The organism is Brumimicrobium mesophilum, from assembly GCF_003025005.1.
Taxonomy (GTDB): Bacteria; Bacteroidota; Bacteroidia; order Flavobacteriales_D; family Crocinitomicaceae; genus Brumimicrobium; species Brumimicrobium mesophilum.
In genome coordinates, this window is record NZ_PVSS01000019.1 from 1 (window position 1) to 57,671 (window position 57,671).

Sequence of the window (57,671 nt, forward strand, 5' to 3'; positions counted from 1 at the left end):
GCTCCTCCATGTAATTCGCCATGTAATATGAATGCAACTTTTGGTGTTAGTGCTTCTGGAACAAATACTTTTACATTTACGCCGAGTACTATATTGCCAGCAAACACCTACTTTTGGATGTTTGGAGATGGAACAACATCAAATAACCCTATTGTGACGCATACTTATTCAACTGCGAGTACTTACCCTGTTATGTTGATGGTTTCAGATTCTTTATGTTCTGATATTGATACCGTTTATATTGATGTTTTAGACAGCAGCGCATATAATTTGAATTCGAGTTTTACTTATACTCAAGGAAATAATGGTCTTTATAACTTTGTTGCCAATAACGATGTAATCTCTTATGATAGCTTCATTTGGGATTTCGGAGACAATACAACTTCAACAGCACTTGCGCCAAATCATACATTCCCTTCAAATGGAAATTATTTAATTCAATTGACTGTTTTTGATGGGATTTTCACTCAAACAGACTCCCTAAATTTAACCGTAGGTCCTTTAGGAATTAGCTCTAACAGTAAATCAAAATTTGAAGCGAAACTGTTTCCAAATCCAGCAACTGACATTTTAAATTTAGAATTTACAATGGACATTTCTGAAAATATTGAAATTACCCTTATTGATTTAAACGGTAAGATTCTAAATCAAGAAAGCTTCACTGCAAATGCAGGGAAAAACACCAAGAAAATGAATATTGATTCAATTAGTAAAGGTGTTTATCAAGTTATTCTAAGAAAAGAAAACGGTGATACTTTAGAAAGAATGAGATTGGTAAAACAATAGTCAATTAATAATTATGTAAATCCGCACTCAAATTTGGGTGCGGATTTTTTGTTTGAGGGAGGAAGAAGGATTTTTTTGAAGGTAATTGGTAATTGGTAATTGTGATGAATTAGCACAGTTCGAACAACTTCAATCCATAAACCGAATGAAATTCAATCTTTACATTAATCAGAATTTAGTTCCTGGTTAAAGAATCCCAAGCGTTTCATTCAAGCCAATCTCATCAACTATCTTCCGATAATTCGACGCCCAAATCGTAGCAAAACTCCGCGCTGTAGTCACTTCGTTACTGCAATCTGCCAATTCAATATAAAAGTGTCCGCTCTTCTGATTAATCTTAATCAACTCCGCCGTAATCCAAAAATCCCGCTTGGAAAGGTTTCCCAAATATGCTTTTCAAAAGATTGATTGCGTTCCGTGAGCGAATATATTTTCCTTGTATCTGACATCGAAAATTAGAGGTAGTGAGAATAATTATGGATTGGAGATTATGAATTGGGAATTTTCCGAAAAGATGGGGATTTTGGCAGTTGGGTGATTAGGATATTGGCAGGAAATGTTGTTTTTTGGTACCGGTGATATTAAAAGAATTCGAGAAACTACGACAATAAAAGAAGTGAAACTAAAGATTGGTAAAGCGTGTAAGTTGAATCGAGCGGCGAATAATTTAACACGAAACGAGCTCGCGAAAGCTTTAGAAGTTTCTAGCACCACTATTCAAAATATAGAAAATGGTAAAAATGCTACACTAGACAATGTGCTCAAGGTGGCCAATCATTTTGGTTTGCTAGAAAATATCATAAAAGGGAACATGCTTAACATTGACAATCAAAATATTATTTCATTTTATTAGAATATGGTGAGAAATAAAATTATAGAAGTTTGGGCTTTTAGCGGTTGAATGATTAGTATATTGGTAAGATGACGCTTGGAGAATTTCTTATAAAGAAAATTTAAATTACTTTTACAAATTCACCAACAACTTTCAATCCTTTTCCGTTTTCCTCATCAATTACAATATCCTCTATTCTTTCATCATAAGAATTTGATTTTAATACAATTTCTTTATGTTTCCATCCCTCTTCAGTTATTGATTTTTGACTAGAATAAGTTTTCACCGTAAAACCTGAATTAAAATCTGGATCATGAATATCTCTACTTTCTACTAATACGATCTTGCCATTCCTAGAACCTAATGAAGGTTTTTTGAAAATGCAGATAGAACCATTAGGGATTCTTTTATTCATTGATTCACCAATAACTTTACAAGCGAAATAATCATTATTTAAAGAATATTTTTCTTCAACCTCAATCTCTGAATAATCCTTCTCAGATTGCAACTCGCTAAAACTACCGGCTGCTGCATAAAAATCATATAATGGAATTGTAAAATTTGGTTTATTTTCTTCTGCTTCTAATGAATTAACCTCAAAAATCTCTGAATCCGATTCCTTAATATTATTCTTTTCATCGAGGTAATTAAACAATGAGTCAATTACAGGGTTAACTAAATTGAATCGTAGTTTCACAACTGGAATCTCTTTGTTCTTATCATTTTTTATTTTAGTTTGCTCAACCATATTCAATCTAGGTTGCACTTCTCCCATGTAATAAAAGTCCTTGCCTTCATAGTTATCCTTTTTAATAAATAAAAGTAAACGGATTTCTCCATTTTTACCGAGAATAGATTGAACATCCTTACTCGTAATCCTTCTATTCGACTTAGACATCCAATCAAACTCCTTATTATTAACAAATTCATCCACGTATTTCGTAGACTCCGAAATACCATCTTCTTTATGGTAGTTAACAAAAATTGGACAATGCGAGTTATCTGGACTTACTAAATATCCTCCCACGTTCTGGGCAACAGGATTTACATCTACATTTAATATTCTAAAAACATCTTTACGTGAGTATTTCCTATAAAGTACAAATCCATCTTGCCAATTTTCAACATCAAAAAATTCATCGAATTTTATAATAGAATAATTTGTTGAATCCAATAAAAAGGCTTTAAATATATCTTCATCTAAATATGAACGAAATATATCAGTGAAAAGTAATTCATCATTCACTATTTTTATAATATCCACATTATAAATATCTTTAGCAGAAATAAGTTTACCTTCTTTTTTTTCTCTAATAAACTCAAAGTTTAAATTTGAAACACTAGATTTAATAGTTTCATCAGAGACAGAATAATGATATTTATCTTTTATTTTTCTTTTCAGATCACTAATATTAAGCTTTTTATTTTTTAATAATAGTTTCATTATTAAACACTCCTCAACCCGTATGGTATTATTTATTTCACTCGAGAACAACTCCAAAATTTTAATCTGAATTTTAGATAAGTCAGCATCAAAATCTGTATCCACGTTTGTGACAAAATTATAGTAAGATTTGGAATACTCAACAAACGAAAATGGATCTCTAGATTGATTATTCAAAAAGTCGACCATCGTTGATGTTCGACCAAGTCTATATTTGAGAAGCTGATAATCCTTCTTCAAATCAGACAATAGTCCCAAGTTGGCTGAATCTATTGATTTAAAAATTTTTTCTTTAGTTATTTCATCAAAGTTAATAGTTGAAGATCCAGGAAGCATTTTACTTCCTTCGGAAATCAATTTTCTTAATGAATCTTTATTGAAAGAAGTGTCTCCATATAAAGCTATTGGAATTAAATAGTTGTTTTTATGGTTTCCAATAAAGTCAACTACAGTTAAATAATCTTTACCATTGGCTTTTCTTAATCCTCGACCTAATTGCTGAACGAAAACAATTGCAGAATCAGTTGGCCTTAACATTAGAATCTGATTGATTTTTGGAATATCAATTCCTTCGTTAAAAATATCAACAGTAAATATATAATCTAATTTTTCATTATTATCTGTAGACTCTAATCTAGATATTGCATTTTTCCTTTCTGTTTCTGTACTTTCACCTGATAATGAAACAGTTTTAAAACCACGTTCATTAAATTTTAAAGACATATTCTGGGATTCTTCATTTCTAGAACAGAAAACTAATCCCCTAGTAATTCCATTATCACTGCCATAAATCTTAGCTTTTTCAATTATCCTATCTACTCTTTCATCGCTTGATAAAAACCTAAAATCTCTTAAATCCTCAACTACTTCATCATCCACACTTAGATCCGTTATTCCGAAATAGTGAAATTCACTTAGCATATCTTCTTCCATTGCTCTATTTAACCTAATTTCATATGCAATATTATGGTCAAATAGACTAAAAATATCATTTCCATCAGTTCTTTCAGGAGTAGCTGTCATTCCCATTAAAAACTTCGGATTAAAATAATTCATCAATCTAAGGTATGAATCCGCACTTGAACGATGAGATTCATCGATTATTATATAATCAAATGTATCCTTTTTAAAATTTAATAAGTGATCTTCTCTGGAAATAGTCTGAACAGTGGAAAAAATAAAATCTGCGTCTAGTTCTTTTCTACTTCCTGAGTAAATACCATAAGTTTTCTCTTTCTTGAAAATACTTTTAAAAGTCTCCAATGCATCTTCAGCAATATTCAGCCTATGGACAACAAACAATAATTTCTTTGCTTTGAAATTCTTCACATCAAATGCAGACAAGTAGGTTTTTCCAGTCCCAGTTGCTGATATAATTAAAGCTTTGGTTTTCTTCAAGTCTTAATTTCACTAGGTTTTTCAAAGCTTCCTGTTGCATTGAATTAGGCTCTACCTCATCTACTTCTGAACTGGATAATTCTTTTTTTGTCCTTTCCCTAAATAATAACTGACTATTATAAACTAATTCATATTCAACTATAAACTCATTTGTTACAGGTGTAGCACAATCAAAATCATTTTGAAATTCTTTCAAGACATTCTCAACGATGCTGCTAGAGTTTAATCCAGAAACTTTTAAATTCCATTCTTTGTTAACAGTTAATGCGCTAGAAGTAATATTACTACTTCCTACTATTAAGTTGTAATGTTCTTTTTTCTTGAAAATATAGCCTTTAGAATGAGTATTATCTTGTGTAGATATTTTAAGTTCAATATTACTAAAGAGTTGTAATTTTTTAAGTGCTTCCGGCTGCGTGAAATTTAAATATTGGGACACAAGGACCTTTCCCTTAACACCTCGTTTTTCTAAAGAAATTAAAGTATTTAATAAAACAGCAATCCCACCGGTAGTAACAAAAGCAACAGAAATGAAAAACTCACTACAAGTATGAAACTCTTGCAAAAGTGTAGACAAAACTTTCTCTCTAGGAATTTTTTTGTTAGTCAATAATTGAGGTCGATAGCCTAATTCTGATTCAACATTTTTATCTAGAAAACCAGTGAATAAACTGTTTTTAAAATCGTCATTAAATGGCTTAATCATCCTTCATTAGTTTGTTTACGATTGGAACATCTGCAGCGGCCCAATCTAAGGTCAGCAATTCATCTTTTTTTAGCCAAATGGAAGAAATGTGCTCGTTTAATGTAATATCCTTTGTAGCAACATCACATAAAAAGTATGCATTGTAAGCTCAAAATCAGGATATTCATGAACTACAGTGATATATAAGTCATTTATCTCTGGATTAATACTCAATTCTTCATCTAATTCTCTTTTTAGAGCTTCTTTTTTAGTTTCACCATTTTCGATTTTACCTCCAGGAAATTCAAATTTTTTAGATATATATTCTAATCGACTCTCAGCTCTTTGAGCACACAAAATTTCATCGTCATACTTTAGAATGGCTGCTACAACTTCTACCTTCTTCATTATTTATTAGGTCTTAACAGTTAACTACATGGGTTTTAATATAATTAGTGGTAATTACATTGTAAAATCATAAACATAAAGGTTATTTTATTCATTTAGTGCCTTAAATGCAAAAAACTTGGAAGCATTTTTATAATTAATATTTATTGGAACTAAAATTTTTATCCATATAAAGAATAATGATTGAATTATGAAAAAATGAATCTCCTCACTCCAAAAAACACTCCCTCCTATGCCTTTCAAAATTCTCTTGTAAAGGATAATATAGAGGATTTTCTGGCAGCAAAATCTGTTTACCCTCGAATTGTTTTAAAGAATAAGCGGAATCAACTTCTGTCATTTCAGGTGAAATTTGCACCAAATAATCTTCATTTATTGTAATTAATCCTCGATCGAAGGCCCGGTGAAGTGTTGGAGTTAAGCTAAAACCGTTTCCAACAGTATCATCTTGAGAAATCGAAAACGGAGTTATGTGGCATGCGTCAACCAGCTGAGCATTGATTGTAGATTCTATTCTTAAACCTGAAATTGCACAGGTATAGTTGTAAATCTTTGGAATTTCACGTTTAAAGATTCCACTTCTGACATAAACTTCTTCTTCAAAATCGCTGACCTGCATTTTACTTCTCAATTCTGCTATTCTTTCAGCGTAAGTGAAACGGTCATTGTTTAGCACTTGATCTTGGAGTTGGGAAGCGAAATCACCATCTGAAATAATTAATCTATCCTTTGTATCCGGAAAATAAAAGTCGAGTAACTCAGTTTTAATTACTTCTCTAGAAATTGGATTTAATAAGAATGAGAACAAAGCTTTATCCATTTCAGCAAATGCCAGTGCATCTTTTAAACTACGAAGACTTTTTATGCTATTTGATGAAGTGACTGGAATTGTTGCACCATTTAAAGAAATCAATCTCCAAAAAGGTTCAGATTTCATATGAAAAAATGGTAATGAAAAATTTGGTGAATGGTTGGTAAAAACAATTTTAGACCAAATACTCTTAAATGAAAGCACTAATTCTGGAGAAATAACAATTCGATTTGAAATAATATCTCCTTTTTCGACTCCTTCAATTATCGCCAACAACAAAACAGGTTTATGAGGAGCAGCTCCCCTTACCTTATTCTTATCTCTTCTCAATTTCTTGAGTTGAAATAAATATTTCGCTAATTGTTCTTCGTTTTCCAAGTGATGGAAGATTATTTGAGTTAAAAACGATGATGTGAAGATAATGGATTTTTCTAGAGGTGGATAGATATTAGGTTGAAAAGATGAATTGGGGATTGGATTAAAAAGAAAGGAGAAAATAAGGGAGAGGGAGGCTTTGCTTCTTGGAGTATAGCGGACGCTTTGCTTCTTGGAGTATGGTGGACGCTTTGCAAAGCGACCTTACCATACTCAGGGGAAATTTCATATATGAAATTTAGGGGAAAAGATGGGGATTTGGTTTAGGGGGAAGGAGAATTTCATATATATTTTTTTGAGGGGAAGGAGATTTTTTTGAAGATGAAAAATAGAATTTTTCCTTCTTAATCGCTGGCGATTAAGCATAAGAGTGGTACGGACGCTTTGCAAAGCGTCCATACCGTGCTCAGGGAAAATTTCATAAATGAAATTTTATGGAAAAGAGAAGTTCTTTTTTAAAGGAGAAAAATATCAGGTTTCTCCTCTTTTTTCTGCCCAAACTCTAACATTATCTTCGATGTAATTAGTAAATGATATATACTCACGTTCATTTCGAACGATTTTATCATTAAATCTTCCATGCCAGACTGTTTTTAAATTGCCCAATTTTAGTGATTTGTATTTTCTGGTTACAGCACCTTTAAAACCTCTTATGATTGTAGATAAGGTTTGTTTTTGGGCGATGAATTCTCCTAAAGGATTGTCATTATTTAAGGAATAACAAATTTCAATTATGGCATGAAAGTGATTGGGCATTACAACATAGGCATGGAGTTTTATATTTTCTCGAATCTCGCCGGTGGTTATCCATTCTTGTTCAATTATTTCACCTAGTTTACTGGGTTGCATTTCTCCATTCTGGATTTTACCGAAGATGTGTTTCCATTCTACTGCATTGATGGTAACGAAATACCAGCCTTGCGAGGCGTAATCATAGTTTTTTAAACGGATGCTTTTCCGATTTGGGTATTTTGGATTTTTCATTTCTTTTGATTTAGGTTTAATTAAGTTAATGAAAAATAGGAGATTGGAGAAGGATTTTTGGGTTTTATTTTGGGTTTGGCAGGCGCTTTGCTTATTGGGTTGTGGTGGAGGCTTTGATTCTTGGAGTATAGCGGACGCTTTGCAAAGCGACCTTACCATACTCAGGGGAAATTTCATAAATGAAATTTAGGGGAAAAGATGGCGAATTGGTTTTTAGGGGATGCAAGGCGCTTTGCTTTTTAAAATGGGCGGAGGCTTTGATTTTTTTTGAGCTCCGCGGGGCTTTGCTTCTAAGAGTATGGCGGTATGGCGGACGCTTTGCAAAGCGTCCATACCATGCTCAGGGAAATTTCATAAATGAAATTTGGGAGGGAAGAACCCCTTAACTCCTGTCGAATTCGTAATTACAAATTCATCGATTCGTAATTGGTTAATTTCATCCCGTGAAATTAACCGCACTTACTCCGTTGCTCTTCTTGTTGATCATAATCTGGGTTGGAATTCGTTCTTTTAAATTTTCTACGTGGGAAATAATTCCTATCATTTTTCCTTGAGATTGTAGGGTTTCTAAGGTGGAAATGACTGTTTCTAAAGTGTTTTTGTCTAGTGTTCCGAAGCCTTCGTCAATGAAAAGAGAATCGATTTTCACATTTTTGCTAGCTAAATCGGATAACCCGAGGGCTAAAGAAAGGCTGATGATGAATTTTTCTCCTCCGCTGGAAGTGTCGACTAATCTGGCTTGGTCGGTTTGGTAATGGTCAATTAGATGGAAGTTTAATTCTTCTTTTGGCTTATAATCCTCTTCCATTTTTAATGAATAGCGCTTATTCAAATTATACAAATGAACATTGGCCAAATCCAATAAATGTTTGAGGGTTAAGCGCTGAACGTAGACGTTGAAAGCATCTTTGGAATTACCTATGATGGCAAATAACTCTTTCCAAATTTTACAAACATCTTCTTGGGCCTCGATTTTTTTGTAAATCTCTAAATTTCTATTTTTTATCTCCTCATCTTTCCTAAACGCCTCTTTGACCTCTCCTTTTTCAGCGGAATAATTGTTGATTTTTGTTTTTAATTCTTCGAAAATCAACTTACTCTCCTCCTCTGTGACGTCAAAATTCTTGGATTCTTTCAGCTTATCAATGGATTTAATATTGGTTTCTTTTAAGGTTTTTAACTTAAGCAATTCGTCCTCAATACGCTTTTTATTCCCTGTATATTTTTTCTTGTCGTCTATGGTTAACAAAGCTTTTTCAATGGATTCTTTAGTTGCGAAATCACTATTTGAAATTTGTTGATCAAGTGTAGACTTTAACTCCTGAAATTCTTTTTTCAAGTTACTTTGTTCCTGAATTCTATCTTTTTTCGAGGCTTCATTTTTTAGTTTAGAGTCACGCAATTCCTGTAACTCTTTGCCACTTTTCTCAACTATTTCTGTCAATTTATTCTTTGCCAACTGTAATTCACTTCGTTTTTGATCAACCGAAATTTCCAGTGGTAAAATCGCAATTCTGTCTTTCTTAAGTTGTTCTGACTTCGTTTCGCTGTCAGTAATTGACTTTTTATATTCTTCGAGAGACTTAACAGTAGTTTCAGTTCGTTTTTCATTCTCAATTAAACTGTTTTTATAAACCCTTAAATCACTTTTTAATTTTTCTAAATTATTTTGGGTCTTGTTGAATTGAGCAATTGCTGTTTCAATCTCAAGAATAAATGAATTTGTATTTTCTATGGAAGGAATTTCATAATTGAATCGCGCTAATTTTCCTTTTAACTCATTCTCAATATTATTACAAGTCGACAATAATTCTTCAATCGATTTTTGTTTTGATGCGATCTCTGAATTCAAATTTTTAATCTTCTCTCCAAGTGTTGCATCTTTGGTTTTTAATGCTTCGAGGGATTGATTTTGAATTTTAAAAGATTCAGACAATTGATCTTTCTTAGACTGTAATTTCTGAGCTTCAACAATCTTTTCACCGACCAATTTCAATTGCTTTTCAGATTCATTGATTTCAATGTCAATCTTCGCAGAATTGGTGATTTCTATATCAATTTCAAGATTTTTCACTTTGGATTGAATTGATTTTAAATCTTCATTGATCGTATTGATTTGCTGACTTAAATTCTCTAATCCTGTTGATACTTTAACTTCACGCTTTTCTAAATCAGATTTCGATTCGATTAATGATATTAATTTGTCTTTCCTTTTCTGAAGTTCTAATTCAGATTGAGAAATACCTTTCGTTTCAAGCTTTTCTGCAAAAGGATGTTCCTCTGAACCACACAATCCACATGGTTGACCCTCAACTAAATTTTGACGATCTGCTTCATATTTCGCAATGCTTTTTTCTAAATCTAAAATCTTTTGTGCATCTGCAACCAGCGATTCTTGAGTTTCAATTTGATTTTTAAGCGCTACAATCTGCTTTTTGATGTCCTCTAATTCTGCAGTGAATTTTTCCTTTTCTGTAGTTTTGACTTGGATTTCCTTTTCATCTTTCAAGTACTCCTCTGAAAAGGATTTCAATTGTTTCCATTTTGAATCGGTTTCAACCAACTTCTTCTCTTTGGCCAACAAATCGGTTAAACTTTCCTTCGCTAATCGGTCGTTGATTTCCTTAATTTCTTTTTCAATCGCTTCAATTGCCGAACTTTTAGCCGAAAGAATTTCTATATTCGAATTAAGTTCAGTCGTTGATTTTTCTACTTCGCTTATTTTCTCTTTGACAGAAGAAAAACTTTCATTCAAGTTTTCCTTGTTTCCTTTCAAAGTTGTTAATTCAGAGGTCCAATTCGAAATTTCAGTATCTACTTCCGTTAAAAACTTGTTTTTGGCTACAAATTCTTCATCAATTTTTATTTTCTCTTCTGTCGCCTTTGATTGATTAATGAATTCCGTCTTTTCATCAGCTAATAATTTGATGGCTGTTTCAACTTCCACCAACTTCTCCTTCGCTTTTTGTTGATTATCCGCTTCGTTTTGAAGCTGACCATCCAACTTTGTAATCAAATCAAATTTCGGTTGCCATTCAGTAAATTCCTTGTCCGCTTGGGCTAATTCTTTGTTTTGCTTCGTCGCTAATTCCGTTAAACACTCAATTTGAGGATTTAATAATTTCAACTGCTCATCTAAAACCTTTAATTGATTAGCTTTCTCAAGGCTAAGTTTTTCATTTCGATTCAAATTTTGGATCAAGTCTTTGAAAGGTTCGGCTTTTTCGTTTAAATCGAGTAATTCAAATTCATTTTTATGATTTTCAAATTCTGAATTCACTTTAATGGCATCTTGTTCTAATTTTTCAGATTGCAGCCTTAAATCCTTGGAATTACTATACCAATTGATGATTTCTTGAATCCCTTTCAGTTCTTTTTCTGTAGCTACAATAAACTCATTGAGCATCAAATTCTTCTGAGAAAGTTCTTCCTTTTTCTCTTCAGATAAAATATCATCAGCATTAATTTTCGATTGAATCTCCCTTAATTTATTGTCTTCCTTTGATTTTCGATCTAAAATTCCTTGACCAATTTTCTTATAAATCTGCTCTCCTGTAATTTGTTCTAACAATCGCCCTTTTTCGGGTCCTTTTGCCGAAAGGAAAGATGCGAATTCTCCTTGTGCCAACATTACAGACCTCAAGAATTGATCATAATCTAATTGCGTAACACGAATTACATCTTCTGCAACCGCTCTTTTCTGAGAAGACAAAATAGTGTCGGCAGTTAAATTCTTCAAACTCACCTCCTCTTGCGGATTCACTAATCTTTTTCCGGTTTTCGAAGCCAAACGCATTCCCCAAAAAGCTTCATAAATAATGTTCTCATTTTCGAAAGTCACACGACTAAAAGCATCGTCAGCACCATGACTCACCACATCCAATAATGTTCCTTTTGAGTTATTGAAACGCGGAACATTGTGGTATAGCGCGATGGTTATCGCATCCAGAATTGTGGTTTTTCCCGCCCCCGTAGAACCTGTAATCGCATATAATCCAACATCCTGAAATAAGTCATTATCAAAATCAATAACAATTGGCGCATCAGATTTTAATGAATTTAAGTTTTGTAGTTCTATTTTTAGAATTTTCATATCTGACTATTGATTTTTAACGGAATGTAAAATCTCATTGAAGGCATCTTCTACTTCTGGTCTATCATTCAAATCAAAACCCATTTCTTTACATTTTAACTTAAATACATCGGTTGGTAAAAGTTCTTTGATGGATTTCGTTTCTGCCAGTAATTCTTCAATTCCTTTGGTTTTCCTTTGATTTTTCAAGGTAGTTTTCAAAATATCAAAAGAATAATCTTCTGCCGCAGATTTCAATTCATCGGTGTTAATATTGTGTTCTTCATTCAGTGAAATCTCAACCCAAGGCGTCAATTCATATTCATTAGAAATCACACTTGGGAATTGCTCAATACACTCTTGAGCTGTACCTGTGAGTTTATAAAACTGTCTAAATCGAGGAACCGGCTCAGATTCTATCTTACTCACTTCATTGTTTTCAATTGTAAGTACAATGATTTTCTTGTCGTAATTGATCTCACTAAAACTGAGAATATTTGGAGAACCAGAATACCTCACTTTTTCGTTTCCACCAATAATTTGTGGTCGGTGCAAATGACCCAAAGCGATGTAATCGAAATACTTTGGGAAATCCTCTGCGCCGATATGTCCTAAAGTTCCCACATATATATTTTGTTCACTTTCCGAAACGGAACCACCAATTGCAAACAAATGTCCCATTCCAATAACAGGTGCATTTGTAGAATTGATCAACTCACATTGCGCTGCTGACTTTTCGTAGTGATTAATTAAAGCTTGTTTGTATTTATCGGTGAGTTCTTCAAAAGATTCCCCAGCGACTGCCTTCCTGATATCTCCATCCCGCAAATAAGGAACAGCCCCGACAATCACTTTTTCTTCGTTCACTGCAATTTCAAAAACTTCATCCTCGATATTTTCTGCTGCTTTCCCAACCACTTTTATGTTAAGCGCATTCAACAGTTCTTTGGGCGCATTTAAGGTCCCCGGTGAATCGTGATTTCCACCAGTGATAATAACGGATTGACAATTCGTAGATTTCAGTTTCACTAAAAAATTATAGTACATCTCCAAACTTTGGTTCGACGGCGCGTTAGTGTCAAATACATCACCTGAAATCAGCAAAACATCGATATTTTCATTAACGATATAATTTTCAATCCATTGAAGAAAAAGAACTTGCTCTTCAGCTTGAGATTGTTCGTGAAGTCTGTGTCCAAGATGCCAATCGGCAGTGTGAATTATTTTCATTAGGTAATTGATTTTCTGAGATGGTTAAAATTCATTTTTGAATTAATCTATAAATATAAGGATTTTGATTTGACTGAGATGTTTTGGGTTGTGATGAATTGTTGATCGGTGATGGCACGCGGATAACGCGGATCTCCGAACGCAGATATTCACGGAATTTTCACATTAAAAAAAGGAATGTTTTTAAGGAAAGGACGATTTGCAAATCACCCTTACATTATATCTTGGAATAAATGTTTTTCCTTTAAATCCATGAATGTCATTTCCTTTTCCAGTACTGTGTTCTAAAAAACAATCCAACATATCCACGAACAGCTAATTTATTTTCACCTTTTAACCAAAGTGTTGCGTCGTATAATTTACCATTGTTTGGATCGAGCAAAGCATCATCCCCTTTCCATTCACCGTCGTCATCTAACTCCAATCCAGTGATGATTTCCATTCCCATCACATGTTTATCCTTTCTATAATCTGTGCAGTAATAACATTTAGCGTCTTCATAAGGTATTTCTAAATTGTGTAGTTTTATTATTTTACCATAAAACTTACCGTCCTTTTTATAGATTTTAACTTCAGATTTCAGCTGACCAGTTTCATCATTATAAGTTTCCCACACGCCTTCAATACTTTGCGAAAAACTTACAAAGCTCATTATACTCAAAAATAAAATCAAAAAATTTCTCATACTTTTAAAACAATATCGTATGCTCTAAAGATACGAATTTGTTAGGTTATGGAGAACAATTTCAGGAAGATTAACACTATTTAGAATAGGTTTATTTAAGCTGAATTTTTAATTTAAACTGGGTTGTAATTGTGGTTGGTTTTACCGCAGAGGGAAAATTGGAGGTTGCGCTAAGGACGCAGAGGACACCTGCGGTGTGGAGGACAAAGAGAAAGTGGGTGGATGAATTCCAACTGCGTTGTAATTGTGGTTGTTTTACCGCAGAGGGAAAAAAGGAGGTGGCGCAAAGGGCACGGAGGTTTATGGAGGTTTCACGGAGCGTCACGGAGGAAAAAATGTAATTAAATAAAAAATTACTTTCTTTTCCAGTATTTTGTTTCGTACAGCCAACCTAAATATCCACGGACAGCTAATTTATTATCATTTTCTAGCCAAATTGCTGCGTCATAAACTTTTCCTGTTTCTGGGTGGAGTAAACCTCCGTCTTTTTCCCATTTACCATCATTTTCATGTAGGCCGTTGATAAAAACCATTCCCATTATTGGTTGGTTCTTTTTAGCGCCAGTGCAATTGGTACATTTTGCATTAAGTTCAGCTTCTGTTGCATCGTACATTTTTACGATCTTGCCGTACAGTTTTCCGTTTTTGATGTAGACTTTCACGTCAGATTCCACCTTATTGGTTTCGTCATTGAATGTTTGCCAAATCCCTTCTACGCTTTGTGAAAATCCAAATGAACTGATAGTGATTAATCCGATAAGTAAGATAAGCTTCATGTATTTTATTTTTGTGATAAACTTACTTAAATAGGAATAGTCGACATGAAAAAAAATTATAAAATAAGCTAAAAAAGTATCAAACTAAAAATTATGACTAAAGTCTAAACATGAAAGAATTCAAATTGAAATACCAAAGCAAAATAGCCTGAGATAATCAACCTAAATGCCTATTTTTGTATAAAAACTCAAGATATGTTACACGCTCCATCAACTCCTTTAGCTGAAAGAATGCGTCCAAAAAATTTGGATGAATATGTTGGTCAGGAACATTTATTAAAAAAAGGAGCTAGTTTAAGAAAATCCTTGGATGCTGGAGTTTTGCCTTCTCTAATTTTATGGGGACCTCCAGGTGTTGGAAAAACTACTTTGGCGACTTTGTTGGCGACTCAATTGAAACGTCCTTTCTATACTTTATCGGCAATTTCTTCTGGTGTAAAGGATGTTCGAGAAGTGATAAAAAAAGCTGAAAATCAAGGAATGTTTGACCGAGCTGGTTCAATTTTATTCATAGATGAGATTCATCGTTTTTCGAAAGCGCAACAAGATTCACTTTTGGGAGCGGTAGAAAAAGGTGTGGTAACTTTAATAGGTGCAACAACTGAAAATCCGTCTTTTGAGGTGATTTCGGCTTTACTTTCTCGTTGTCAAGTTTACACTTTGGAATCTTTGGAAAAGGATAAATTGGAAAGTTTATTGCACAATGCCATAAAGCGAGATGAATATTTGTCTCAATTGAAAATCAATTTAAAGGAAACCAATGCATTGATAAGAATTTCAGGAGGTGATGCTAGAAAGCTTCTAACTTTACTTGAAATTGTTGTGAGCACTTTTTCTCAAAAAGCAACAATCGAAATCACCGATGATGAAGTTTTCTCAATTGCACAGCAGAACATTGCGCGTTACGACAAGGATGGAGAACAACATTATGACATCATTTCGGCGTTTATAAAATCGATTCGTGGAAGTGACCCAAATGCAGCTGTTTATTGGTTAGCAAGAATGATTGAAGGTGGTGAAGACGCTAAATTTATTGCGAGAAGGTTAATTATTTCTGCGAGTGAAGACATTGGTTTAGCGAATCCTACGGCATTAATCATGGCCAACAATACTTTTCAGGCCATCAACACAATTGGATTCCCCGAGGCGAGGATTATTTTGGCGCAATGTACTATTTACTTAGCGACTTCTCCAAAAGGAAATGGTGCTTACATGGCGATAAATCATGCCCAGGAATTAGTGAAATCTACCGGAAACCTTCCTGTTCCATTGGCTTTAAGAAATGCCCCTACTAAATTAATGAAAGAGTTAGATTACGGTAAAGGATACAAATACTCGCATGACCATCCTGGAAATTTTGTTGTTCAAGAATTTATGCCCGATGATTTAAAAGGAGCTTCATTTTTCAAAGCGGGAAGTTCGAAAAGAGAACAAGATATTGAAGAAGGAATCAAGAGAATGTGGGAAGGCAAGTATTGATTTATAATTATTAATGGTTAATGGCTAATGTTTAACGCGATAGGGGTTTTGTAATGATTAAGGTTTAATTATCTTGTTCCACAACGTTGTTGATGTAGTTGAATATCCTATTCTGTGAAAATTCCTAATTTGTAATTCGTAATTATCTAATGTAAACTTTCTAAAATCAATTGATTAGGACCTTCAGGATGAATAACATTGAGTATCAATCTATCATTTGTTAATTCCTCGATAAGAAAAATATCTGTTCCACGACTAAATAAAAAACGTTCCTCAAATCTGTAATCTATAAATTTTAAAGTATCGCCTGAAATTGAATATAATCTCTCATGCATAGGAACAACAACCTGACCTTGCGAATCAACATTGAACACTTGATTATCGCTAGAGAATTTTAATCCCGATTGAAATCGATCAAAAGGCATTTCTGATTCAACTAAAATCCAATTGCCATCATCTAAAATATCTTCTCTATCTCTTTCAACAAAGGAACCTGCTTGCTCACTGCATGAAAGGAACAATAACCCTGAAAACATTAACAATAAAAATCTCATTCTAAAACTTATTAAATCAGTAATTTCAACAACACGCTAAGATATACAATGCAGACGAATAAAAAATGAATACTTAGTTAAACGGATGTTAATTGATTAAAGTGATTTAACTTTTGATTGATGTGGTGTAAAACATTGTTAGAGCAAAGCTTCAACAAACCATAGAAAAAACAAAAAAATCAACCAACAACTCATTTATAAACTAAATATCAAGAGCAAATTTAGTTTTTCCATTTTCATCTTTTGCTCTAAAATTTTTGTTGTAATTTTGCGGCTGTAAAATCAATGCAAAAAGACCTTAATTTTTGGGATGCACAAATGGATTTGTTGGCCCAGCAGGATTATGTTGTTATCGATAATTTTCTTTCCCCAGAAGACCTTGTACTAGCACATAAATTTTTCGAACAGAAGCAAGAAGAAGGAGTTTTTACTAAAGCTGCAATTGGAGCATCAGGAACGGAAAAGGTAATTCGAGAAATACGTGGAGATTATACCTATTGGCTTGAAAAAAATAGAGATTTAGAGTTAAAATTTGTTTTCGAAAGCCTGGATGAAGTTAAATCCATGTTTAATCGTCTACTATTCTTGAGTTTAGCAGATTATGAATTTCATTTAGCACATTACCCTGAAGGTTCTTTCTATAAAAAACACTTGGATCAATTCGAAGGCAGAAAAAATAGAATGATCTCTGTAATTATCTACTTAAACAAAGGTTGGAAAGCTGGAGACGGAGGTGAGTTAAGAGTTCATCCCGAAGGGAAAGCGCCTATTGATATTGCGCCATTAGAAAATCGTTGCGCCATGTTTAGAAGTGACACTTTATTTCATGAAGTTTTAACTTCAAATACATCCCGAAAAAGCATTACAGGCTGGATGTTATATCAACCGGCTGTCTTACCGTTTATGGCTTTATAGCGTTTGTGAATTAATAAAACAGAACAAAAGATTCCTCAGCTGTTAAAATCAAAGATTTTCTCATCTATCGGAATGACGGTCGTTGGGGTAAGTCTTTGGGTTAAAATTTGCTCAAGCTCTGCTTGAGCAAATTTTAACCCACACAAACCACACAAATTATCGTCATTCCGATGGAGTGCAACGACGAGGAATCCCTTTTCTAAACTCGTCCTGAACCCTTCAATTTTAAAACAAAAAAAGGTGATAAAAAACTTAAAGTCCCTTTACCACCTTTTTTGTAAATCAATATTTCTGTTTAGATTGAATTACTTTGAGGTTTCGCCTCAAAACTTTTTACTCTAAACTCTTTACTCAATGTTTAAACATTAAACCTGAAATGCATTATATCACCATCTTTTACGATGTATTCTTTTCCTTCTACTCCAAATTTACCTGCTTCTTTACAAGCTGCTTCAGAGCCATATTTTACAAAGTCTTCATACTTCATTACTTCGGCACGGATAAATCCTTTTTCGAAGTCAGTATGAATCACACCTGCCGCTTGAGGTGCAGTTGAACCCTTTAAAACTGTCCAAGCACGTACCTCTTTCACACCTGCCGTGAAGTAAGTATCTAATTCTAATAATTTATAAGCTGAACGAATCAAACGCGCTACTCCAGACTCAGTTAAACCAAGTTCTTCCATAAACATTTGACGTTCTTCGAAAGTTTCAAATTCTGTGATATCTGCTTCGATTTGCGCACCGATGATTAAAACCTCCGCTTCTTCATCTTTCACCGCTTCCTTCACTGCTTCAACATGCTTGTTTCCATCCTTTACAGAACTTTCGTCCACATTACATAAATACAAAACTGGTTTTGAAGTAATCAAGTGCATCTCCTTAACGAGCGGCAATTGGTTCTCTTCGAATTCCATTGAGCGCACAGATTCACCAGACTCCAAGTGATTCTTAATACGTTCAGTTAAATCGTATACTTTTTTCGCTTCTTTATCTCCAGACTTCGCTGTTCTAGCTAAACCATTTAAACGTTTTTCAACAGTTTCTAAATCTTTCAATTGAAGTTCATAATCAATAACTTCTTTATCTCTAATTGGATCCACTGAACCGTCCACGTGCACAATATTATCGTCTTCGAAACAACGCAATACGTGAATAATTGCATCTGTTTCACGAATATTTGCTAAGAATTGATTTCCTAAACCTTCTCCTTTTGAAGCTCCTTTTACCAATCCTGCGATATCAACAATCTCCATAGTCGTTGGTACAACGCGTTCTGGGCTTACAATTTCCTCTAATTTTTCTAGACGTGGGTCTGGAACAGAAATAGTTCCTACGTTAGGCTCTATTGTACAAAACGGATAGTTTGCCGATTGTGCTTTCGCATTCGACAAACAGTTAAACAATGTAGATTTACCAACATTCGGTAATCCAACAATTCCACATTTTAATGCCATTTGAAAATATTTTGATGCAAAGATAATGCTTGCAATTGATTAATACCAATTTGGGTTTTATATTATTGGTTTTAGTTGTTTTTTTGGGGTTGGGTTGGATTGGGGTTGTAGGCTTTATGCTGTATGCTTTACGCTGGTGGGTGGGGCGGTAAGGTTGGTGTTGGCCCTAATTTAATATCTATTTCAGTCAAAAACCTCATTCTTTAACCACTTGCTCTACTTTTAAATCACCATCGATTGCGATAAAAACGTAATAAACTCCTTCAGCTAATTCCGAAATATTGATATCTTTTTGATTTTGCTTACTCATTACTTTTTGTCCCAAAGGTGAATAAATCGAGACTTCTAATGATTGATATTTTTCTGTGATGTGAATGGAGAATTTTTCCTTAGCTGGATTTGGAAATAGAATAACCTTGTTTTCCGCAATGTTATCATTGGACAAAGATAATTCATCGCAATCGAGCGTGTGTTCTTGGAAAAAGTCCCACATTAAATCGGTAGCATTTATATAATTGGAAACCGGATCTCCAATTGCCGTTTGATTTCCTCCATGCCATGAGTGACCGCCATCTTCTGTAATATAATATTCGATGATTGTACTACATTCACAATTCGCCCATTTTGTATGCAAATACTGCGAATTATTGACAATTGTATCCGTGAAATTGTGACAATTATTATGACCTGACCATACATAGAGAACTGAATCAACAGGGGGATTATGGTGATTCGAAAACCCATTCCCCACTCCACCTAAATAAGGAACATTTGAATCTAGTTTCGAATGAAAATGTATTATTGGAACTGCTCTACCTGGATTACAAGTAGCCATTGCCATTGATGCAGATACAGGAGCTATTGCTGCAATTCTATCCGAAAGTTCACAAGCTAATCTATAGGACATAAAGCCACCATTTGACATTCCCGTAGCGTAAATCCGAGTGGTATCGATGGCCAATTGACCAATTAAGTTGTCTAATAATGCATCTATGAAACCTACATCGTCAATACTATTGTTACTCGCGAAACCACAGCACCATCCGGCATTCCATGAACTAATATTCAGTACTCCTCCTTCTACACCCTCTGGATAAACGACAATAAAGTTTTCCAAATCGGCTTTTACACTTAATTGTGATTGATCTTCCAAGTTATACGCATTTCCAAACCCACCGTGCATGGCAATCACCAAAGGCAAATCTGTGGAACCATCATAAGCCGTTGGCAAATGAACAAGGTAAGTTCTGTCGTATCCATCATGTGGTATGCTGTCGTATTGACCAAATGAACAGACAGAAATCCATAGAAAAGTAAATATTGTTATGATTTGTTTTTTCGTTTGTTTCATGTTTTTTGGATTGAGAGGTTCAGTATTTATGGATTTAGCCAAACCATATCGTCTTTCAAATATAAGATAGAATGGGAGAATTTAGGTTGTTTGCGGGAAGGATTTATTTGGGGAGTCTTAAGGAATTGGGTCTAAGGACATAAAATTATGATTTGAAATTTGATGGCTCGGGTTGCTATGTAAATTAGTTTTATTGCTAAGAAAATCAACACATAGGTAAATAAAATGACCGAACATATTCAAGGGAGGAAGCACTAAGTTAACCATTCAAAAACAAGGTATTAAATCGTTTTCCTTATAAGTAAAAACGGATACGTCCAAATGATGTTCAGCGAGATCTATTGAGCCTCAAAAATTGCTTTCAACCGTTTGTAAGTGTTTACTTCTACCACGACACCTAAAAAAATCCACAAAAAAAGCGGCTCCTGAAAGAAACCGCTTTTAAAATATTTAAGGCTATTAAAAGGACTATGCCGCCTTCATCTTCGCCATTTTTGAATTTGAAAATTGCTTTTTAGCATATTCTAAGGTCACTCTATATTCTTTAGCGTGATCTTTACTTCCAGGAATTTCGTACATCGCTTCAGTTAAGATTGCTTCACAGATTGAACGTAAACCACGTGCACCTAATCCAAATTCTACTGCTTTATCAACAATAAAATCAAGTACTTCGCTGTCGAATTTCAAGTCTATTCCATCAATTTCAAATAACTTAACGTATTGTTTGAACAATGAATTTTTAGGTTCTGTTAAAATTCTGCGCAATGCTGTTTTGTCTAATGGCTCCAAGTAAGTCAATACTGGAAAACGACCAATCAACTCTGGAATTAACCCGAATGATTTTAAGTCGGTAGGATTCACAAATTCCAATAAATTATCTTTGTCAATACGTTCTTCCTCTTCGTTCGCAAAACCAATCGTTTGACGATTTACACGACGTGCAATTAATTTTTCAATTCCGTCAAAAGCACCTCCACAAATAAACAAGATGTTTTTCGTGTTCACCTTTACCATCTTTTGTTCTGGATGTTTTCTTCCTCCTTGTGGCGGAACATTCACCTCTGCTCCTTCAAGCAATTTAAGCAAAGCTTGCTGAACACCTTCCCCAGAAACATCACGTGTAATTGATGGATTATCACTTTTACGTGCAATTTTATCTATCTCATCAATGAAAATAATTCCACGTTCTGCTGCTTGAACATTATAATCTGATGCTTGCAACAAACGAGATAAAATACTTTCAACGTCTTCACCAACATAACCGGCTTCTGTTAAAACAGTCGCATCAGCGATACAGAAAGGTACATTCAACATTTTAGCAATTGTTTTAGCCAAAAGTGTTTTCCCAGTTCCAGTTCGTCCAACCATCACTACATTAGACTTATCAATTTCGATGTCGTCTTCACCAACTTTATGATTTAGACGCTTATAGTGATTGTAAACCGCAACCGACAAAGTTTTCTTGGCAGACAATTGTCCAATCACATACTCGTCTAATTTCGCTTTAATTTCTGTTGGTTTATATATCGTTAAAGGCGCATTTTCACCACCTTCAATTTCTAATCCTCCACTTGGGATTTCTTCTTTCACTATTGATTGCGCTTGAATAATACAGTGATCACAAATGTGACCGGAAATTCCAGCAATCAATAACCTAACCTGACTTTTAGATCGGCCACAGAAAGAACATGTTGTTTCTTTTTTACTCATATATTGTGTCAAAAAAAGGCCAATATCGCTATCGACCTTCTATAATTATTTTACAAAAATACGCAATTCTCAAAGGCTACCCAAATAAGGAGTTAGAGAACTACTTTGTTTTAACTACTATTTTTTCTTTCGTAACAACACTTCATCAACCATACCATACTCCTTTGCTTCTTCCGAAGTCATCCAGTAATCACGGTCAGAATCATGCTCAACTTTGTCAAACGGTTTTCCTGTGTGGTGAGAAATGATATCATACAATTCTTTTTTCAACTTAATAATCTCACGCGCTGTAATTTCGATATCAGAAGCCTGACCTTGCGCACCACCTAATGGTTGGTGAATCATTACACGTGAATGCTTCAATGCTGTACGTTTTCCTTCTGCACCTGCACACAATAAAACTGCTCCCATTGAAGCCGCTAATCCTGTACAAATTGTTGCTACGTCTGGACTGATGTATTGCATTGTATCATAAATACCTAATCCAGCATAAACACTTCCTCCAGGAGAGTTTAAATAGATTTGGATGTCTTTTTTAGGATCTACAGACTCTAAAAACAACAATTGTGCGTTAATGATATTTGCAACTTGATCGTCGATTCCGGTACCTAAAAATATGATGCGGTCCATCATCAAACGAGAAAACACGTCCATTTGTGACATATTTAATTGACGTTCCTCAATAATATAAGGAGTCATAGAAGATTCGATATATTGACCAACATGCATACTGTTGATGCCTAAATGTTTGGTTGCGTATTTTTTAAACTCATCTTTATTATACATACTTATCTCTTTTTTTCTTATTCGTAATTCTCGATAAAGATACAATTCCGAATTAAATTTGTTCATGATTTGAAATTTGATTTATCAAATATCATGCTTTAATTGCTGGTCGGACATAAATGGAAATGAATCACGCCAAAATTAAAGAATTCACTTAATTATCAAATTATTCAACGTCATAATGGCAGATGTTAAAAATAAATTACGAATTAAGGAATAGGGAATTACGAATTACAGCTCATATTATTGCCCTCGACAGGCTAAGTCAACGGGAGTGCTCTTCGGAGATTGAGCTTGTCGAAAGCAACAAAAAAACAACAGAATTATACCTTTTATTCAATGACGGAATAGGAACTAATTAGCAATTCACCAATTCGTAATTGAACAATTCATAATTTCCTTACCTTTGCCCTACTATGAAATTAAAGGTAAAAGACATCACATCATTTCTTGAAGGAATGGCTCCATTGAGCAGTCAAGAAAGTTATGACAACTCCGGATTAATTGTAGGAAATCGCGAAATGGAAGTTACAGAAGTGCTACTTTCCCTGGATTGCATTGAAGACACAGTGGAAGAAGCGATTCAAATTGGTGCGAATCTTATTATCGCTCATCATCCTATTGTTTTCGGTGGGTTAAAACAGTTGAATGGGAAGAATTATGTTGAAAGAACAGTGATTAATGCAATTAAAAACGACATTGCCATTTACGCCATCCATACGAATTTAGACAATTATAAATTTGGAGTGAATTATGAAATTGCACAGCGTATTGGAATTTCTAATCCTCGAATTTTAGCACCTAAGAAAAATGTTTTAAAGAAATTAGTTTTCTTCTGTCCCGAAAATGATTCTGACAAAGTAACGCAAGCTATTTTTGAAGCTGGCGGAGGAAATATTGGAGAATATTCTGAATGTAGTTTTGAAAGTTCGGGCGATGGCTTCTTCAAACCTGGAGAAAATTCAAATCCTACAAGTGGTACAATTGGAGCAAGAGAAAAAGTAAATGAAAAAAGAATTGAAGTTATAATTCCCGTTCATAAAGAAGGTCAAATCATTAAAGCGATGAAAGAAGCTCATCCTTATGAAGAAGTTGCCCATGACATCTACCTTATTTCAAACGTAAATCAGGACGAAGGTTCGGGAATGATTGGCGAATTGGAGAAACCCATGGAAGTTGGAGCATTCTTAACCCACATTAAAGAAGCTTTTGATTGCGGAATCATTCGACACACAGAATTGGTAAAAAAAGAAATTAAAACAGTTGCATTTTGTGGTGGTTCAGGAAGTTTTCTTTTAACCAATGCAAAAAGAGCACAAGCAGACATCTATATTACGGGTGATTTCAAATATCATGAGTTTTTCGATGCTGAAAAAGCAATAATTATTGCTGATATTGGACATTTTGAGAGCGAGCAATATACTCCGCACTTAATTCTTGCACTTTTGAAGAAAAATTTTATTAACTTTGCCTTCCATTTGAGTAAGGTGAATACAAACCCTATTAATTATTTTTAGCATTTATGGCAACAAAAGCAAAAGCTAAGTCAAGCACAACTGTCGCTGAGCGCTTAGAAGCATTAGCGAATTTACAGCAAATTGATTCAGAAATCGATCGTCTTATGACAATTCGTGGTGAGCTTCCTTTAGAGGTTGAAGATCTTGAAGCAGACATCGAAGGTCTTGAAAAAAGAGTTGAGAAATTAACTGGTGAATTAAAAGATATAGAGACAGATATTAGCGATCGCAAGAACGAGCAAAAAGATGCTCAAACTGCGATTTTACAATATAAAGAGAAACAAAACAACGTACGTAACAACCGTGAGTTTGAGTCTCTGAGTAAAGAAATTGAGTACCAAGAATTGGAAATTCAATTACACGAAAAAAGAGCCAAAGAAGCGAAAGCACAAATTGTGCACAAGAAAGAAGTAATTGATGACGTTCAAGAAAAACTAACTGGTCGTAAGGCAGATTTAAAAGCAAAGAAAGCTGAGTTAGAAAATATTATTGCAGAAACTGAGAAAGATGAGGAAAAACTCAACAAAAAGTCAGAAAAAGCAATGAAACATTTGGATGACCACCTAAAAACGGCATACAAAAGATTACGTTCTAGTGCGAAAAACGGTTTAGCTGTAGTTCCTGTAGATCGTGATTCATGTGGAGGATGTTTCAACAGAATACCACCGCAACGTCAATTAGACATCGTACAAAAGAAAAAGATTATCATCTGTGAACACTGTGGAAGAATTTTAATTCCAGGTGAAGAAGTAGAAGCATAATTTTATCATCACATATTTGGTAAAGTCTCAACAGAAATGTTGGGACTTTTTTTGTTGGTGGATTTTCATACCGTCTCTACAGTGTAAAAATCTAAACATCTTCCAAGCTCTTCTTCTCTGAAAATGCCCACAACCCCAAATAACAAAGAATACCGTTTACGCCTAAAATTTCATGACCTGACTTATATCCATCAAACCAAACACCTTCGTAGGTTTTGAAAATAAAGATGAGCACGGGAACAATCAAACAAACAATCCATGTTAGATTATCTTTCACCTTTCTCTTGCTAATTATTCCAAAGAAGAAAAGTCCGAGTAAAGGACCGTAAGTATAACCCGCCAACACAAATAAAGTGTTAATTACATCTTGTTCTTTCAAAGCATTGGCTAGAAGAATAACAAAAAAAAGGAGCCCCGTCATTCCCACATGAATAAATTTTCTTACTTTTTCTGCTTTAGATTTATCCGTCCAAGTATCTAATTTGAAAATATCTACACTTGTAGAAGTTGTTAAAGAAGTTAATGCAGAGTCGGCAGAAGAATATGCAGCAGCAATCAACCCAAGCAAAAATGTTATACCTATAAGCGAACCTAAACCTCCCTCAAGTGCGATCAAAGGAAATAATCTGTCGGTCTGTTTATCTAGATCCATTCCTTGAATAGACGCTAAAATATCCGGATTTTCTTGAGCATATAAGAAAAGTAAACCTCCCAACATTAGAAAAACGAAATTCACACCGAATAAAATTATAGAAAACCACATCATGTTTTTCTTGGCTTCTTTTTCATTTCTACACGTCAGGTTCTTTTGCATCATGTCTTGATCAAGACCAGTCATTCCTAAAGTGATAAACAATCCACCTAAAATTCCTTTCAAAATATAATTGTTGTCTTTCGGATTATCTGTTACAAACCAATCCGTCATTCCTAATGATTTCAATCCAACGGTAGCTTCTTCAATTCCTCCAATAGATTGAGTAATTAAAACAACACTCACAATTAAAGCGATAAGCATAAATAAAGTTTGCAAAGTATCTGTCCAAACAATTGTTTTGATACCACCACGATAAGTGTATACATATATAAGGAGTAAAGTCACCAAAACGGAAACTTCAAATGGAATTCCATAAGTACTTAAAACAAAATAGTCCAGAATATCAGCAACTAAAAATAAACGCACGGAAGCACCTAGAATTCTCGAAACCAAGAAAAACCCAGCGCCAACTTTATGTGTTTTAGGCCCATACCTACCACCTAAATAAGAATAAATCGAAGTTAAATTCAACTTATAATAAAGCGGTAGAAGTACAAAAGCGATAATCGCATACCCTAACATGTAACCAATTACAATTTGCATGTAGGAGAATCCAGAACCACCAACCAGTCCAGGAATTGAAATAAAGGTGACACCTGATAGGGATGCCCCAATCATTCCAAAACTAACTAAATACCATTTAGAATTTCTATTGCCGGTAAAAAAGGCATCGTTTTCAGCCCCTTTCGAAGTTATTCTTGAAATAATCAAAAGAACAACAAAGTAGGCTAGAATAATAGACAAGATAAAGAATCCACTCATAATTAATAATTATAGGGATAAATGTACTTTAAATAAAATAAGGATAAACTTTAAAAGAAAGTAATAGTTAAAACAAGAATGTTAAAAAGGTAAATCCTTATCCGCTTGTTTAAGCTAAAAATATTTAGACGTAATAAGAATGAAAATTTTATCATTAAACTATTTTTTAGTGGGGGAAATCTAGTTTTGAAGGAGTGTTGTCAGGCATTCTAATTCTACGTTAAGGAGTCAAAAATTTCTTCGACATCTAATACGCAATTTGGTTTTGGACGCGCTTTATCTTTTTCTGAAGGTGGAGCGTGCTAGAAGTCGCTAATAATGGCGGAAGCTCCAGATCTTGCGGCGGAGATCACCGACATTATCGACTTTTAGGAGTGGAGACAAGAACCGCAGCGAAGCAAGCTCATGAAAACAATTGAAAAATATAAAAGGTTGAATAAAAAATATCAGGCGCTAGATCTTATTATTTCTTTTTGGAGCAATGCGAAAAAGAAAAGAGGTTATCCCTTGCGAAAATGGTTATTTGAATAGCTATCATAGGTATAATTGGATAAAAATAATAGGTAAATAGTATTTACGCTCCAATCACTCTTCGTAATTCTTCAATTGTACTTTCCCAATATAATTGAACTTCCTCTAATTCATCTTCTTCTGCAAAACTAGTTAAGTGAAGCACAACAGCTTTGGTCATTGGGTCAACTTTAAAACGAATTTCAACATAAGTGTCTAATCCCTCTTCTTCATCTTCCAGCCATCTGAATTTTATGAATTCATTTGTCTTTTTACTAATAAGTCTTGCTAACTCTTCACTTCCATTCCAGTAAAATGTATAGATATCATCTTTGATATTAACATCATCTGCAAACCATTCACTTAAACCACTAGGTGTCATAACCATAGAGTTTAAAACTTTTGAAGATGTTCTGAACAAATATTCTTGTTCAAACTTAATTTTTTCTGGCATGTTGCAAATATTATTTATTTATTATCTTCACCGAAGATTATAATTTGCAATATACTAAAAACTTTTAAATGGCACTGATACATTCACTCGAAAAGTCGGGTAATACCTTGTTTAAATATAGAGGTCAAATCCCTATAATTCTATTTATTTTAGCAATTCCTGTTGTATTTTTCACAGATTATGGCTGGATGGAATTGAATGAAAATTACTATTATATTTTACTCATTTTCGCGGCATTGATTTCATTTCTAGGACAAGTGATTCGTGCGGTTGCAATTGGTACTTCAAATAAAAACACTTCAGGTAGAAATACGAAAGAACAAGTTGCAGAAGCTTTGAATACCAAAGGGATTTATTCTACTATGCGTCATCCTTTATATGTAGGAAACTACTTTATGTGGATTGGAATTGTGATTTTTACAGCTAACATTTGGTTTGTTGTTTTGGTTTCTTTGGCATTTTGGTTGTATTATGAAAGAATAATGTTTGCTGAAGAACGCTTCTTAGAACGTAAATTCGGTGAAGAATACCTAACTTGGAGTTTAAAAGTGCCTGCTTTTTGGCCTTCTTATAAAAACTACATTAAATCTCCAATCTCATTTTCTATGAAAACAATTTTAAGAAGAGAATATTCTGGAGTATCTGCAACCATCATAGGTTTCTTGTTTGTAGACATTTTACGTAACTATATTATGGAAGATGCATTTATTTTTCATACTTATTACATAATTGTTTTAGCGATCGCGTTATTTATCTCGCTGTTTTTAAGAACATTAAAACATCACACTAAAATTTTATTTGAGGAAGACCGTTCATAGTCTTTGAAATTAAAAAAAAGCTATTATCTTTGCACTCGCAATAACAAATAAGGTTATTGATTTTAGATAATATGGCGAGGTAGCTCAGTTGGTTAGAGCGCAGGATTCATAACCCTGAGGTCGGGAGTTCAAATCTCCCTCTCGCTACAGTAAAGAAACCGTTTGGAAACAAACGGTTTTTTTTGTTTATATAGTTTTATTAATTGGATTAATAAAAAATAAGCTCCTGCACTCGCAGATTATCTTTTTTTCACCTTTAAGCCGAAATTCCTAGATAGCACCTTAAAAAAAAGAGCACCTTTCGATGCTCCTTTTATTTAGTTTAAATGAATCATTAAAGATTCTTGTTTTGTTTTTTTGACTTCTAGACTCTTCGAATAGTTGAGTAAAAACTGAAGTGTTGTTTGCGATGGTCCTTTTTTATCCTCCACCATCTCCGGAGCTGTTTTGGTGTAACTATTCATCATACGCGTAATTATTTGGTTCAGAGTATAAACGCACTAATTTATCGTTTATTACATGTCACCAAAAAAATATTACATCTGCATTCCTCCACACACATTAATGGTTTGTCCGGTTACATAAGTTGACATGTCAGAACCTAAGAAAACTACTGCATTTGCAACATCTTCAGGAGATCCACCTCTTTTTAATGGAATAGCATTTCTCCATTGTTCTACCACTTTAGGATCCAATACATCCGTCATTTCTGTTTCAATAAATCCTGGCGCTATTGCGTTACATCGAATACTTCTTGATCCTAATTCTTGAGCTACAGATTTTGTAAATCCTATCATTCCTGCTTTCGAAGCTGCATAATTCGCTTGTCCAGCATTTCCTGAAACTCCAACTACAGAAGACATATTGATAATGGAACCTTTTCTTGCTTTCAACATAGGACGTTGCACAGCTTTTGTTAAGTTAAACGCTGATTTTAAATTGGTATTGATTACCTCATCCCACATCTCTTCCGTCATTCGCATCAATAAATTATCACGCGTTATTCCAGCATTGTTTACTAAAACATCAATTGTTCCGAATTCTTTCATCACATCATCAACCAAAGTTTGAGCAGCATCAAAATTAGAAGCATTCGATTTGAATCCTTTAACTTCTCCACCATTTTTAGTTAATTCTTTAATCAAAGCATTTGCTTTTTCTTCTGAAGACAAATAAGTGAAAGCAACTTTCGCTCCTTCTGCAACACATTTTTCAGCGATTGCTTTTCCAATTCCTCTTGAGGCTCCTGTAATTAAAACTACTTTATCTTGTAATAACTTCATTTCTGTATTTTTCTATTTCTAACAAATATAATGTTCTCTACTATTTCTTAGGACATTTTAAAAGATAATTTCGAAAGTGTCCTGCTTCTGAAATTCAGACTTTTAAAGTCCTGTTAAAAATGCCATTGTATCAACGCCATCTGCGTAATCATCCAATGCTGGGGATTGAGCAGCTCCAAAAGGAATAAAATCTTGCCCAACTATCGCTTGAATTTTATCTTCATGCTCTTTTAAATATGCATTCATTTCATCTTCTGAATCATAGAAATGATAGTGTAAAACAGCTACTGGCGCAAACAATTCTTTAATTTCTCTTGTCAACACAAAACCATTCTCAATGATCTTTTCTTGATTCATTAAATAAACAGCTTTGTAATAATCGTAGTTATTGCAATACTTATGATGGTTGATAACCTCTCCATAACCTACAATAGCACCGAAAATATTATCCAAATCATATCCTTTAGGTAAAAGTAAATGCGATACATTTCTACATCCCATTCCATAATAAGTGAAAATATCCTTACCCAATTCTTTTAATTCTTCAGGTGATTCTTTTCCATTAATCACAGCAACGGATGTTCTGTTCTTACGAATAATACAAGGCAAATGTCCAAAGTACTTTTCGAAATAGCGAGCGGTATTATCACTTCCTGTTGCTATAACTGCTTCTGCATCATTTAATTTATTCACTAAAGCAATTTGAGATGCTAATTCGGGTTGAAGCGCGATCAATATTTCTAACAACATTGGAATTAAAATCTTGTCGTCGCTTGACAATTTGATACTTGCCTTATTGCCTGAAAACACAGTAGATAATATATCATGAAACCCTACTAAAGGAAGATTTCCTGCTAAAATCAGACCAACAGATTTCGGATTTTCTACAATTGGATATTTTTCCAACCAATTCGTCAAATTTTCTTCAGATAAACTCTCTCCTATTGCAGTAAAACTTTCTTTCACTGATTCTTTTGAAAACCAACCATTATGAGTTTTTGCACCTACAATAGAACTTTGCATTCTATCATAGAATTCACCTGCTACAAATGGGTTGAAATCTTCTTTTTCAGCTCCATTACCCCATTTCTTCATGCTATCTCCTAAAATCGAAAATGTCTTGATTGTTTTTAATCTATCCATGTGTTTTTCAATAAAATTTAAGTTCAATAAAACAAAACTCCTTGTCAAAGGTTTATTATATTTGCAAATGTATTGAAGTAACGCTTAAAAAGTAGTAAAATGGCAATAATAATTACGGATGAATGTATCAATTGCGGTGCATGCGAGCCAGAATGTCCGAATAATGCGATATATGAAGGAGGTGCAGAATGGTCTTGGGCCGATGGTACCACTTTAAAAGGAATGATTACAACCCTTAATGGGAATGAAGTTAGTGCAGAAGAAGAAAATGAAGCTGTTGACATGGATGTTTATTACATCGTAACAGATAAATGTACAGAATGTGAAGGTTTTCACGATGAACCACAATGTGCTGCCGTTTGTCCTGTTGATTGTTGTGTAGATGATCCTGATTTCCCTGAAACTGAGGAAGAATTATTGAAGAAAAAAGATTTTATGCACCTATAGTATAAAGTATAATAAAAAAATTGAAGGGATAAGCTGAATTGGTTTATCCCTTTTTTTATACACTAAAAAATTTAGGAATTTAAGGATTAAAAGGTTGAAGAATAGAAAAAGGAAACCCAAAGAATTCAATAATAAACAGCACTTATTTAAACTAGAGTCAAATTATACCAATGAAAATTATTATTTTCGTTGTTGAGCCCCAAATTCTGCTGAGTGGAAAGATTTATAAATATTTTAGTTATTGACAATGACCCAACAAATGTAAAAAGTTTAAGAACTATGTTACTGGGAGGAGGAAATAACCTAGTATTCTGTGAGGATGAAGCATCTGCATTACCTATTTTAGAAAAACGTAAAGTTGGAATTATTCTAATTAATATTCAGAGTAAATCTGTAAATGGTTTTGAATTATTGCAAAGACTCAAATCTAACCCAAACTCAAAGGAAGCATATAAAATTGTAATTAGTGATAGCACTTATAGTGGCGCCCGGTTAGTGAAGGGATTTAAAGAGGGCGCTGTGGATTACATTTCAAGTCCGTTCAATAAAAACTTGGTTAAAGCAAAAATTGAGGTTTTTAAAAGCCTATACTTTAAAGACTTAAGAATTAGTCAATTATTAGAAAATATATTCCCTCAAACTATACTTCAAGACTTAAGATCAGTTGGAAAATTCTCACCTAAAAGAGTGGAACAAGGTGTAGTTTTATTTACTGATTTTATTGCGTTCACAAGGTCTGCTAAGATTTTGAAACCTATGAAATTACTGCAAGAACTTGAAAGCTACTTCAATAAGTTTGATGAGATTATTGAAAGATATAATTTAGAGAAAATTAAAACTATCGGAGATGCATATATGGCATTAGCTGGTGTTACAGAGGTGAATAACAATCCAGCAATCCGCGCTACCCTCGCTGCTTTGGAGATTCGAAATTACGTTCTCAATCGAAAACAACTTGCAATTGCAATCAACGAATCGTATTGGGACATTCGAATTGGTCTTCATATTGGACCTTTAGTTGCCGGGATGATAGGTTCAAAAAAAATTAGCTTTGATGTTTGGGGTGACAGTGTGAATATCGCCGCAAGAGCTGAACAAAATTCTGTAGAAAACAGTATCACAGTTACAGATGCGGTGGTAGACCATATTCAAGATTACTTTGAGGTTATACACCGTGGAGAAATAAAACTTAAATACGGTAGTCAAGCGGATATGTTTTTTGTTGAAAAATTAAAAATGGACCATTCACTTTTCAACGAAGGAAAACTTCCAAGCAGAGAGTTGAGGATTTCATGTGATCTTCCACCAATGGACTTCGAATTTGCTAGACGATTTATCATTAATAAACTCAAATCATCACTTCCTGAAGAACTTGATTACCACAGTATAAAACACACCTTAAATGTTGAAAAATCAGCAATACGAATTGCAAAACTAGAAGGGGTTACTGGAGAAGACTTAACAATTTTGAGAACTGCTGTTTTATTCCACGATGCTGGATTTATCTTGCGCTATTCAAAGAATGAAGAATTCGGAATAAAAATGGCAGAAACTGAATTGATAAAATTTGGATACTGCCAAGATCAAATAAAATTAGTCAGTGACATAATATCATCAACCAGAAAAGAAAGCACCCCTGAAACTTTACTTGAAATGATTATGTGTGATGCAGACCATGATTACCTGGGAAGAGCAGATTATCACAATGTTGCTAAAACTTTAAGAAATGAATTGGCGAATTATGATATGCCTATGACAGATTTAGAATGGATTGATTTTCAAATACAGTACCTAGATAACGTGCATGTTTATTATACTCAAACCTCTAAAAACATTAGAGAACGTGGGAAGAAAGCACGTATCCTTGAATTAAAAGGAATGAGGGCTAAACTAATTGTTCAGACTTAAATTTTTCTAAAACCTCATTATATAGTTCTTCGTACTGTGGCAAAATAGCTTGCAAACTAAATTTCAATGCTTGTTCTTTCGCTTGTAGTTTAAATTGATTCAAAACTTCCTCATTTTCTAAAATACGAATCCCATTTTTGGCCATTTCATCAACATCCCCAACATTAGATAAAAATCCAGAATACCCTTCTTTATTTACCTCTGGAATTCCACCAGTATTTGAGGAAATAACTGGAACACCAACTGACATTGCCTCCAAAGCAGCTAATCCAAAACTTTCTGTTTGAGAAGGCAATAAGAATAAATCTGCAACACTCATTAAATTGGCCGCATCTCTAATTTTACCTACCATCATCACCCGATCGCATGTTCCTAATTCCCTACATAGCAATTCAACATTATGTCTTTCTGGACCATCTCCAATCAATAATAATCTTGACTTAACTGATTTATTTATTTTATGAAAAACATGAACTACATCTTCCACCCTTTTTACTTTTCTGAAGTTTGAAACGTGGCAAATAATTTTTTCATCATCATTTGCATATTTTCGTCTTCTTTCTAAATCTTGAGCAATCGGATCGTCAATGAATTCATTAATGAAATTAGAAATCACTTTGATATCACGTTGTGTATCAAAATGTTCATACGTATCTCGTTTTAAACTTTCTGAAACAGCAGTCACTGCATTTGATTGATTTAAACAAAAAGTAATTACCGGTTCGAAGGATTTATCCTTACCCACAAGCGTGATATCTGTACCGTGTAAAGTTGTAATAAAAGGAATATTTACTCCTCTTGTTTTTAAAATCTGTTGTGCCATGAAAGCAGCAGAAGCATGTGGAATAGCATAGTGCACATGCAGTAAGTCCAAACCTTCATTCTCAACAACATCTACCATCTTACTGGCCAATTCTGTTTCATAAGGTTGAAACTCAAAAAGAGGATAGTTACTCACCACTACTTCATGATAAAAGATATTATCACGGAAAGAACTTAATCTTACAGGTTGTGAATAGGTGATAAAATGTATTTTGTGACCTTTCTCAGCCAAAGCTTTCCCTAATTCTGTTGCTACTACTCCACTTCCACCAAATGTCGGGTACAATACAATTCCTATCTTCATTTTTCTTTTATTATTTCAAACAATACTGTTTGAGGTAAAACCTAACCTATAAACACCAATATTCAAGAGATGTTTTACTTTCTTGTAAAAAAAATCAAGCTATTTTAAAGCTTCATATATAACTTCTTGAATCTCAGTTCGAATATTCATTTTTACTATTTTCCAATTTTCTGCACTTGGATAAACGCGATTCGACAAAAACACATAATTGATATTGTATTCTGGATCTGCCCAAGCCAATGTTCCAGTAAAACCTGAGTGACCAAAAGATGATTTCGAAACCGCCTCAGCTGCAGGTCCTCCCGTTCCGGAATAAACAGGCTTATCAAAGCCCGCTCCTCTTCTATTGCGTGGACAATATTGACAATCTGTAAACTCGTCAATTGTAGCTTTCGTTAAATAGCTTTGACCACCATATTCACCATCGTTTAGTAACATTTGCATAAATCCAGCTAAGTCAGTTGCGTTTGAAAACAATCCGGCATGTCCTCCTACTCCATTTGTCATAGCGGCCCCCATATCGTGAACATATCCATGAACCAATTGATGTCTATAATAGTTGTCTAACTCTGTTGGTGCAATTTGATTTAACCCAAACCTTTCCAACGGATGATACCCCATAGTTGTTAATCCCATTGGAGCGTAAAAAGAAGTATTGACAAATTCATTTAGTGGTGTTCCTGAAGTTTTTTCTATTATTCTTTTCACAAAATAATACCCTAAATCTGAATATTTATAGCTTTTCGCTCTCAGCGGTTTAGTTAAAATAACTTTCAAAATATCATCTTCATAATTATCACGCATAAATAAATGATCTGCAACTACAGAATTTTTATTATCAAAAGGCGCTGAAGAATACAATAAAGTATCTGGATGACCATTGACCAAAGTTTGCGTGTAAAAAGGAACCCAAGGAATTAAACCCGCTTGATGTGTCATAACATCGCGCATTTTCAAATCCTCATAAACTGTTGCCCTTGTAAGCTCTCCAATATAATCTCCAATGGCACTATCTAAAGAAAATTCTTTACGGTCTTGCAAATACATTAATCCTGCTGTTGAAGAAGCCACCTTGGTTATAGAAGCAATATCATAAATTGTTTTATCGTCAACGGCTATCTTATTGTCATAGGTATGGTGACCAAATGCCTTTTGATAAACAACTTTTCCATCCTTTGCTACAACAACTTGACAACCTGGATAAGCTTTTTCTTTCATTCCGTTGTAAACAATTGAGTCAATTCGATTAAAAGCTGAAGCAGAAACGCCTAACTCCATTGGAACAGTAAATTTCAATCGGGATGCTTTTGGCGTTTCCAAACCAAAACCTTCTTGATAATCTGCACTCAATGTGATAGGTAAAACTGTATTTGCTTGAAATCCTCCAAAAATTAATTGAGCTGCTCTATTTTGTCCTGTTGCTGTATTTTGAAAAGCTAAAATTACGGCTTCCACCTTTTCAAAAGTATAGCTATCATCCACAGCGTAAGGATTTCCAAAAATAGAAACATACACTTTCGATTCTTCAGGCAAGTCTCTTAATAACTCTTTCCAACCTTCTGGATAACTAAAATCATTTCGAGGCAAAACCGAAGGAGCAATTAAATTCAAATAAATATTGTCATAATTTCGCAAAGAAAATTTATGAATTGCCCATGCGTCTTTTGCCGTTTCAGCATTCAAAGTGTCTGCAATCGTGTAAAAACTTGCCGCTTTATTGAATGCACTCCCATTTCCTCCAATATTCAGAATCAAATTTCTACCCGAAACATCTTTTACTGGAATGGCACTATCATTTTTGATCACTGTTAATGCCTTTTCATAAATATTAAGCTTAGCATATTCTACCTTCTCAGCTGATAAAACCGGTTTTTTATTGTTTTTGTGAACAATAGAATAATACTTTGCTCTTAGAATTCTTAAAGCTTTTTCATTTACCTCAGCTTCACTAATTTCACCCTCTTCAACCGCTTTTTTAATCGCCGCAATCGACTCCTTCACTTTTGAAGGATAAAGTAAAACATCATTTCCTGCTAAATAAGCCCTTTTTACAATATCAACATCTCCGAAATGCTTAGTTAAAGCTTGCATATTTAACGCATCGCTAATTACTAAACCTTCAAATTTCAATTCTTTTCTTAAAATTTGTTTGATTGTAAATGGAGATAAGCTTGAAGGTAATCCGCTACTGTCCAAAGCCGGAACGTTCAGATGCGCCATCATAACTGCTGATGCTCCAGCAATTCTACCTTGCTTATATGGCAACCAATCTATCCTGTTTAGTTCTGTCTTGCTTTTATTAACTGTTGGTAAGTCTTTATGCGAATCTACATCTGTGTCTCCATGACCTGGGAAATGCTTCATACACGTCAAAACATCAAATTCTTGCATTCCTTTGATCATTTCCTGAGCAAGATTTGCCACATTTAACGGATTCTCACCAAAAGATCTAAAGCCTATAACTGGGTTTTGCGGATTTGTATTGACATCCACGACTGGAGAAAAATTCATATGAATACCTAAGTCGTTCATTTCTGCTCCCATAGCTTGTGCAATCATATTTGTGCTTTCCAATTGATTTGCAGCACCCATTGTTAATTGAAAAGGGAATCTAGGTTGATCAGAAATTCTCATGCTACTACCCCATTCTCCATCAATACCAACCAATAACGGAACACTACTATTTTGTTGTAAACGACTAATTGCAGATTTCGTTTCTTCGGTTGTTCCTTGAAAAGTAATTACACCTCCAATTTTGTGCACTTGAACCAAAGAATCAATGATTTTTAAGTGATCTTCACCTTTTTTTGGAGTCATTTCAACCATAAAACTTTGCGCAATTTTCTCTTCTAAGGTTAAGCTTTCAAGTTTTTCTAGCGCCCATTGAGGTGAAAGACGCATAAAATCAGGTAAGCCTACTGCACTAGAATCAGAGCTTCTAGGATTTTCGTTTTGATTAATGGACCAACTAATGAGTCCGCTAGAAAGTATAACTGCTAAAATAAGAATTGGAGCTAATTTCATGTATCAATACTGCGTTGAACGATTTATAATTATACTGTTCCTTATGCAAATACACTGCCGAATCCTGACAGTTCTTTAATCGGAACATTTATTAAGAACAAATATAAACAAAGGTTAAGCTTAAAAATGTGAAAGTGTGATAAATGAATGAAAAGTCGATTGTTCAAAAGAAGGAGAGATGAGTCTTCAGCCAGTGTATGGTCATAATGAAAGAAAACCTAAACATTACTAAAGGAATGAAGTTAGTTAAAGAATGATTTTAAAACCATATATTTTAGCGTATCTTTATGGTTTCAAACTTAAGAGGAGAAAATTATGTTGGAGCGAATTAAGTTCATGAAAGTGAACAAAACAAAGCAATTTGATTATACGCCGCGTTATTATGACGCTCGAAAAGAACGTATTCAAAATATGCAAAAAGCGTATGATGAAGAATCTGACTCAACACCAACAGAACAACAAGCGCGCTTAAGGGAAAAAATGCATAGTGCTTGGAACATCGAGACCAATTATACAAAGCAATCTAGGTCAGCTAATATTCGATTAATTATTATTCTTGCCGCTTTACTATTGGCAACATACTTTATATTGGATTATGTTGATATTTTCGCAGCGGAAGTTATTGATTTAGAAAACCCATAAACAGGAATTTAAGAATGTCAGAAGTAATTCGTTTACTACCAGATAATATTGCCAACCAAATCGCAGCGGGAGAAGTTATTCAAAGACCTGCATCAGTAGTTAAAGAATTGATTGAAAACGCGGTGGATGCCGGGGCCAACAACATTGAATTACATATAAAAGATGCAGGAAAGACTTCCATACAAATCATAGACGATGGAAAGGGAATGTCTGAAATGGATGCCAGAATGTCCTTCGAAAGACACGCAACGAGTAAAATTTCCACAGCAGCCGATTTATTTACTTTAACCACTAAAGGATTTCGTGGTGAAGCTTTAGCTTCTATTGCCGCAATTGCTCATGTGGAGATGGATACCGTTGAAGAAGGCCAGCAAATTGGAACAAAAATTCAGATTGCAGGAAGTAAAATCAATTCTCAAGAACCTAGCTCAAGAGCAAAAGGAACTTGTATTTCTGTAAAAAACTTATTTTTCAACGTTCCAGCAAGAAGGAATTTCTTGAAATCTGACAATGTTGAAACAAAGCATATTCTAGAAGAATTTAATCGAATTGCACTTACACACCCGGAAATAGGATTTGTTTTCTCTCATAATAGCAATGTAGTACACAACCTAGATGGAGCAGGTTTAAGAAAAAGAATTGTAGACTTATTTGGAAGAAATTTTAATGACAAGTTAGTTCCCATCGAAGAAGAAACAGATATTGTGAAGGTGAAAGGTTTTATCGTTAAACCTGAGTTTTCTCGAAAAACGCGAGGAGAACAATACTTCTTCGTGAACAATCGATTTTTTAAGGATTCCTATTTTAACCATGCTGTCGTAGCAGGATATGATAATCTGGTCCCTCCAAAACACTTTCCTTCCTATTTTATTTATCTGGATGTACCTTCAAATACCCTAGATGTGAATGTTCATCCTACAAAAACTGAAGTCAAATTTGAAGATGGAAGAAGTATTTACAGTATTATTCGAAGTACAGTTAAATTAGCACTTGGAAAATACAACATTGCCCCAAGTTTAGATTTTGAAATGGAGTCTCAATTTGATTTATCCTTGGAACAGCAAAATAGTCCAATTCGCCAACCAGAAATCAAGGTGGATGAAACCTTCAATCCATTTAAAAGTAGTTCTTCTGCCACATCCTCCAGTACGGCTTCTGGATTTAGTGGAAGTCAAAATTTTAGTAACCCTGCAAATTCTGGTGGCGCTAAAAGCTTCAATTCTCTTAAACCGAACAAGGAAGAATGGGAAGATTATTACAAAATCACTGAAGAAGCAGAAGAAGAAATTTCAACCCCTAAGGATGAAGCGGAAATTAACTATGAAGAGCCTTTAAAATCAAGTTCAAATAAAATTCAATTGCATCGAAATTTATTGTTGATTCAAGTAAAGTCAGGAGCTATGCTGGTTCACATCAATCGTGCGAATGAACGCATACTTTACGATGAATTAATGGAGCGTTTTATGCTTTCACCAATTGCAGCACAACAACTCATGTTCCCTTATGAATACAACCTGATTTCAACCCAAAAATTGGAATGGGACAACAATACAAGTACACTAAAAAGACTAGGTTTTGAATGGGATTGGCAAAACAACACATTGGTTCTATCGAGTATTCCTTCAATGCTAGAAGTTGAATATGTAACACAATGTTTGGATGGCATTATTGAAAAAATAACCCACGAAGAACTAGATAAAGGAGAATTGGTTCACGAATTAATTTTATCTTTATCAGCCGCAGCAACGAATAACAGAAGTAAACTTCTTTCTGAAGAAGAAATGAACTACTTGATTGATCGTTTGTTCCAAAGTGAACAACATCAGTATTCTCCAAGCGGAAAAAAAATACTAAATACAATTTCGATTGACGAACTGAATAATTTTCTATCATGAACAATATATTAGGAAACATGCCACCAGTGGTAAAGAACTTACTACTACTGAATGTAATCATGTTTATTATCACCCAAATTGGAGAAATGCAAGGCATTCCAATGACTTACATTTTGGGAGGGTATGTTTTTAATTCTCCACATTTCGAACCCTACCAAATGGTAACCCACTTTTTTATGCATGGAGGATTTTTCCATATCTTATTCAACATGTTTGCATTGGTGATTTTCGGATCAGCATTAGAACAAGTTTGGGGACCAAAAAGATTCTTTATATTCTATATGTCTACGGCCTTAGGTGCATTTTTCCTGCATCAATTGGTAGGATACATAGAAGTAAAAAGTATAGAGGAACAATTGGTGGCAAACGGAGGCAATCTCAATGATATTAAGCAAGCGGTTAGGAATTTACCTGTAGGAAACATTTTCACTGAAGGACTTTTGCGTGACTATAGCATTGCTGTTTCAACACCTGTAGTTGGGGCATCTGGAGCGGTTTATGGAATTTTAGTTGGATTCGGATATTTATTCCCAAACACTAAACTTATGTTGCTTTTCCCGCCTATTCCTATTAAAGCAAAATGGTTGGTAATAATTATGGTAGGAATTGCAGTTTACAATTCATTCCAGAATAATCCCGGAGATAATGTCGCTCACCTAGCACATCTTGGAGGTGCACTTGTTGGATTTATTATCGTGCTAATTTGGCAAAGAGACAAACGAAAATTTTACTAGATCATGAATCGTAATTTTAGCGATGAAATAAAGTACCGGTGGAAACACGGAGGTATGCACATCAAGTTGATGGGTGTAAACTTGGTTGTTTTCATATTAATTAATATGCTATTGGTTTTTGGATCGTTATCTGTGAGTAACGGAGCATCAAATCCACTAACTTCTTTCGTATATAACTTCTTCACTTTACGTGGAGACATTTTGGGATTCTTAACTCATCCCTGGGGAATAATCACGAGTATATTTGCGCATTTTGACTTTATGCACATTGCGTTTAATATGCTCTTTCTCTACTTTATTTCTAGTTTTTTCTTGATGTATTTCTCTAATCAGAGAATGCTCTATACATACATACTTGGAGGAATAATGGGAGGCATATTTCAAATTCTAGCCTATTCTATTTTCCCTGCTTTACAAGGAACCCAAACTTATGTAGTTGGAGCTTCAGGAGCAGTAAATGCTGTTTTTATGGCTGCTGCATTTTACAGACCAATGGCAGAAGTTCATCTTTTTGGGATTGTAAGAGTAAAGATGATTTATCTTGCTGGGATTTTCATTCTAATGGATCTCCTGCAAATGGGAAGTTCGGATAATGTCGCTCACTTTGCCCATCTTGGTGGAGCTGCTTTCGGAATATGGTCTATTCATAAAGTCACTTCGAAAAACAACGTTGTGAATTTTGTGCAAGTCACTGTAGATAATTTTAAGGCGAGCTTTAACAACAAAGGCAAACCTAAAATGAAGGCCCACAAAGGAGGTAAAAGTACTACGCAATCTTCTACCAAAACTAAAAAACAAACTGACGAAGAATACAATTTTAGTAAAAAGCAAAAACAAGCAGAAATTGATGCTATACTTGATAAGATTTCTAAATCTGGTTATGACAGCTTAACGAAGAGGGAAAAACAAGTACTATTTGACCAAAGTCAATAACTAATCAATAATCAATGCTTTTTCGTTTATTTAAAAGACTCGTTGGCCTAGCAACTTTTATTGTTGCAACCACCTTATTGATAAGTTATTTAGGTTCAATTGTTCCTCCAGACAAATTTTGGTACCTGCAACTATTTGCTTTGGCCTATCCAGCTTTATTCGTAGCTGTAGTAATTCTGATGATTCTCAACTTTATGATGAGAAGGAAATTTGCTTTTCCTTTAATCGTTTTGGTCTTGGGATTTTTCGTCCACACCAAATATTTCGGAATTGATTTTAAATCACCTGATTTCACTGGATTTTCGGATAAGAAAATAAAAGTAATGTCTTATAATGTTCGACTATTTGATTTTTTTAAATTCATTGATCCCCCTTTGAGTGAAAACAAACAAGAGTTTATCGATTTATTCAGTAGGGAATCACCTGATATTTTATGTATTCAAGAATATGGTGAAGTAAGAAACAGAACATTTAAATTCATCATTAATCCTGATGACATCAAAAATGCTGGAGGATATGTCGATTACGCTACAACAAAGCGAAATGGCAAAAGAGTGCTTTCCTTGGGACAAGCCATTTATTCTAAATACCCAATTATTCATTCTGAAACACTTAAAAAAGATGGTTCAGAAATCCCTTGTATATTTGCTGATATTGTGAAAGGGGAAGATACGGTGCGTGTTTATACATTTCATTTGGAAAGTATTCGTTTGCAGGAAGATGAATATTCTTTGTTTGACACAGAAATCGAAAGTTCCAAAACAATTTCAACTCGTGTTAAAGGTCTTGTTTCGAAGTTAAAATATGCATATCCTTTCCGAGCTGGTCAAGCACAAACAATTGTAGATCATGCGCTCACTTCACCTTATCCTGTCTTTATTACAGGAGATTTAAACGATCCTCCTTCTTCTTACACCTATTCAATAATGAATGAATATTTCAAAGATGCATTCAATGAAGCGAGTTTTGGAATGGCTAGAACTTATGCTGGTAAAGTCCCGGCAGGAAGAATAGATTATATTTTTTATGGGGAAGGATTAGCTCCAACTTCATTTAGCACATTGAAAGAAAATGCTTTATCAGACCACTACCCGATAACTTCTGAGTTTAGAATTCGTTAAAATAATGATGAGTTTTAAATTGATTGATAGTTTGTTGAACCAGGAACCCCGATTAAGGGGCTTAAAAACGCTTATTTTTTTTTCAAATAAAAACTCAAATGATGTGCAATTTAACCCATATCGATTAGAATCATCACTCTCTCCCCTTAGTCGTTTCAACGGATTACAACTTAAGTTTTAAGAAAGAAAACTTCCTCTAAAACAATGAAATAATATATGTCACGTAAATCCCTAGCAAGATAAAACCACTAAATCGACCAACTTTTCTTCTGTAAACCATCATTGGCAAAAGAATAAGGGCAATTCCAATCATCCAAAGAACATCCCATGACATCACGATTTCTTCAATTGCAATGGGTTGTACTATCGCGGTTAAACCAAGGACAGCCAGAATATTAAAGATGTTACTTCCAATAAGATTTCCAACTGAAATATCTGTTTCTTTCTTGTAGGCAGCTACACAACTAGTAGCCAATTCAGGAACAGAAGTTCCGAAAGCGATTATTGTAATTCCAATTACGTGCTTTGAGATTCCAGCATCTTCAGCAATTGCTTTCGCTCCGTCAATCAACCATGTTGAACCAAAATACAATCCAACCAACCCTATAGCGATAAATACTAAATTTTTACCTATTGAAATATTAGCAACTAACTCTTCCATTTCTGGAATTTCAGTTGTATTTGGTCCATTACTTTTTCTTGATTTAATGATGATAAAAGTGATGAAAGCGATTAAGATAGTAAACATAAGTAATCCTTCCCAGCGTTCTATTTGTAAATTAAGCGCAAAAACGTAAAATAAAACAGAGGCAATCATCATCATGGGCCAATCGAAACGTATGGTATTTCTGGCAACCGGCATTGGGAAAATTAATACAGTTACTCCTAGTACCAACGCTAAATTCGCAATATTTGAACCAATAACATTTCCAATTGCTAATTCTGGTAAACCTTCGCTAGCAGATTGAAGAGAAACCAATAATTCTGGGGACGACGTTCCAAAAGAAACCACCGTCATACCAATAACTAATTTAGAAAGTCGGGCTTTAGCTGCCACTCCAACAGCTCCTTTTACTAAGAATTCTCCACCTGCAATCAATAGGGCTAACCCTAAAACGATTAATAAAATATTTATGAACATTAACTATTGTTTTCTTGGTCTGATTTGCGTTCTATTTTATTGTCCGAGGAAGTATTCACTTTACTGATAGGTTTCGATTCAGAATTAATGTTTTTGTTAATTTGATCAGCGGATGCTTTTAAATCATTTGAAAAGTCCTTAATTGGCGCTTCCATAGTGTTTTCTAGGCTTTTTTCACCTCCATCATTCAAAATGCCATTGACATTCTTTTTGATCCCTGAAGCTGAATTTTCGATATCTTTCTTAAAATTCTGAATTGGTGCTTCAATTTTATTTTTAGCATCGTGAAGTGCCCTATTTACATTCATGTCGCGTTGCATATCAGATGTTGTTTTCCTGATTTCATCTTGAATATCCTGACTTGCGTCTTTGATTTGACGAATTCCTTTTCCTAGACCTCTCGCCATACCAGGTATACTTTTCGCCCCAAAGAAAATGAGTACAAAAAGCAGGATAACTAAAATTTCAGAACCGGCAATACTATTAATGAACAATAACATGATACAAAGATACTAGAAATTGATAATTGGTAGTGCATATAAAGTAAAAAGAATTTCTGATTATTAATCAAGTTAAAATTCTTATATTACTGCCTTTGTAATGCTTAAAATTAAAGAAATCACGACAAAAAATAGATTTACTGTGCATACCTCACAAATTATAGCACGTAAAGAAAAATCTTTTTATATTTTTGTAAAAGACTAAAAAATAAATAATAATATGAAAATACTTGTTTGTATTAGTAAAGCTCCAGATACAACCACGAAAATCTCTTTCACTGATGGTGACACGAAATTTGACGAAAGTGGTGTTAAATATATTGTAAATCCTTACGATGAGTGGTATGCTCTAGTGAGAGGTTTAGAGCTCAAGGAAGCTCAAGGAGGAAGCGTAACAACTGTAACTGTTGGTACTGCTGAGGACGAAGCAACAATTCGTAAAGCATTGGCAATTGGTGCTGATGATGCCACTAGAATTGATGTAAAACCAGAAGATGCTAGTCAAGTTGCTGCTGAAATCGCACATTTCGCGAAAGAAGGTGGTTATGACTTAGTTCTTTTAGGAAAAGAAACTATTGATTATAACGGTTCACAAGTTGGTGGAATGTTGGCAGAGCATTTAGATATGCCATTTATTTCTCTTGCAGAAAGTTTGACAATTGAAGGTACAACTGCAACATTAGATAAAGAAATTATTGGTGGGGTTCAAACTGTTGAAGCTGAATTACCATTAGTGGTAAGCTGTGCTAAAGGAATGGCTGAACAACGTATTCCAAATATGCGTGGAATTATGGCCGCTAGAAAGAAGCCATTAAACGTGGTTCCTTCTTCAAATGCAGCGAAAAACACTTCATTTGAGAAATATGCTTTACCTGCTCCAAAATCTGCAGTGAAATTAATCGATCCAGATAATATGGATGAATTAGTTGCATTGTTACACAACGAAGCGAAAGTAATATAATCACACCCGAAAAAAAGAATTAAATTATGTCAGTATTAGTATATATAAATAGTAATGGTGAAAAGATTGCTAAAAATGCATTCGAAGCTGTTACTTACGCAAAGAAATTAGGAGAAGTTACAGCTGTAACAAATGGAAAAGCCGACGATTCAATGCTTGCTCAATTAGGGAAATATGGAGCAGACAAAGTTTTAGTTGACCGTTCATTTGAAGGAATTGACGAACAACAAATCACTAAAATGGTTGCTACAGCAGCTGAAAAAGTGGGTGCAAATACAATTGTTTTCTCAAACGATTTGATAGGTAAAGCAGTTGCACCTCGTTTATCTGTTAAAATGAACGCAGGACTAGTTGCCGGGGCATCAGGAGTACCGAAAGAAGACGGGACAGTTCCAGTTAACGTATTCTCAGGAAAAGCATTCGGATTTGTAAAAGTAAATACGGATAAGAAAATTATCGCTTTACTTCCAAACTCAATTCAAGTTGAAGAAACAGGAGGAGAAGCATCTGTAGAAGAATTTGCAGGAAACGCAGGTGATTCTAGAGTAAAAGTAAAAGATACAAAACTTCCAGAAGGAGATATTCCATTACCAGAAGCAGAATTAGTAGTTTCAGGTGGACGTGGATTGAAAGGTCCAGAAAACTGGGATTTAATTTTAGATTTAGCAAAAGAATTGGGAGCAGCAACAGCTTGTTCTCGTCCAGTTGCCGACTCTGATTGGCGTCCTCACCACGAGCACGTTGGTCAAACAGGAGTTGCCATTGCACCAAATTTATACATTGCAGCAGGAATTTCTGGAGCAATTCAACATTTAGCAGGTGTCAACAGATCTAAAGTAATTGTTGTGATTAACACAGATAATGAAGCACCATTCTTTAAAGCAGCTGACTATGGAGTTGTTGGAGATGCTTTTGAAGTGTTACCAAAATTAACTGAAGCAGTAAAAAAATTCAAAGCTTCGAACTAATCATTCGATAATAAATATTATTTTTACGTAATATGCAATTAGGGAGGCACAAGCTTCCCTAATTTGTTATTCAAACATTCAAAAATTGATGCCCTTTAACCAATTATGGAAAAAGTAAAACTAGAAATTATTGGATTATCATATAGTCAGACGCAATCAGGTGCTTATGCATTGGTTTTGTCTGAAGTAGATGGACTGAGAAGATTACCAATTATTATTGGTGGATTTGAAGCACAAGCAATTGCTATTGAACTTGAAGACATGATGCCTTCTCGCCCATTAACACATGATTTATTTAAGAACTTTGCGATTGCCTTCAACATTACACTTAAAGAAGTGATTATATACAACCTAAAGGAAGGGATTTTCTATTCTAAACTTATCTGTGAAAAAGAAGGAAATGAAATAGAAATAGATGCCCGTACTTCTGATGCTATTGCATTGGCCGTGCGATTCAAATGCAATGTTTATACTTATGAATCTATACTTAGCTCAGCTGGAATTCGATTAGATCAAGAGGATGAGGAAGCACAAAGCCCAGCTCCTGTTGAAAAACCGAAAAAAAGCATCACTTCTAAAAATGTAAAAAACGAACTCTCCGATCTTACAATTAAAGAATTGGAAGACCGTTTAGACAAAGCTGTAGAAGGTGAAAATTATGAGCTTGCATCAAAAATAAGAGATGAAATTAACAAACGTACTTCATAGATTAGTTCTAATTTTTATCGTTTTAATCATCACCTTTTTCAGTGTAAAAGCACAAGAAATTGATGATTCCACCGATCAAGAATGGTTTAGAAGAAAGTTCTCTTTACAACTCAATGAAAATGGTACATTCTTAACCAACGACACAATCCTCACCTATCAAAAATCAGGGAATTACGTTTTAGAAGACAATAAACTGATTTTATCTAGTACAGAAGATTCTGTCTTTACTACCGAAACTTTTCCAATTCTTAATTTAGATAAGGATAAATTCGCTCTAGGCAAGGACAAGGATAGAATCACCTATTTAAAAGAAAATAAAACCATGATTTCATCCTTTTCATGGGAAGGAATTATGCGAGGACTAATAGGTGTTGTGGCGCTTGTTTTTATTGCTTTTCTACTCAGTAAAAATCGCAGTAGAATCAATTGGCCGCTTGTGGTCAAAGGAATTTTACTCCAAATTGTTTTAGCCCTTTTAATATTAAAAGTTCCATTTATTGAAACCGGTTTTGACTTTATTTCGAAAGGGTTTGTAAAGGTAGTTGATATGGCTCATGAAGGAGCGATGTTCGTATTTAGTAGTGTTGTGACAGGTGAAATGAACCCAATTGTCATGAACTTTGCAACCTGGGTTTTACCATCTGTAATCTTCTTCTCTGCTTTAACGAGTCTACTCTATTATTGGGGAATTCTGCAAAGGGTTGTTTATGGAATGGCTTACGTTATGAAACGATTAATGGGATTATCAGGTGCGGAAAGTGTATCTGCAGCGGGTAACGTTTTCTTAGGTCAAACAGAAGCACCATTACTGGTAAAGCCTTATCTTAACAAGATGACCAACAGTGAGATTCTCTGTCTTATGGCCGGTGGAATGGCAACAATCGCCGGTGGAGTTTTAGCAGCATATATCGGATTTCTTGGTGGAGATGATCCAGAGCAAAAAGTATTCTTTGCTAAGCATTTATTGACCGCTTCTCTGATGTCCGCCCCTGCTGCAATTGTATTCTCTAAAATACTTTTACCAGAAACGGAAAAAATCAACAAGGATTTAAGCGTACCAAAAGACAAATTAGGAGTTAACGCACTTGAAGCAATTGCCAACGGAACTACAGATGGATTAAAACTGGCAGTGAATGTTGCCGCAATGTTAATTGTTTTCATTTCATTAATTGCCCTGGCGAATTTCATGTTAGGAAAAGTAGGATATTACACAGGTTTAAATGATGTTATTGCGAATAGCTCTTCATTGTATACTGAATTATCATTCCAATATATTGTTGGAAACGCCCTCTCGCCTGTTGCATGGTTGATGGGAGTTCCATGGCAAGATTCTATGATAATTGGTCAACTTTTAGGTGAAAAAACAATCATCAACGAATTTGTGGCTTATCCTCATTTAGGTGAATTACAAGATGAAATTTCAGCAAAATCAGTCATTATTGGAACCTATGTACTCTGTGGTTTTGCCAATTTTGCATCGATTGGAATTCAAGTGGGTGGAATTGGGGCAATCGCTCCAGGCAAAAAACCTATCTTAGCACGTTATGGCGTACTTTCACTTATCGCAGGAACTTTGGCTTGTATGTTGACCGCAACAATGGTTGGAATGTTGTTTTAAATAACAGGAAACATGGACGAGCAATTAATAATTGCCTTCGACAGACTATTAGAATATTGCCATCGACAAGCTCAGCTATGTTGTCTTCGACAGACTCAGTTATGTTGCCTTCGACAGGCTCAGTCAACGGGATAATTCTTCGGTGATTGAACACGTCGAAAGCACCCCAAACCAAGGAAGTCGACAATCAACTCAATTAGACAATCTAAGTTTTTTATTAAAAGATAAATATTTATTCAAAATGAGGATCAAAGGAGAATTAAGAAAAATGTTAGTTGAATTTAACGATGAAAATTTTGTTCAATATCAAATGAAATTTTTCAATACTGAAACACAAGAGGAACAACTTCTTCCTATGAATGAATTGATTGGAAAGACGGTTTCGTTTCAATTTGATGGTAATATTTTCTGTAAAAATTGTGGTAAAAAGACCAAAACTTCTTTTAATCAAGGTTTTTGCTACCCTTGTTTTCAAAATGCTCCTGAATCTGCAGAGTGTATAATTCGTCCAGAATTGTGTCGCGCTCATCTAGGTGAAGGTAGAGACGTTGAGTGGGAAGAAAAGCACCATAACCAACCACACATTGTCTATTTAGCAGCTAGTGACGTTGTAAAAGTTGGTGTTACGAGAGGGACACAAATTCCGACGCGATGGATTGACCAAGGAGCGAATGAGGCAATTAAATTGGCTGAAACTCCTAACAGATATTTAGCTGGTGTTTTGGAGGTTGCTTTAAAATCTGAATTCTCCGATAAAACAAATTGGAGAAAAATGTTGCGAAATGATATTGATGAAAGCATTGATTTAGAAGAAACCAAATGGCAACTGGAAGAAATGCTTCCAGAAGATTTAGCACAATACATCACGGAAGAAGATGAAGTTACAGATATCAATTATCCCGTGATTGAATTCCCTACTAAGATAAAAAGTGTGAATTTAGATAAACTTCCTTCGATCACTGGAAAATTAATGGGGATAAAAGGACAGTACTTTTTATTGGATGGTGAACGTGTAATGAATATTAGGAGACATACTAGTTATGAGGTGGAGTTTGAAATCAATGATTAATATTTAACTATAAATATTTATCCGATAGGAATCGGATTTTTAACGCTTAACGACAGAGTAATTAATTCCAACTTCGTTATAATTGGGCTTGAATTAATTGTAAAGAACGTAAAGTTTCTGAACTTTGTTGTTTGCTAGAGTAAGGTTTGAATTGGAAATTATAGATTGATTTCAGTGAAATCAAACATTTCTTCAATTTCTAATCTTTTGGCAAAAAGAAGACGTTTCTTAAAATAATTTGAATCAGAAATCTTATCGATTACCACTCCTCTGCTTGAAGAAGCATGTAAGAAAACCATTTCGTCGCCAGCACCTTCAACAACTATTGCCACATGACCTACAGTTTTAGAATTAGAATTTCTTCCCTTGAAAAAAACCAAATCACCTTTTGAAACTTCATCCATTGGGATTTTTTCTCCTAATTTTGATAAATCTCTACTATTTCGAGCCACCTCTGCTCCCATAGATTCAAACATATAATGGATTAAACCTGAACAATCTATTCCTTTGGAAGAATTTCCTGCATACCTGTAGGGTGTTCCTACAAGTTCTGTTCCACATAAAACCAAAGAATCTATAAGATGACTTTTGATTTGACACTCTTCATGAACATCTGAAGCCATCATTGATGAATCAACAATTAAAGCTACCGAATCGATACTCACAAGTGAAGAATCTGAAATAAATAGAATCGATTCTGTCAAAGAAAATGATGTATCCACATTTTCAACCGTAGGTATAGAATTCATTAATGTTGAATCTGGATTAGACCAACTTAAAGTCGACAAAAGAAAAATTGATAATAAATTCATAAAAATTCAATAAGTGCTTTTTTTCGGACATAAAAATAACACATTATTTCTAAGTTAAATAAAGCTTCACTTTTGTTTAACATAGTTTAGCTAAACAACTGGTCGACAGAAAACTATAGATTCACAACTTATTGAAGTGGAAATTGATTGTGAGCTCTTTATATTGCTCAGAATACTCATTCATGCTGTTTCTAATTGTCAACTCAGAAATAGAATTATTATTTAAAGCTATATTTTTTGAAAACACCAAAATATCGCGTACAAGTTTGTTAGGCTTACCGAAGATTTTAATTCTGTGTTGTAAATTTAAATCGAGATTTTCAGCAATCAATTCATCCGTTCTTTCTGAAGGAACAATCATCCATAAACTTCCATTTTCAGATAATAAATCATGAGAATGGTGAATTAAATTTTGAAGAGACATACTATTCTCATGTCTAGCTAAACTTCTCTTTTCATCTGAAGAAGGCATTTTCGTATTAAAATACGGAGGATTAGAAACAATCAAGTCAAATTTTTCAACTGGATTATACGTTAAAAAGTTTTGATGAAGTGATTCAAAGTGATTCGGAAAATCAGCATTCTCAAAGTTAGATTTCGCTTGTTGAACTGCCTGTTCATCGATATCCATTCCAGTAATTTCTGCAGAAGGAAATTGTTGTGCCAACATTAAGGCAATTACACCACATCCTGTTCCAACATCAAGAATTGTTTTAGGGTTTTCAAAACCAAGCGCACTTGGATTCACCAAAGCCCCCAACACCATAGCATCTGTTCCTATTTTCTGAGGAGCATTCGCTTGATCAACATTGAATTTTTTGAATTTAAAAATGGACATTTAAAAGAGGGATTTTGATAATTCAAAAATACCATTTGGAAATTGAAGTACGGACGTTTACTCCCTTTGGTCATGAGATCGCTTCGCTAAGTTTGTAAAACGTCCTTATCATTCAGAAATTCAATTCCAAAATCAGAGCTCCAAATACATCTCAATCAACCCAGGAGCTGATTCTACATGCAATTCCTTCTTTTCTCTATCCACACTTTGAACAAGGTCGTTTCCTAAAGGAAGCAAAACCTCTTTATCCAATTTATCATTTTGAATTTGTAAGAGAGGATTTATTTTAAAGTCCATTACTTGGACAACTTCACCCACTTCGCCAAAATTAGCGTCAATTACAGTGAAACCAATAATTTCATGGTCGTAATAGTTTTTCCCTGAAAGCTCTGGCAGCTTATCAAGAGAAAGGAAAAGTTCTTTTTTTAGGATAATCTTGGCCGCATTTTCTGTATCAACACCTTCAAACTTCACTTTTGCGAAACCTTTATCTTTCATTTCAATACTTTCAACAAAGAAAGGAGTCAAAATTCCATCTATATCGATATAAACAGCATCAAGGTTTGCATAATCCTGAGGATTTGTTGCATCAAAAAAAAGCGAAACTTCACCCTTATAACTGTGAAGTTTCGCCACGTAACCTAGATTAAAGCAATCTGCTTTATTCATTTTCTTTAACGATTATGAGAATTGCTTCTCTTAGTTTTCGTCTTTTTTAGCTTCTTTTGCAGCTTCCTCTACAGGATCTGCTTCTGGAGTTGGAATTGGAGTTTCAACTTCTTCCGTTGCTGGAGCCTCTTCTTCAACTTCTTCTGGAGCATTTTTCGCAGCAATTGCAGCAGCTCTATCTTCGTTTGTTTTACGCTCTGCAGCTAAACGATCAGCTTCTGCTTTCTTAATTGCATCTGAAGCACCTTCAGTTTTCTTAGTAATCTTAGCACCTTTATCGTTCATCCAAGCTTCGAATTTCTTCTCAACATCAGCTTCAGTTAAAGCACCTTTTGCTACACCTTTGATAAGGTGGTTTTTGTACAATACACCTTTGTACGAAAGAATCGCACGTGCTGTATCAGACATTTCAGCACCTGTTCCAACCCACGTTAACGTTCTGTCGAAATCGATATCGATTGTCGCAGGGTTTGTGTTTGGGTTGTAAGTACCTAATTTTTCGATGAAGCGACCATCACGTGGAGCACGTGAATCTGCTACTACTACGTGGTAAAAAGCATATCCTTTTTTACCGTGTCTTTGCAATCTAATTTTTGTTGCCATAATGTTTTATTGGTTGGGGTACGAAACCCCTATTAATAATATTAATTTATATAAGGCGACAAAGATAGTTTTATTATTTGATAAAAAGAACAATTATAATTGAAAAGTGGAGATTGATTTTTTTAGGAAGGTCCTCCCCCTTAATCCCCCTCCAAAGGGGGAAATGCTTCGAACTAAGACTGTAAGGCAGAAAAAGAGATTCCTCCATTTTTAAAACCTGTGGTTTATTAAAATGGAGGAATGACGTTTGAACATCTTTTTTCTCGACCTATTAAAACCAAAAATCGTCATCCCAATGAAGTGAAACGACGAGGGATCTCCTTTTTGAAAGCGTTATAGAATTTGAAAAATATTTTTGATCACCCCGTCAGTTCGAGTGAAATCCGGAAGACTCTGGATGAATAAGTCCTCCCACTTAATCCCCCTCCAAAAGGGGAAACCCTTCGAAGTAAGACTGTAAAGCCAAAAAAGAGATTCCTCCATTTTTAAAACCTGTGGTTTATTAAAATGTTCGGAATGACGGTTGTGTAGAGGTGTTTTCGAGAAAAAAGATGTTCAAGCTCCGCTTGAACATCTTTTTTCTCGACCTATTAAAACCAAAAATCGTCATCCCGACAGAGTGAAACGACGAGGGATCTCTTTTTTTAAAGCGTTATAGAATTTGAAAAATATTTTTGATCACCCCGTCAGTTCGAGTGAAATCCGGAAGGCTCTGGATGAATAAGTCCTCCCCCTTTATCCCCCTCCAAAGGGGGAAACGCTTCGAACTAAGACTGTAAAGCAGAAAAAGAGATTCCTCCAATTTAATAAACCTGTCGTTTTATTAAAATGTTCGGAATGACGGTTGTATAGAGGTGTTTTCGAGAGAGAAGATGTTCAAGCGGAGCTTGAACATCTTCTCTCTCGACCTATTAAAACCAAAAATCGTCATCCCGATGGAGTGCAACGACGAGGGATCTCTTTTTTTAAAGCGTTTACATTTAAACACANCAGAGTGAAACGACGAGGGATCTCTTTTTTTAAAGCGTTATAGAATTTGAAAAATATTTTTGATCACCCCGTCAGTTCGAGTGAAATCCGGAAGGCTCTGGATGAATAAGTCCTCCCCCTTTATCCCCCTCCAAAGGGGGAAACGCTTCGAACTAAGACTGTAAAGCAGAAAAAGAGATTCCTCCAATTTAATAAACCTGTCGTTTTATTAAAATGTTCGGAATGACGGTTGTATAGAGGTGTTTTCGAGAGAGAAGATGTTCAAGCGGAGCTTGAACATCTTCTCTCTCGACCTATTAAAACCAAAAATCGTCATCCCGATGGAGTGCAACGACGAGGGATCTCTTTTTTTAAAGCGTTATAGAATTTGAAAAATATTTTTGATCACCCCGTCAGTTCGAGTGAAATCCGGAAGGCTCTGGATGAATAAGTCCTCCCCCTTTATCCCCCTCCAAAGGGGGAAACGCTTCGAACTAAGACTGTAAAGCAGAAAAAGAGATTCCTCCAATTTAATAAACCTGTCGTTTTATTAAAATGTTCGGAATGACGGTTGTATAGAGGTGTTTTCGAGAGAGAAGATGTTCAAGCGGAGCTTGAACATCTTCTCTCTCGACCTATTAAAACCAAAAATCGTCATCCCGATGGAGTGCAACGACGAGGGATCTCTTTTTTTAAAGCGTTTACATTTAAACACACAGAAATCCTAAAATCAAATCATCTCTCCCTAAACGCTCTCCCTCAAAACTATGCGTTTACGCATACTCCGCCAATTCCATCCATCTCTCCGTCTTTGTTTCCAAATCCGACATTAATTCTCCGATGCGTTTACTTGCTTCGTTCAATTCTTCTGAAGTAGCAGTTCCGCCAGAAAGTATCGCTGTGAGTTCTTCTTTTTCCGTTTCTAACTTTTCGATTTCGGAATCCAATGTTTTGAATTCTTGGTTTTCCTTAAAGCTCAATTTGCGTTTCTCTGCTGGTTTCTCAACCTTTTCTTCAACCTTTTTCTCAATTAATTCTTTCTTGGCTTCAGCTTTTTCAATTCTTTTCTCCGCTTGTTCTTCAAGAATATCTTTTTTCAACTGAGTTCTGTATGCCGTATAATTTCCTGTGATATCATTGATTTTAGCGTCTCCTTCGAAAACGAAAATGTGATCCACCATTTTATCCATGAAATAACGGTCGTGAGAGACAACAATTAAACAACCTTGGAAATTCTTCAAGTAATCCTCCAATACACTCAAGATATAAATATCCAAGTCGTTGGTTGGCTCATCGAGAATCAAGAAGTTAGGATTCGACATTAAAACTTTCATCAGTTTCAAACGGCGTTGCTCTCCCCCACTCAATTTGTACACATAATTGTAGTGCATATGACGTGGGAACAAGAATTTCTCCAAGAAGTGTGCTGCTGACATTTCTCTTCCTTTTTCTAAAGGAATAAATTCTGCCACATCACGAATAACGTCAATCACTTTCATGTTTTCGTCGACTTCGATGTTGGCTTGCGAATAATATCCAAAAACAACAGTATCTCCGATAACCACCTTTCCAGAATCCGCTTCTTCTTCTCCTGTAATTATGCGTAAAAGTGTAGATTTCCCAACTCCATTTGGACCAACAATTCCTAAACGCTCTTGACGTTTAAAAGTATAGGTTAAATTATCTAGGATATTTAAATTAGGGTATTTTTTAGAAACCTTGTGCAATTCCAAAATCTTAGATCCCAAACGCTCCATTTTAATTGGAATTTCGAGTTCTTCTTTTTCTATATTCTGACTTGCAGTTTTCTTGATTCCTTCAAAAGCATCCGTTCTTGCTTTTTGCTTCGTTCCACGTGCTTTTGGTTGTCTTCTGATCCATTGTAATTCTGATTTGAATAAACTTCTGGCCTTTCCAACCTCAATTGCTTTGTTTTCTTCACGTTCTGCTTTCTTCTCCAAATAATAGGAGAAATTTCCTTTGTAACGGTAAATTTGTTCGTCCTCTAATTCATAAATGATGTCCGTAATTACTTCCAAGAAATAACGGTCGTGCGTCACCATGAATAATGTAGAATTCGATTTTGAAAGGTACTCTTCCAACCATTCAATCATATCTAAATCGAGGTGATTGGTAGGCTCATCCAAAAACAAAAAGTCAGGTTCTGAAATCAGTACTTTCGCCAGGGCTACACGTTTACGTTGACCTCCAGAAAGCGTGCTTATTTTTGCACCGTGATTATCTAATTTTAATTTAGATAAAACTTGTTCAACAAGACTGTCTAAATCCCAAGCATTTAATTCTGAAATTTCTTCAAAAAGCTCTGCCATCGCCATTTCATCGTTTTCACGAACAGCTTTAGAATATTTTTTAAAGACGTTTAATTTCGGTAAATCATGATCGAAAACTTCTTCGTAAATCGTGTTTTCAGGATTCAAATCATCGGCTTGCTGTAAATAAGCGATATTGATTCCATTCCGGAAAACTACGCGTCCGCTATCGAAAGGCTCCTCACCCATGATACAGCGAATTAAAGTAGACTTTCCACTTCCGTTTTTAGCAACAAGTGCTACTTTTTGACCTTGGTCTATACCAAAGCTAATATCTTCAAAAATCGTACGGTCTGCATACGTTTTTGTTAGTTGTTCAACTGATAAATAATTCATTAACGGATACGATCTATAGATTTAATAAGTCGTACGTCACGACGAATTCCAATATTTGCTAGGAATGAAAATGCCAAAGCGATAACGATGCAGTAAAAACCAAACGATAGATGCACACTAGCTGTGTAATCTGAAGATTCTGGAATGGTGTTACTGCGTAAAAGGTAATATAATGCGATTGATGCGCCAAACAACAAGAAGTTAAGCACAAACAATAAGCGACCTAATTTCAATTGTCTTTTCAAGTTTTTATAGCCTAACAATACCACGACTGTCAGCATAGAAAGCAGTATTGTAATTGAATAAAACGGGAAATAATAGGTAGGAATTCCTATCATATCTCCATCAATATCCACCTTACCAGTAGCTTCTTTCAACAAAGTAATATTTTCGTCAGTTAAATCGCCATGAACATGAAGATCTTTCTGAACTCCATAAACATTCCCATGACTAATAATGTCAAACTGGTCTTTTTGAGCCACTTCAGTAACGAAAACATCAGTTCCGACACTCAAGATTATCAAAGCACCTAATGTCAGCAATAAATAAAGGGATTGAACGCGTTGAATCATAGTTTAAAAATTTTACGCAAAGATAGTTTTTTTTGTTGAATGTTTACTGTTTAAAGCATGAGTGGATTAAAGATTCAAGGATTCCAGGAATGAAAGATTCCAAGGACAAACATAAATCGAAGATACAATGTAGGGACGTTTTATAAACTGAGCAAAGCGATAACATGACCAGAGGGAGTAAATGTCCGTTTTCATTGTAAAGGAGGATTCAAAAATTTCACCCCGAAGTCATCAAAGATTTCGCGGAGATTCGTAAAGTTTGCACAGAGTTGCAGTGAGTTTTTGGATGGATTTAATTTGTTTACGCCCGGTGATTGAGCTTGTCGAAAGTGCCGGATTCTAAAATTCTCAAGTAGTGAATTCGTTGATTCGTAATTATAAAATTCGTAATTAAATAAGGCGTCCTATATCTGCCTACAATTCCAATCTGTTTCCTGTTTTTGCTACGCTGTTTAGACAATTAGGATCCAATAGCTATCGGATTAGGAATTATCAAATACGAATTAATTCTCAAAAAGGAGCATTCCGTTGGTCGCTCTTTTCGTGAATACAGCTGAGCAAAACAGTTCAACAGGATTTCCATTTCCGTCAGGGCCGTGAAGAAATGATTCTATTTTACATCGTACTAATGAATGTTTTTTTATTAACTTAAATAAGAGTTACTGAATAAAACCTAAATCATGTATAAATTTAAAGCATCTAAAATCACCCATAAAGGACAGTCTAGAATTGCTGTAGTTTTTGAAAACAAACCAGAATTACGCCAACGATTTAAAAAGCTTCGTGGTGCAAAATGGAGTGCTACAAAGAAAACATGGCATTTACCTGATAATAAGATCTATCGAAAGCAATTTGGTCTGCCTATTTACGATAAAGACACTCTTTCGGAGGAAAAAATTGAACAACTAAAGAATTTCAAAGATTGGCTCACAGCTCATCGCTATTCTA

49 protein-coding genes and 1 tRNA gene (1 of these 50 running past the window's edge) are annotated in these 57,671 nt (G+C 34.7%); 21 read left to right on the plus strand and 29 right to left on the minus strand.

Translation table 11 applies throughout. The features are described from left to right. A partial coding sequence (locus C6368_RS15975; protein WP_159038646.1) for a PKD domain-containing protein occupies positions 1-786 on the plus strand: 786 nt, incomplete at its 5' end. 186 nt (positions 787-972) lie between these two features. Here C6368_RS15975 and C6368_RS17665 read toward each other — a convergent pair. After that, positions 973-1,173 carry an exodeoxyribonuclease VII large subunit gene (locus C6368_RS17665; protein ID WP_107040234.1) on the minus strand — a complete coding sequence of 67 codons (201 nt, stop codon included), beginning with the start codon at positions 1,171-1,173 and terminating at the stop codon, positions 973-975. A gap of 169 nt (positions 1,174-1,342) precedes the next feature. Here C6368_RS17665 and C6368_RS15985 point away from each other — a divergent pair, with 169 nt between their 5' ends. Continuing rightward, on the plus strand, positions 1,343-1,639 hold the full coding sequence (locus C6368_RS15985) for a helix-turn-helix transcriptional regulator (RefSeq protein ID WP_234369154.1): 297 nt from the start codon (positions 1,343-1,345) through the stop codon (positions 1,637-1,639). A gap of 100 nt (positions 1,640-1,739) precedes the next feature. On the opposite strand, the gene C6368_RS15990 is transcribed toward C6368_RS15985, so the two are convergent. The 9 genes from C6368_RS15990 to C6368_RS16040 all read right to left on the minus strand — a co-directional run bounded on the left by C6368_RS15990 (position 1,740) and on the right by C6368_RS16040 (position 14,486). Further along, complete coding sequence (locus C6368_RS15990; RefSeq protein ID WP_234369155.1) at positions 1,740-4,460, minus strand: DUF3427 domain-containing protein; 2,721 nt, start codon at positions 4,458-4,460, stop codon at positions 1,740-1,742. Beyond that, entirely contained in the window at positions 4,393-5,166 is a 774-nt protein-coding gene (locus C6368_RS17495; RefSeq protein WP_234369156.1) for a phospholipase D-like domain-containing protein, read from the minus strand. Before C6368_RS17495 ends, C6368_RS15990 begins: the two co-directional genes overlap by 68 nt. A 96-nt stretch (positions 5,167-5,262) precedes the next feature. After that, the gene (locus C6368_RS15995) at positions 5,263-5,553 is read right to left on the minus strand and encodes a (deoxy)nucleoside triphosphate pyrophosphohydrolase (protein WP_234369157.1); all 291 of its coding nucleotides are present in this window, start codon (positions 5,551-5,553) and stop codon (positions 5,263-5,265) included. Between the two features lie 208 nt (positions 5,554-5,761). Then, positions 5,762-6,742 carry an HNH endonuclease gene (locus tag C6368_RS16000; RefSeq protein ID WP_107040235.1) on the minus strand — a complete coding sequence of 327 codons (981 nt, stop codon included), beginning with the start codon at positions 6,740-6,742 and terminating at the stop codon, positions 5,762-5,764. A gap of 468 nt (positions 6,743-7,210) precedes the next feature. Next, positions 7,211-7,723, minus strand: coding sequence for a transposase (locus tag C6368_RS16005; RefSeq protein WP_107040236.1), 513 nt, complete (start codon positions 7,721-7,723; stop codon positions 7,211-7,213). A 436-nt stretch (positions 7,724-8,159) separates the two neighbouring features. Then, the gene (locus tag C6368_RS16020) at positions 8,160-11,816 is read right to left on the minus strand and encodes an AAA family ATPase (protein WP_107040239.1); all 3,657 of its coding nucleotides are present in this window, start codon (positions 11,814-11,816) and stop codon (positions 8,160-8,162) included. 6 nt (positions 11,817-11,822) lie between these two features. Next, complete coding sequence (gene sbcD / locus C6368_RS16025) at positions 11,823-13,025, minus strand: exonuclease subunit SbcD (RefSeq protein WP_107040240.1); 1,203 nt, start codon at positions 13,023-13,025, stop codon at positions 11,823-11,825. A gap of 259 nt (positions 13,026-13,284) precedes the next feature. Then, on the minus strand, positions 13,285-13,710 hold the full coding sequence (locus C6368_RS16030; protein ID WP_107040241.1) for a DUF2147 domain-containing protein: 426 nt from the start codon (positions 13,708-13,710) through the stop codon (positions 13,285-13,287). A gap of 353 nt (positions 13,711-14,063) precedes the next feature. After that, a complete protein-coding gene (locus tag C6368_RS16040; protein WP_107040243.1) occupies positions 14,064-14,486 on the minus strand; it encodes a DUF2147 domain-containing protein in 423 nt (140 codons plus the stop codon). A 195-nt stretch (positions 14,487-14,681) separates the two neighbouring features. Between C6368_RS16040 and C6368_RS16045 the strand changes: the two genes are divergently transcribed. Next, a complete protein-coding gene (locus C6368_RS16045) occupies positions 14,682-15,965 on the plus strand; it encodes a replication-associated recombination protein A (protein WP_107040244.1) in 1,284 nt (427 codons plus the stop codon). 146 nt (positions 15,966-16,111) lie between these two features. Here the strand turns inward: C6368_RS16045 and C6368_RS16050 are convergent, their stop codons facing one another. Beyond that, entirely contained in the window at positions 16,112-16,519 is a 408-nt protein-coding gene (locus tag C6368_RS16050; RefSeq protein ID WP_159038647.1) for a hypothetical protein, read from the minus strand. 285 nt (positions 16,520-16,804) lie between these two features. Here C6368_RS16050 and C6368_RS16055 point away from each other — a divergent pair, with 285 nt between their 5' ends. Continuing rightward, positions 16,805-17,434 carry a 2OG-Fe(II) oxygenase gene (locus C6368_RS16055; protein ID WP_107040246.1) on the plus strand — a complete coding sequence of 210 codons (630 nt, stop codon included), beginning with the start codon at positions 16,805-16,807 and terminating at the stop codon, positions 17,432-17,434. 358 nt (positions 17,435-17,792) lie between these two features. Here the strand turns inward: C6368_RS16055 and ychF are convergent, their stop codons facing one another. The 4 genes from ychF to clpP form a co-directional block, all read right to left on the minus strand. Beyond that, positions 17,793-18,890: a redox-regulated ATPase YchF gene (gene ychF, locus C6368_RS16060; protein ID WP_107040247.1), complete on the minus strand. Its 1,098-nt coding sequence runs from the start codon at positions 18,888-18,890 to the stop codon at positions 17,793-17,795. Positions 18,891-19,086: 196 nt separating this feature from the next. Then, complete coding sequence (locus tag C6368_RS16065; protein ID WP_159038648.1) at positions 19,087-20,241, minus strand: T9SS type A sorting domain-containing protein; 1,155 nt, start codon at positions 20,239-20,241, stop codon at positions 19,087-19,089. 468 nt (positions 20,242-20,709) lie between these two features. After that, positions 20,710-21,951: an ATP-dependent Clp protease ATP-binding subunit ClpX gene (gene clpX / locus C6368_RS16070; RefSeq protein WP_107040249.1), complete on the minus strand. Its 1,242-nt coding sequence runs from the start codon at positions 21,949-21,951 to the stop codon at positions 20,710-20,712. 117 nt (positions 21,952-22,068) lie between these two features. After that, positions 22,069-22,737, minus strand: coding sequence for an ATP-dependent Clp endopeptidase proteolytic subunit ClpP (clpP, locus tag C6368_RS16075; RefSeq protein ID WP_107040278.1), 669 nt, complete (start codon positions 22,735-22,737; stop codon positions 22,069-22,071). A gap of 416 nt (positions 22,738-23,153) precedes the next feature. Here clpP and C6368_RS16080 point away from each other — a divergent pair, with 416 nt between their 5' ends. Both C6368_RS16080 and C6368_RS16085 read left to right on the plus strand, forming a co-directional pair. Continuing rightward, on the plus strand, positions 23,154-24,254 hold the full coding sequence (locus C6368_RS16080; RefSeq protein WP_107040250.1) for a Nif3-like dinuclear metal center hexameric protein: 1,101 nt from the start codon (positions 23,154-23,156) through the stop codon (positions 24,252-24,254). Positions 24,255-24,259: 5 nt separating this feature from the next. Further along, positions 24,260-25,015 (plus strand): zinc ribbon domain-containing protein, encoded by a 756-nt coding sequence (locus C6368_RS16085; protein WP_107040251.1) that lies wholly within the window; start codon positions 24,260-24,262, stop codon positions 25,013-25,015. A gap of 91 nt (positions 25,016-25,106) precedes the next feature. Here the strand turns inward: C6368_RS16085 and C6368_RS16090 are convergent, their stop codons facing one another. Together C6368_RS16090 and C6368_RS16095 are read right to left on the minus strand one after the other, a co-directional pair. Further along, positions 25,107-26,591 carry a sodium:solute symporter gene (locus tag C6368_RS16090; RefSeq protein WP_107040252.1) on the minus strand — a complete coding sequence of 495 codons (1,485 nt, stop codon included), beginning with the start codon at positions 26,589-26,591 and terminating at the stop codon, positions 25,107-25,109. Between the two features lie 574 nt (positions 26,592-27,165). Continuing rightward, the gene (locus C6368_RS16095) at positions 27,166-27,555 is read right to left on the minus strand and encodes an START-like domain-containing protein (protein WP_107040253.1); all 390 of its coding nucleotides are present in this window, start codon (positions 27,553-27,555) and stop codon (positions 27,166-27,168) included. Positions 27,556-27,623: 68 nt separating this feature from the next. Here C6368_RS16095 and C6368_RS16100 point away from each other — a divergent pair, with 68 nt between their 5' ends. Together C6368_RS16100 and C6368_RS16105 are read left to right on the plus strand one after the other, a co-directional pair. After that, a complete protein-coding gene (locus C6368_RS16100; RefSeq protein WP_107040254.1) occupies positions 27,624-28,373 on the plus strand; it encodes a methyltransferase family protein in 750 nt (249 codons plus the stop codon). A gap of 73 nt (positions 28,374-28,446) precedes the next feature. After that, a tRNA-Met gene (locus tag C6368_RS16105) sits at positions 28,447-28,520 on the plus strand. A 389-nt stretch (positions 28,521-28,909) separates the two neighbouring features. On the opposite strand, the gene fabG is transcribed toward C6368_RS16105, so the two are convergent. Together fabG and C6368_RS16115 are read right to left on the minus strand one after the other, a co-directional pair. Next, positions 28,910-29,656, minus strand: a complete 747-nt coding sequence (gene fabG, locus C6368_RS16110; RefSeq protein WP_107040255.1) for a 3-oxoacyl-[acyl-carrier-protein] reductase — start codon at positions 29,654-29,656, stop codon at positions 28,910-28,912. A 102-nt stretch (positions 29,657-29,758) separates the two neighbouring features. Continuing rightward, positions 29,759-30,799: an acyl-CoA reductase gene (locus C6368_RS16115; protein WP_199851662.1), complete on the minus strand. Its 1,041-nt coding sequence runs from the start codon at positions 30,797-30,799 to the stop codon at positions 29,759-29,761. A gap of 99 nt (positions 30,800-30,898) precedes the next feature. Between C6368_RS16115 and C6368_RS16120 the strand changes: the two genes are divergently transcribed. Beyond that, positions 30,899-31,246 (plus strand): 4Fe-4S dicluster domain-containing protein, encoded by a 348-nt coding sequence (locus tag C6368_RS16120; protein WP_107040256.1) that lies wholly within the window; start codon positions 30,899-30,901, stop codon positions 31,244-31,246. A 213-nt stretch (positions 31,247-31,459) separates the two neighbouring features. After that, a complete protein-coding gene (locus C6368_RS16125; protein WP_107040257.1) occupies positions 31,460-33,154 on the plus strand; it encodes an adenylate/guanylate cyclase domain-containing protein in 1,695 nt (564 codons plus the stop codon). Here the strand turns inward: C6368_RS16125 and bshA are convergent. Both bshA and C6368_RS16135 read right to left on the minus strand, forming a co-directional pair. Further along, positions 33,132-34,280, minus strand: a complete 1,149-nt coding sequence (gene bshA, locus C6368_RS16130; RefSeq protein WP_107040258.1) for an N-acetyl-alpha-D-glucosaminyl L-malate synthase BshA — start codon at positions 34,278-34,280, stop codon at positions 33,132-33,134. The two genes, C6368_RS16125 and bshA, sit on opposite strands and share 23 nt — an antisense overlap. A 99-nt stretch (positions 34,281-34,379) precedes the next feature. Further along, positions 34,380-37,304, minus strand: coding sequence for a glycoside hydrolase family 3 N-terminal domain-containing protein (locus tag C6368_RS16135; RefSeq protein WP_107040259.1), 2,925 nt, complete (start codon positions 37,302-37,304; stop codon positions 34,380-34,382). 336 nt (positions 37,305-37,640) lie between these two features. Between C6368_RS16135 and C6368_RS16140 the strand changes: the two genes are divergently transcribed. The 5 genes from C6368_RS16140 to C6368_RS16160 are packed head-to-tail and all read left to right on the plus strand — an operon-like array spanning position 37,641 to position 42,629. After that, a complete protein-coding gene (locus C6368_RS16140) occupies positions 37,641-37,946 on the plus strand; it encodes a hypothetical protein (RefSeq protein ID WP_159038649.1) in 306 nt (101 codons plus the stop codon). A gap of 14 nt (positions 37,947-37,960) precedes the next feature. After that, entirely contained in the window at positions 37,961-39,841 is a 1,881-nt protein-coding gene (gene mutL / locus C6368_RS16145; protein WP_107040261.1) for a DNA mismatch repair endonuclease MutL, read from the plus strand. Beyond that, the gene (locus tag C6368_RS16150; protein ID WP_107040262.1) at positions 39,838-40,575 is read left to right on the plus strand and encodes a rhomboid family intramembrane serine protease; all 738 of its coding nucleotides are present in this window, start codon (positions 39,838-39,840) and stop codon (positions 40,573-40,575) included. Before mutL ends, C6368_RS16150 begins: the two co-directional genes overlap by 4 nt. A gap of 3 nt (positions 40,576-40,578) precedes the next feature. Further along, positions 40,579-41,508: a rhomboid family intramembrane serine protease gene (locus tag C6368_RS16155; protein WP_107040263.1), complete on the plus strand. Its 930-nt coding sequence runs from the start codon at positions 40,579-40,581 to the stop codon at positions 41,506-41,508. A 14-nt stretch (positions 41,509-41,522) separates the two neighbouring features. Beyond that, the gene (locus C6368_RS16160) at positions 41,523-42,629 is read left to right on the plus strand and encodes an endonuclease/exonuclease/phosphatase family protein (RefSeq protein WP_107040264.1); all 1,107 of its coding nucleotides are present in this window, start codon (positions 41,523-41,525) and stop codon (positions 42,627-42,629) included. Between the two features lie 196 nt (positions 42,630-42,825). On the opposite strand, the gene C6368_RS16165 is transcribed toward C6368_RS16160, so the two are convergent. Both C6368_RS16165 and C6368_RS16170 read right to left on the minus strand, forming a co-directional pair. Further along, positions 42,826-43,770, minus strand: coding sequence for a calcium/sodium antiporter (locus tag C6368_RS16165; protein ID WP_234369158.1), 945 nt, complete (start codon positions 43,768-43,770; stop codon positions 42,826-42,828). Then, positions 43,770-44,270 carry a Sec-independent protein translocase subunit TatA/TatB gene (locus C6368_RS16170; RefSeq protein WP_107040265.1) on the minus strand — a complete coding sequence of 167 codons (501 nt, stop codon included), beginning with the start codon at positions 44,268-44,270 and terminating at the stop codon, positions 43,770-43,772. Before C6368_RS16170 ends, C6368_RS16165 begins: the two co-directional genes overlap by 1 nt. Positions 44,271-44,490: 220 nt before the next feature. Here C6368_RS16170 and C6368_RS16175 point away from each other — a divergent pair, with 220 nt between their 5' ends. From C6368_RS16175 to C6368_RS16195, 5 genes are all read left to right on the plus strand, one after another. Further along, complete coding sequence (locus C6368_RS16175; RefSeq protein WP_107040266.1) at positions 44,491-45,231, plus strand: electron transfer flavoprotein subunit beta/FixA family protein; 741 nt, start codon at positions 44,491-44,493, stop codon at positions 45,229-45,231. A 26-nt stretch (positions 45,232-45,257) separates the two neighbouring features. Further along, a complete protein-coding gene (locus C6368_RS16180; protein ID WP_107040267.1) occupies positions 45,258-46,199 on the plus strand; it encodes an electron transfer flavoprotein subunit alpha/FixB family protein in 942 nt (313 codons plus the stop codon). Between the two features lie 105 nt (positions 46,200-46,304). After that, on the plus strand, positions 46,305-46,907 hold the full coding sequence (locus tag C6368_RS16185) for a bifunctional nuclease family protein (RefSeq protein ID WP_107040268.1): 603 nt from the start codon (positions 46,305-46,307) through the stop codon (positions 46,905-46,907). Beyond that, complete coding sequence (locus C6368_RS16190; protein ID WP_107040269.1) at positions 46,882-48,525, plus strand: nucleoside transporter C-terminal domain-containing protein; 1,644 nt, start codon at positions 46,882-46,884, stop codon at positions 48,523-48,525. The genes C6368_RS16185 and C6368_RS16190 overlap by 26 nt, the downstream gene beginning before the upstream one ends. Before the next feature lie 241 nt (positions 48,526-48,766). Next, positions 48,767-49,594 (plus strand): DUF2797 domain-containing protein, encoded by an 828-nt coding sequence (locus C6368_RS16195; RefSeq protein WP_107040281.1) that lies wholly within the window; start codon positions 48,767-48,769, stop codon positions 49,592-49,594. A 158-nt stretch (positions 49,595-49,752) separates the two neighbouring features. Here the strand turns inward: C6368_RS16195 and C6368_RS16200 are convergent, their stop codons facing one another. The 6 genes from C6368_RS16200 to C6368_RS16225 all read right to left on the minus strand — a co-directional run bounded on the left by C6368_RS16200 (position 49,753) and on the right by C6368_RS16225 (position 56,723). Then, positions 49,753-50,406 (minus strand): C40 family peptidase, encoded by a 654-nt coding sequence (locus C6368_RS16200; RefSeq protein WP_107040270.1) that lies wholly within the window; start codon positions 50,404-50,406, stop codon positions 49,753-49,755. A gap of 121 nt (positions 50,407-50,527) precedes the next feature. Beyond that, the gene (locus C6368_RS16205) at positions 50,528-51,244 is read right to left on the minus strand and encodes a tRNA1(Val) (adenine(37)-N6)-methyltransferase (protein WP_107040271.1); all 717 of its coding nucleotides are present in this window, start codon (positions 51,242-51,244) and stop codon (positions 50,528-50,530) included. A 132-nt stretch (positions 51,245-51,376) separates the two neighbouring features. Further along, on the minus strand, positions 51,377-51,913 hold the full coding sequence (gene rimM, locus C6368_RS16210) for a ribosome maturation factor RimM (protein WP_107040272.1): 537 nt from the start codon (positions 51,911-51,913) through the stop codon (positions 51,377-51,379). Positions 51,914-51,943: 30 nt separating this feature from the next. Then, positions 51,944-52,516, minus strand: coding sequence for a 30S ribosomal protein S16 (locus C6368_RS16215; RefSeq protein ID WP_107040273.1), 573 nt, complete (start codon positions 52,514-52,516; stop codon positions 51,944-51,946). Positions 52,517-54,258: 1,742 nt separating this feature from the next. After that, a complete protein-coding gene (locus C6368_RS17695; RefSeq protein WP_107040274.1) occupies positions 54,259-56,151 on the minus strand; it encodes an ABC-F family ATP-binding cassette domain-containing protein in 1,893 nt (630 codons plus the stop codon). Continuing rightward, on the minus strand, positions 56,151-56,723 hold the full coding sequence (locus C6368_RS16225) for a DUF4293 family protein (protein WP_107040275.1): 573 nt from the start codon (positions 56,721-56,723) through the stop codon (positions 56,151-56,153). Before C6368_RS16225 ends, C6368_RS17695 begins: the two co-directional genes overlap by 1 nt. Positions 56,724-57,403: 680 nt before the next feature. On the opposite strand from C6368_RS16225, the gene C6368_RS16230 reads away from it, so the two are divergent. Further along, on the plus strand, positions 57,404-57,671 hold the 5' portion of the coding sequence (locus tag C6368_RS16230) for a phage integrase N-terminal SAM-like domain-containing protein (protein WP_107040276.1). It continues 143 nt past the right edge of the window; only the first 268 of its 411 coding nucleotides appear in the window; it begins with the start codon at positions 57,404-57,406; the stop codon falls past the right edge of the window.

What these genes read in the sequence shown, in the direction of transcription:
- C6368_RS15985 (WP_234369154.1), top strand. Translation starts at nt 1,343, where the DNA reads ATGTTGTTTTTTGGTACCGGTGATATTAAAAGAATTCGAGAAACTACG.
- C6368_RS17495 (WP_234369156.1), bottom strand. Translation starts at nt 5,166, where the DNA reads ATGATTAAGCCATTTAATGACGATTTTAAAAACAGTTTATTCACTGGT.
- C6368_RS15995 (WP_234369157.1), bottom strand. Translation starts at nt 5,553, where the DNA reads ATGAAGAAGGTAGAAGTTGTAGCAGCCATTCTAAAGTATGACGATGAA.
- C6368_RS16005 (WP_107040236.1), bottom strand. Translation starts at nt 7,723, where the DNA reads ATGAAAAATCCAAAATACCCAAATCGGAAAAGCATCCGTTTAAAAAAC.
- C6368_RS16020 (WP_107040239.1), bottom strand. Translation starts at nt 11,816, where the DNA reads ATGAAAATTCTAAAAATAGAACTACAAAACTTAAATTCATTAAAATCT.
- sbcD (WP_107040240.1), bottom strand. Translation starts at nt 13,025, where the DNA reads ATGAAAATAATTCACACTGCCGATTGGCATCTTGGACACAGACTTCAC.
- C6368_RS16030 (WP_107040241.1), bottom strand. Translation starts at nt 13,710, where the DNA reads ATGAGAAATTTTTTGATTTTATTTTTGAGTATAATGAGCTTTGTAAGT.
- C6368_RS16040 (WP_107040243.1), bottom strand. Translation starts at nt 14,486, where the DNA reads ATGAAGCTTATCTTACTTATCGGATTAATCACTATCAGTTCATTTGGA.
- C6368_RS16045 (WP_107040244.1), top strand. Translation starts at nt 14,682, where the DNA reads ATGTTACACGCTCCATCAACTCCTTTAGCTGAAAGAATGCGTCCAAAA.
- C6368_RS16050 (WP_159038647.1), bottom strand. Translation starts at nt 16,519, where the DNA reads ATGAGATTTTTATTGTTAATGTTTTCAGGGTTATTGTTCCTTTCATGC.
- C6368_RS16055 (WP_107040246.1), top strand. Translation starts at nt 16,805, where the DNA reads ATGCAAAAAGACCTTAATTTTTGGGATGCACAAATGGATTTGTTGGCC.
- ychF (WP_107040247.1), bottom strand. Translation starts at nt 18,890, where the DNA reads ATGGCATTAAAATGTGGAATTGTTGGATTACCGAATGTTGGTAAATCT.
- C6368_RS16065 (WP_159038648.1), bottom strand. Translation starts at nt 20,241, where the DNA reads ATGAAACAAACGAAAAAACAAATCATAACAATATTTACTTTTCTATGG.
- clpX (WP_107040249.1), bottom strand. Translation starts at nt 21,951, where the DNA reads ATGAGTAAAAAAGAAACAACATGTTCTTTCTGTGGCCGATCTAAAAGT.
- clpP (WP_107040278.1), bottom strand. Translation starts at nt 22,737, where the DNA reads ATGTATAATAAAGATGAGTTTAAAAAATACGCAACCAAACATTTAGGC.
- C6368_RS16080 (WP_107040250.1), top strand. Translation starts at nt 23,154, where the DNA reads ATGAAATTAAAGGTAAAAGACATCACATCATTTCTTGAAGGAATGGCT.
- C6368_RS16085 (WP_107040251.1), top strand. Translation starts at nt 24,260, where the DNA reads ATGGCAACAAAAGCAAAAGCTAAGTCAAGCACAACTGTCGCTGAGCGC.
- C6368_RS16090 (WP_107040252.1), bottom strand. Translation starts at nt 26,591, where the DNA reads ATGAGTGGATTCTTTATCTTGTCTATTATTCTAGCCTACTTTGTTGTT.
- C6368_RS16095 (WP_107040253.1), bottom strand. Translation starts at nt 27,555, where the DNA reads ATGCCAGAAAAAATTAAGTTTGAACAAGAATATTTGTTCAGAACATCT.
- C6368_RS16100 (WP_107040254.1), top strand. Translation starts at nt 27,624, where the DNA reads ATGGCACTGATACATTCACTCGAAAAGTCGGGTAATACCTTGTTTAAA.
- fabG (WP_107040255.1), bottom strand. Translation starts at nt 29,656, where the DNA reads ATGAAGTTATTACAAGATAAAGTAGTTTTAATTACAGGAGCCTCAAGA.
- C6368_RS16115 (WP_199851662.1), bottom strand. Translation starts at nt 30,799, where the DNA reads ATGGATAGATTAAAAACAATCAAGACATTTTCGATTTTAGGAGATAGC.
- C6368_RS16120 (WP_107040256.1), top strand. Translation starts at nt 30,899, where the DNA reads ATGGCAATAATAATTACGGATGAATGTATCAATTGCGGTGCATGCGAG.
- bshA (WP_107040258.1), bottom strand. Translation starts at nt 34,280, where the DNA reads ATGAAGATAGGAATTGTATTGTACCCGACATTTGGTGGAAGTGGAGTA.
- C6368_RS16135 (WP_107040259.1), bottom strand. Translation starts at nt 37,304, where the DNA reads ATGAAATTAGCTCCAATTCTTATTTTAGCAGTTATACTTTCTAGCGGA.
- C6368_RS16140 (WP_159038649.1), top strand. Translation starts at nt 37,641, where the DNA reads ATGAAAGTGAACAAAACAAAGCAATTTGATTATACGCCGCGTTATTAT.
- mutL (WP_107040261.1), top strand. Translation starts at nt 37,961, where the DNA reads ATGTCAGAAGTAATTCGTTTACTACCAGATAATATTGCCAACCAAATC.
- C6368_RS16150 (WP_107040262.1), top strand. Translation starts at nt 39,838, where the DNA reads ATGAACAATATATTAGGAAACATGCCACCAGTGGTAAAGAACTTACTA.
- C6368_RS16155 (WP_107040263.1), top strand. Translation starts at nt 40,579, where the DNA reads ATGAATCGTAATTTTAGCGATGAAATAAAGTACCGGTGGAAACACGGA.
- C6368_RS16160 (WP_107040264.1), top strand. Translation starts at nt 41,523, where the DNA reads ATGCTTTTTCGTTTATTTAAAAGACTCGTTGGCCTAGCAACTTTTATT.
- C6368_RS16165 (WP_234369158.1), bottom strand. Translation starts at nt 43,770, where the DNA reads ATGTTCATAAATATTTTATTAATCGTTTTAGGGTTAGCCCTATTGATT.
- C6368_RS16170 (WP_107040265.1), bottom strand. Translation starts at nt 44,270, where the DNA reads ATGTTATTGTTCATTAATAGTATTGCCGGTTCTGAAATTTTAGTTATC.
- C6368_RS16175 (WP_107040266.1), top strand. Translation starts at nt 44,491, where the DNA reads ATGAAAATACTTGTTTGTATTAGTAAAGCTCCAGATACAACCACGAAA.
- C6368_RS16180 (WP_107040267.1), top strand. Translation starts at nt 45,258, where the DNA reads ATGTCAGTATTAGTATATATAAATAGTAATGGTGAAAAGATTGCTAAA.
- C6368_RS16185 (WP_107040268.1), top strand. Translation starts at nt 46,305, where the DNA reads ATGGAAAAAGTAAAACTAGAAATTATTGGATTATCATATAGTCAGACG.
- C6368_RS16190 (WP_107040269.1), top strand. Translation starts at nt 46,882, where the DNA reads ATGAAATTAACAAACGTACTTCATAGATTAGTTCTAATTTTTATCGTT.
- C6368_RS16195 (WP_107040281.1), top strand. Translation starts at nt 48,767, where the DNA reads ATGAGGATCAAAGGAGAATTAAGAAAAATGTTAGTTGAATTTAACGAT.
- C6368_RS16200 (WP_107040270.1), bottom strand. Translation starts at nt 50,406, where the DNA reads ATGAATTTATTATCAATTTTTCTTTTGTCGACTTTAAGTTGGTCTAAT.
- C6368_RS16205 (WP_107040271.1), bottom strand. Translation starts at nt 51,244, where the DNA reads ATGTCCATTTTTAAATTCAAAAAATTCAATGTTGATCAAGCGAATGCT.
- rimM (WP_107040272.1), bottom strand. Translation starts at nt 51,913, where the DNA reads ATGAATAAAGCAGATTGCTTTAATCTAGGTTACGTGGCGAAACTTCAC.
- C6368_RS16215 (WP_107040273.1), bottom strand. Translation starts at nt 52,516, where the DNA reads ATGGCAACAAAAATTAGATTGCAAAGACACGGTAAAAAAGGATATGCT.
- C6368_RS17695 (WP_107040274.1), bottom strand. Translation starts at nt 56,151, where the DNA reads ATGAATTATTTATCAGTTGAACAACTAACAAAAACGTATGCAGACCGT.
- C6368_RS16225 (WP_107040275.1), bottom strand. Translation starts at nt 56,723, where the DNA reads ATGATTCAACGCGTTCAATCCCTTTATTTATTGCTGACATTAGGTGCT.